The sequence below is a fragment of the Aureimonas sp. Leaf454 genome (assembly GCF_001424685.1).
GTDB lineage: Bacteria > Pseudomonadota > Alphaproteobacteria > Rhizobiales > Rhizobiaceae > Plantimonas.
The window spans coordinates 111,753-167,136 of the sequence record NZ_LMQT01000021.1 but is presented as its reverse complement, the minus strand read 5'-3'; the positions used below and the strand labels follow the sequence as shown (position 1 = coordinate 167,136).

51 protein-coding genes (1 of these 51 running past the window's edge) are annotated in these 55,384 nt (G+C 68.1%); 26 read left to right on the top strand and 25 right to left on the bottom strand.

Going from position 1 to position 55,384, the window contains the following annotated elements; genetic code table 11:
• Positions 1 to 613, bottom strand: partial view of a GAF domain-containing sensor histidine kinase gene (locus tag ASG43_RS16085; RefSeq protein WP_082490993.1) — the 5' end (the start) only. Its footprint begins 695 nt before the window's first position; only the first 613 of its 1,308 coding nucleotides appear in the window; its start codon is at positions 611 to 613; its stop codon lies beyond the left edge, outside the window.
• A 217-nt stretch (positions 614 to 830) separates the two neighbouring features.
• Here ASG43_RS16085 and ASG43_RS16080 point away from each other — a divergent pair, with 217 nt between their 5' ends.
• The 4 genes from ASG43_RS16080 to ASG43_RS16065 all read left to right on the top strand — a co-directional run bounded on the left by ASG43_RS16080 (position 831) and on the right by ASG43_RS16065 (position 5,368).
• On the top strand, positions 831 to 1,850 hold the full coding sequence (locus ASG43_RS16080) for an ABC transporter substrate-binding protein (protein WP_056507202.1): 1,020 nt from the start codon (positions 831 to 833) through the stop codon (positions 1,848 to 1,850).
• A gap of 82 nt (positions 1,851 to 1,932) precedes the next feature.
• A complete protein-coding gene (locus tag ASG43_RS16075; RefSeq protein WP_056507199.1) occupies positions 1,933 to 3,462 on the top strand; it encodes a sugar ABC transporter ATP-binding protein in 1,530 nt (509 codons plus the stop codon).
• The gene (locus ASG43_RS16070; protein WP_056507195.1) at positions 3,459 to 4,403 is read left to right on the top strand and encodes an ABC transporter permease; all 945 of its coding nucleotides are present in this window, start codon (positions 3,459 to 3,461) and stop codon (positions 4,401 to 4,403) included. The genes ASG43_RS16075 and ASG43_RS16070 overlap by 4 nt, the downstream gene beginning before the upstream one ends.
• On the top strand, positions 4,400 to 5,368 hold the full coding sequence (locus ASG43_RS16065) for an ABC transporter permease (protein ID WP_056507192.1): 969 nt from the start codon (positions 4,400 to 4,402) through the stop codon (positions 5,366 to 5,368). The genes ASG43_RS16070 and ASG43_RS16065 overlap by 4 nt, the downstream gene beginning before the upstream one ends.
• 74 nt (positions 5,369 to 5,442) lie before the next feature.
• Here the strand turns inward: ASG43_RS16065 and deoC are convergent, their stop codons facing one another.
• On the bottom strand, positions 5,443 to 6,129 hold the full coding sequence (gene deoC / locus ASG43_RS16060) for a deoxyribose-phosphate aldolase (RefSeq protein WP_156386737.1): 687 nt from the start codon (positions 6,127 to 6,129) through the stop codon (positions 5,443 to 5,445).
• 174 nt (positions 6,130 to 6,303) lie between these two features.
• Here deoC and ASG43_RS16055 point away from each other — a divergent pair, with 174 nt between their 5' ends.
• A complete protein-coding gene (locus ASG43_RS16055) occupies positions 6,304 to 6,612 on the top strand; it encodes a hypothetical protein (protein WP_056507189.1) in 309 nt (102 codons plus the stop codon).
• Between the two features lie 39 nt (positions 6,613 to 6,651).
• Here the strand turns inward: ASG43_RS16055 and ASG43_RS16050 are convergent, their stop codons facing one another.
• From ASG43_RS16050 to ASG43_RS16030, 5 genes are all read right to left on the bottom strand, one after another.
• Entirely contained in the window at positions 6,652 to 7,770 is a 1,119-nt protein-coding gene (locus ASG43_RS16050; protein WP_056507186.1) for a hypothetical protein, read from the bottom strand.
• A gap of 118 nt (positions 7,771 to 7,888) precedes the next feature.
• On the bottom strand, positions 7,889 to 8,896 hold the full coding sequence (locus ASG43_RS16045) for a Gfo/Idh/MocA family oxidoreductase (protein WP_056507184.1): 1,008 nt from the start codon (positions 8,894 to 8,896) through the stop codon (positions 7,889 to 7,891).
• A 94-nt stretch (positions 8,897 to 8,990) separates the two neighbouring features.
• On the bottom strand, positions 8,991 to 9,632 hold the full coding sequence (locus tag ASG43_RS16040; RefSeq protein WP_056507447.1) for a ThuA domain-containing protein: 642 nt from the start codon (positions 9,630 to 9,632) through the stop codon (positions 8,991 to 8,993).
• Between the two features lie 25 nt (positions 9,633 to 9,657).
• Positions 9,658 to 10,755, bottom strand: coding sequence for a Gfo/Idh/MocA family oxidoreductase (locus tag ASG43_RS16035; RefSeq protein ID WP_056507181.1), 1,098 nt, complete (start codon positions 10,753 to 10,755; stop codon positions 9,658 to 9,660).
• 28 nt (positions 10,756 to 10,783) lie between these two features.
• Positions 10,784 to 11,992 carry an ROK family transcriptional regulator gene (locus ASG43_RS16030; protein ID WP_056507178.1) on the bottom strand — a complete coding sequence of 403 codons (1,209 nt, stop codon included), beginning with the start codon at positions 11,990 to 11,992 and terminating at the stop codon, positions 10,784 to 10,786.
• 196 nt (positions 11,993 to 12,188) lie between these two features.
• Between ASG43_RS16030 and ASG43_RS16025 the strand changes: the two genes are divergently transcribed.
• The 5 genes from ASG43_RS16025 (at position 12,189) to ASG43_RS16005 (ending at position 17,898) form a co-directional block, all read left to right on the top strand.
• Positions 12,189 to 13,487 (top strand): extracellular solute-binding protein, encoded by a 1,299-nt coding sequence (locus tag ASG43_RS16025; protein WP_056507175.1) that lies wholly within the window; start codon positions 12,189 to 12,191, stop codon positions 13,485 to 13,487.
• A gap of 98 nt (positions 13,488 to 13,585) precedes the next feature.
• Positions 13,586 to 14,536 (top strand): sugar ABC transporter permease, encoded by a 951-nt coding sequence (locus tag ASG43_RS16020; protein ID WP_056507171.1) that lies wholly within the window; start codon positions 13,586 to 13,588, stop codon positions 14,534 to 14,536.
• An 82-nt stretch (positions 14,537 to 14,618) separates the two neighbouring features.
• Positions 14,619 to 15,395 carry a carbohydrate ABC transporter permease gene (locus ASG43_RS16015; protein ID WP_244488134.1) on the top strand — a complete coding sequence of 259 codons (777 nt, stop codon included), beginning with the start codon at positions 14,619 to 14,621 and terminating at the stop codon, positions 15,393 to 15,395.
• Between the two features lie 244 nt (positions 15,396 to 15,639).
• Complete coding sequence (locus tag ASG43_RS16010) at positions 15,640 to 16,692, top strand: sugar phosphate isomerase/epimerase (protein WP_056507444.1); 1,053 nt, start codon at positions 15,640 to 15,642, stop codon at positions 16,690 to 16,692.
• Positions 16,693 to 16,719: 27 nt separating this feature from the next.
• The gene (locus tag ASG43_RS16005) at positions 16,720 to 17,898 is read left to right on the top strand and encodes a Gfo/Idh/MocA family oxidoreductase (protein ID WP_056507167.1); all 1,179 of its coding nucleotides are present in this window, start codon (positions 16,720 to 16,722) and stop codon (positions 17,896 to 17,898) included.
• 36 nt (positions 17,899 to 17,934) lie between these two features.
• Here the strand turns inward: ASG43_RS16005 and ASG43_RS16000 are convergent, their stop codons facing one another.
• Positions 17,935 to 20,253, bottom strand: a complete 2,319-nt coding sequence (locus tag ASG43_RS16000; protein WP_056507164.1) for a glycoside hydrolase family 3 N-terminal domain-containing protein — start codon at positions 20,251 to 20,253, stop codon at positions 17,935 to 17,937.
• A 107-nt stretch (positions 20,254 to 20,360) separates the two neighbouring features.
• Complete coding sequence (locus ASG43_RS15995) at positions 20,361 to 21,665, bottom strand: adenylate/guanylate cyclase domain-containing protein (protein WP_056507161.1); 1,305 nt, start codon at positions 21,663 to 21,665, stop codon at positions 20,361 to 20,363.
• 286 nt (positions 21,666 to 21,951) lie between these two features.
• On the opposite strand from ASG43_RS15995, the gene ASG43_RS15990 reads away from it, so the two are divergent.
• Positions 21,952 to 22,152, top strand: a complete 201-nt coding sequence (locus ASG43_RS15990; RefSeq protein WP_056507157.1) for a hypothetical protein — start codon at positions 21,952 to 21,954, stop codon at positions 22,150 to 22,152.
• 66 nt (positions 22,153 to 22,218) lie between these two features.
• Here the strand turns inward: ASG43_RS15990 and ASG43_RS15985 are convergent, their stop codons facing one another.
• Entirely contained in the window at positions 22,219 to 22,500 is a 282-nt protein-coding gene (locus ASG43_RS15985; RefSeq protein WP_056507154.1) for an SWIB/MDM2 domain-containing protein, read from the bottom strand.
• Between the two features lie 118 nt (positions 22,501 to 22,618).
• Entirely contained in the window at positions 22,619 to 23,194 is a 576-nt protein-coding gene (locus ASG43_RS15980) for a DUF1349 domain-containing protein (RefSeq protein ID WP_056507151.1), read from the bottom strand.
• 177 nt (positions 23,195 to 23,371) lie between these two features.
• Here ASG43_RS15980 and ASG43_RS15975 point away from each other — a divergent pair, with 177 nt between their 5' ends.
• Entirely contained in the window at positions 23,372 to 25,687 is a 2,316-nt protein-coding gene (locus tag ASG43_RS15975; RefSeq protein ID WP_056507148.1) for a Tex family protein, read from the top strand.
• 41 nt (positions 25,688 to 25,728) lie between these two features.
• Here ASG43_RS15975 and ASG43_RS15970 read toward each other — a convergent pair whose 3' ends face one another.
• The 4 genes from ASG43_RS15970 to ASG43_RS15955 form a co-directional block, all read right to left on the bottom strand.
• Positions 25,729 to 26,487 carry an amino acid ABC transporter ATP-binding protein gene (locus ASG43_RS15970; RefSeq protein ID WP_056507145.1) on the bottom strand — a complete coding sequence of 253 codons (759 nt, stop codon included), beginning with the start codon at positions 26,485 to 26,487 and terminating at the stop codon, positions 25,729 to 25,731.
• Entirely contained in the window at positions 26,484 to 27,164 is a 681-nt protein-coding gene (locus tag ASG43_RS15965; RefSeq protein ID WP_156386736.1) for an ABC transporter permease subunit, read from the bottom strand. Before ASG43_RS15965 ends, ASG43_RS15970 begins: the two co-directional genes overlap by 4 nt.
• Before the next feature lie 102 nt (positions 27,165 to 27,266).
• Entirely contained in the window at positions 27,267 to 28,028 is a 762-nt protein-coding gene (locus tag ASG43_RS15960) for an amino acid ABC transporter substrate-binding protein (protein ID WP_056507138.1), read from the bottom strand.
• A gap of 152 nt (positions 28,029 to 28,180) precedes the next feature.
• Positions 28,181 to 29,803: an alpha-amylase family protein gene (locus tag ASG43_RS15955; RefSeq protein ID WP_056507135.1), complete on the bottom strand. Its 1,623-nt coding sequence runs from the start codon at positions 29,801 to 29,803 to the stop codon at positions 28,181 to 28,183.
• Positions 29,804 to 30,684: 881 nt separating this feature from the next.
• Here ASG43_RS15955 and ASG43_RS15950 point away from each other — a divergent pair.
• From ASG43_RS15950 to ASG43_RS15940, 3 genes are all read left to right on the top strand, one after another.
• Entirely contained in the window at positions 30,685 to 31,227 is a 543-nt protein-coding gene (locus tag ASG43_RS15950) for a hypothetical protein (RefSeq protein WP_156386735.1), read from the top strand.
• Between the two features lie 185 nt (positions 31,228 to 31,412).
• Entirely contained in the window at positions 31,413 to 32,012 is a 600-nt protein-coding gene (locus tag ASG43_RS15945; RefSeq protein ID WP_056507129.1) for a YceI family protein, read from the top strand.
• 91 nt (positions 32,013 to 32,103) lie between these two features.
• Positions 32,104 to 33,330 carry a cytochrome b/b6 domain-containing protein gene (locus ASG43_RS15940; RefSeq protein ID WP_082490975.1) on the top strand — a complete coding sequence of 409 codons (1,227 nt, stop codon included), beginning with the start codon at positions 32,104 to 32,106 and terminating at the stop codon, positions 33,328 to 33,330.
• A gap of 47 nt (positions 33,331 to 33,377) precedes the next feature.
• Here ASG43_RS15940 and uvsE read toward each other — a convergent pair whose 3' ends face one another.
• Complete coding sequence (gene uvsE, locus ASG43_RS15935) at positions 33,378 to 34,424, bottom strand: UV DNA damage repair endonuclease UvsE (RefSeq protein ID WP_056507124.1); 1,047 nt, start codon at positions 34,422 to 34,424, stop codon at positions 33,378 to 33,380.
• Complete coding sequence (locus ASG43_RS15930; RefSeq protein ID WP_056507121.1) at positions 34,424 to 35,500, bottom strand: DHH family phosphoesterase; 1,077 nt, start codon at positions 35,498 to 35,500, stop codon at positions 34,424 to 34,426. The genes uvsE and ASG43_RS15930 overlap by 1 nt, the downstream gene beginning before the upstream one ends.
• Positions 35,501 to 35,804: 304 nt before the next feature.
• Between ASG43_RS15930 and aroQ the strand changes: the two genes are divergently transcribed.
• Positions 35,805 to 36,248, top strand: a complete 444-nt coding sequence (gene aroQ / locus ASG43_RS15925) for a type II 3-dehydroquinate dehydratase (RefSeq protein ID WP_056507118.1) — start codon at positions 35,805 to 35,807, stop codon at positions 36,246 to 36,248.
• A 28-nt stretch (positions 36,249 to 36,276) separates the two neighbouring features.
• On the opposite strand, the gene ASG43_RS15920 is transcribed toward aroQ, so the two are convergent.
• From ASG43_RS15920 to ASG43_RS15910, 3 genes are all read right to left on the bottom strand, one after another.
• A complete protein-coding gene (locus tag ASG43_RS15920; protein ID WP_056507115.1) occupies positions 36,277 to 37,257 on the bottom strand; it encodes a phosphoribosylaminoimidazolesuccinocarboxamide synthase in 981 nt (326 codons plus the stop codon).
• A 116-nt stretch (positions 37,258 to 37,373) separates the two neighbouring features.
• On the bottom strand, positions 37,374 to 39,086 hold the full coding sequence (locus tag ASG43_RS23760; RefSeq protein ID WP_280137223.1) for a PAS domain-containing methyl-accepting chemotaxis protein: 1,713 nt from the start codon (positions 39,084 to 39,086) through the stop codon (positions 37,374 to 37,376).
• Positions 39,087 to 39,341: 255 nt separating this feature from the next.
• Entirely contained in the window at positions 39,342 to 40,547 is a 1,206-nt protein-coding gene (locus ASG43_RS15910) for a multidrug effflux MFS transporter (protein ID WP_056507109.1), read from the bottom strand.
• A 264-nt stretch (positions 40,548 to 40,811) separates the two neighbouring features.
• Between ASG43_RS15910 and ugpB the strand changes: the two genes are divergently transcribed.
• The 8 genes from ugpB to ASG43_RS15870 all read left to right on the top strand — a co-directional run bounded on the left by ugpB (position 40,812) and on the right by ASG43_RS15870 (position 48,210).
• Positions 40,812 to 42,113 (top strand): sn-glycerol-3-phosphate ABC transporter substrate-binding protein UgpB, encoded by a 1,302-nt coding sequence (ugpB, locus tag ASG43_RS15905; RefSeq protein ID WP_056507106.1) that lies wholly within the window; start codon positions 40,812 to 40,814, stop codon positions 42,111 to 42,113.
• A gap of 22 nt (positions 42,114 to 42,135) precedes the next feature.
• Positions 42,136 to 43,023 (top strand): sn-glycerol-3-phosphate ABC transporter permease UgpA, encoded by an 888-nt coding sequence (gene ugpA / locus ASG43_RS15900; protein WP_056507103.1) that lies wholly within the window; start codon positions 42,136 to 42,138, stop codon positions 43,021 to 43,023.
• Positions 43,023 to 43,871 carry a sn-glycerol-3-phosphate ABC transporter permease UgpE gene (gene ugpE, locus ASG43_RS15895; protein ID WP_056507100.1) on the top strand — a complete coding sequence of 283 codons (849 nt, stop codon included), beginning with the start codon at positions 43,023 to 43,025 and terminating at the stop codon, positions 43,869 to 43,871. The genes ugpA and ugpE overlap by 1 nt, the downstream gene beginning before the upstream one ends.
• 167 nt (positions 43,872 to 44,038) lie before the next feature.
• On the top strand, positions 44,039 to 45,103 hold the full coding sequence (gene ugpC / locus ASG43_RS15890; RefSeq protein ID WP_056507097.1) for a sn-glycerol-3-phosphate ABC transporter ATP-binding protein UgpC: 1,065 nt from the start codon (positions 44,039 to 44,041) through the stop codon (positions 45,101 to 45,103).
• 102 nt (positions 45,104 to 45,205) lie between these two features.
• Positions 45,206 to 45,748 (top strand): cupin domain-containing protein, encoded by a 543-nt coding sequence (locus ASG43_RS15885; RefSeq protein ID WP_056507094.1) that lies wholly within the window; start codon positions 45,206 to 45,208, stop codon positions 45,746 to 45,748.
• A 153-nt stretch (positions 45,749 to 45,901) separates the two neighbouring features.
• Entirely contained in the window at positions 45,902 to 46,621 is a 720-nt protein-coding gene (locus ASG43_RS15880) for a Crp/Fnr family transcriptional regulator (RefSeq protein WP_056507091.1), read from the top strand.
• A 252-nt stretch (positions 46,622 to 46,873) separates the two neighbouring features.
• Positions 46,874 to 47,695, top strand: a complete 822-nt coding sequence (locus ASG43_RS15875) for a bifunctional allantoicase/(S)-ureidoglycine aminohydrolase (protein WP_056507090.1) — start codon at positions 46,874 to 46,876, stop codon at positions 47,693 to 47,695.
• Between the two features lie 155 nt (positions 47,696 to 47,850).
• Complete coding sequence (locus ASG43_RS15870; protein ID WP_056507089.1) at positions 47,851 to 48,210, top strand: response regulator; 360 nt, start codon at positions 47,851 to 47,853, stop codon at positions 48,208 to 48,210.
• Between the two features lie 115 nt (positions 48,211 to 48,325).
• Here ASG43_RS15870 and iolB read toward each other — a convergent pair whose 3' ends face one another.
• Positions 48,326 to 49,126 (bottom strand): 5-deoxy-glucuronate isomerase, encoded by an 801-nt coding sequence (gene iolB, locus ASG43_RS15865; protein ID WP_056507086.1) that lies wholly within the window; start codon positions 49,124 to 49,126, stop codon positions 48,326 to 48,328.
• A gap of 493 nt (positions 49,127 to 49,619) precedes the next feature.
• Here iolB and ASG43_RS15860 point away from each other — a divergent pair, with 493 nt between their 5' ends.
• Positions 49,620 to 50,483, top strand: a complete 864-nt coding sequence (locus ASG43_RS15860; protein ID WP_056507083.1) for a MurR/RpiR family transcriptional regulator — start codon at positions 49,620 to 49,622, stop codon at positions 50,481 to 50,483.
• Positions 50,484 to 50,592: 109 nt separating this feature from the next.
• Here ASG43_RS15860 and ASG43_RS15855 read toward each other — a convergent pair whose 3' ends face one another.
• Complete coding sequence (locus ASG43_RS15855; RefSeq protein ID WP_244488124.1) at positions 50,593 to 52,536, bottom strand: methyl-accepting chemotaxis protein; 1,944 nt, start codon at positions 52,534 to 52,536, stop codon at positions 50,593 to 50,595.
• Positions 52,537 to 52,685: 149 nt separating this feature from the next.
• Entirely contained in the window at positions 52,686 to 52,862 is a 177-nt protein-coding gene (locus tag ASG43_RS23320; protein ID WP_200939519.1) for a hypothetical protein, read from the bottom strand.
• A gap of 201 nt (positions 52,863 to 53,063) precedes the next feature.
• Between ASG43_RS23320 and ASG43_RS15850 the strand changes: the two genes are divergently transcribed.
• Positions 53,064 to 53,681 (top strand): DUF2939 domain-containing protein, encoded by a 618-nt coding sequence (locus tag ASG43_RS15850; protein ID WP_056507078.1) that lies wholly within the window; start codon positions 53,064 to 53,066, stop codon positions 53,679 to 53,681.
• Between the two features lie 19 nt (positions 53,682 to 53,700).
• On the opposite strand, the gene ASG43_RS15845 is transcribed toward ASG43_RS15850, so the two are convergent.
• Together ASG43_RS15845 and ASG43_RS15840 are read right to left on the bottom strand one after the other, a co-directional pair.
• The gene (locus ASG43_RS15845; RefSeq protein WP_056507075.1) at positions 53,701 to 54,732 is read right to left on the bottom strand and encodes an LLM class flavin-dependent oxidoreductase; all 1,032 of its coding nucleotides are present in this window, start codon (positions 54,730 to 54,732) and stop codon (positions 53,701 to 53,703) included.
• Between the two features lie 267 nt (positions 54,733 to 54,999).
• The gene (locus tag ASG43_RS15840) at positions 55,000 to 55,272 is read right to left on the bottom strand and encodes a DUF2312 domain-containing protein (RefSeq protein WP_056507072.1); all 273 of its coding nucleotides are present in this window, start codon (positions 55,270 to 55,272) and stop codon (positions 55,000 to 55,002) included.
• Between the last annotated feature and the right edge of the window lie 112 nt (positions 55,273 to 55,384).

The following is a 55,384-nucleotide window of genomic DNA, read 5'->3' as shown; positions in this document are numbered from 1 at the left end:
CCTCGCGGGCGCGCCCCTCCGCCTCCTCGATCGCGAGAAGGCGGGTGTCCTCGGACACGCGCAGCGCGAAGAAATAGGGCGCGAGCATGTCGGCCACATGCTGGGCGAAGGGCACGTCCTCGTCGGTGAAGAAGTCCGGCATGCGCGACGAGCAGGAGAAGGCGCCGATGATCTCGCCGCGCACGAGAAGCGGCACGTGGATGCGGCTGCGAAGGCCCTCCGCGAAGATCGGATGGGAGAAGGCGCCGTCGAAATGGAAGCGGGGATCGCGCATCGCGTCGCCGGTGAGGAGAAACGGCGCCTGCCCCAGGAGCACAACTCGGATCGGACTGCCCTCGACGGGAAGCGGGCGCTCGTTGAGGCTCCAGTCGGTGTGCGCGCCGGCCTCGTAGGCCACGTGCTGGTCGCGCCGCAGGATGCAGACGTCGAGATGATCGTGCGGCAGGATGTGCGCGAGTTCGTCGGAGACCGCCTGGATCGCGGTCTGGAAGTCGAGCTGACCGGCCAGCGCCTTCGAGATCTGGAGAAGGCGGCGGAAGACGGCCTCCGCGCCGAGGCGCGGCCGGGCCGGCTTCGGCTCGCCGGATCGGATCGGGGGAGCGGCCTTGGTCATGGCGGGGAGAGCAACATGTTCGCCGCGGGATCGCCAGAGGAAAGCCGGTCGATCGCCCGCGCGATCCGGCATCCGGCTTGCGGGTTCCCGCAAAAGAGATGCGGTTCGGGGCTTGGACATCCGTCAGCCGGTATTTCAATCTTCGCGCCGCCAGCCGTGGATGCGTCGCCGGCACTTGACGCCGGCTGGGAGGCCGGCATCCCTGGGGGAGGAAACCATGAAGACCAAGCTCGCATTCCTGCTGTCGGCGGCCGTCCTTGCCTCCGGCATCGCCACCGGCGCTTCGGCGGAGACGGCGGACAAGACGATCGCGCTGTCCAACAACTACGCCGGCAATTCCTGGCGCCAGGCCATGCTGGCGAGCTGGGAGAAGATCACCAAGAAGGCCGTCGCGGACGGTATCGTGAAGAGCGCCGACGCGTTCACGACCGCCGAGAACCAGGCGACGGAACAGGCCGCGCAGATCCAGAACATGATCCTGCAGGGCTATTCCGCGATCGTCGTGAACTCGGCCTCGCCGACCGCCTTGAACGGCGCGGTCAAGGAAGCCTGCGACGCCGGAATCATCGTCGTCTCCTTCGACGGCATCGTCACCGAGCCCTGCGCCTGGCGCGTCGCGGTCGACTTCAAGAAGATGGGCGCCGGCCAGCTCGACTATCTGGCCAAGCGCTATCCCGACGGCGGCAATCTCCTCGAAATCCGCGGCCTTGCCGGCACGTCGGTCGACACCGAGATTTCCGAGGGCATCGCGAGCGGCGTTGCGGCCAACCCGAAGTTCAAGATCGTCAGCGCCGTCCAGGGCGACTGGACGCAGACCGTCGCGCAGAAGTCGGTCGCGGGCGTCCTGCCGAGCCTTCCCGAGGTCGTCGGCGTCGTGACGCAGGGCGGCGACGGGTTCGGCGCGGCCGAGGCCTTCAAGGCCGCCGGCCGGCCAACGCCGACGATCATCCTCGGCAATCGCGACGACGAGCTGCGCTGGTGGAAGGCGCAGAAGGACGCGAGCGGCTACGAGACCATGTCGGTCTCCATCGCGCCGGGCGTCTCCACCCTCGCCTTTTGGGTCGCCCAGCAGATCCTCGATGGGCAGGACGTGCCCAAGGATCTCGTCGTGCCCTTCCTGTCGATCGATCAGGCCGGCCTCGAAACGTCCCTGGAGACCACGGAAGCCGGCGGCGTCGCCAATGTCGAGTACACGCTCGACGACGCCAAGAAGGTCATCGCGGACGCCAAGAAGTAAGCATCCCGCTTTCCATCGCCCGGACCGCCGACCGACGGCGGTCCGGGCTTTCGTTTTCGTGCAGAGGGGATCACCGAGGCCCATGTCCCGAACCGTCGAAGCCCCCTCTGCCGGCACGAGCGGGCGCGCGCTCGTCCGGCTGTCCGGGATCGCCAAGAGCTTCGGCGCGGTGCGCGCCCTCGTCGGCATCGATCTCGACATCCGCGCCGGGGAATGTCTCGGCCTCGCCGGACACAATGGTGCGGGCAAGTCGACGCTGATGCAGGTCCTGGCCGGCAATGTCGTGCCCGACGCGGGACGACTGGAGATTTCGGGCGAGGAGATGACGGGACGCTACGGCGTCTCGAAGGCCCATCAGGCCGGCCTCGCCTGCGTCTTCCAGGAACTCTCCCTCTGCCCCAATCTCAGCGTGGTCGAGAACACGCGCGTTCGTCACGCCGCGCTGAAGGGATGGGGCTGGCGGCGTCGGGCCGCCGCGCTCATCCGCGCCAAGCTCGACGAGATCTTTCCCGGCCACGGCATCGGGCCGAACGAGCTCGTCTCGGATCTGGCGCTCGGCCAGCGCCAGATGGTGGAGATCGCGAGCGTCTTCGCCTCCACGGGCGACCCGCTGCGCCTCGTGATCCTCGACGAGCCGACCTCCTCGCTCGACGCCAGCATCGCGGCGCAGCTTCTCGCCTTCGTGCGGCGCTTCGTGGCGGGCGGCGGCAGCATCATCCTCATCTCGCACATTCTGGGCGAGATCCTGTCGACCTCCGACCGCATCGCCGTGATGAGCGACGGGCGCGTCGTCGACCTTCGCCCCGCCTCGGCCTTCGACCGCGCCTCGCTCGTGGAAGCCATGGGCCATGTCGTCGTCCACGAGGTCGCCGGCGACGAAGCCGATGCGATCGCGCCCGCCGCCCGGGCGCGATCGGCCGCGCCGGTCGTCGCCACCGCGCGAATGCCGAAGGGCGGCGCGGCGACCTTCGAGGCGCGGCGCGGCGAGATCGTCGGGCTCGCGGGCCTTGCAGGCCATGGCCAGACGGGCCTCCTCGTTCTCCTGCACAACGCCGCGCACGGCCGTTCGCGCCTGGCGACCATGGAGGGCCGCGTCGCCTTCGTGGCGGGCGACCGGCAGACGGACGGGGTCTTTCCGCTCTGGTCGATCGGCGAGAACGTGACGATCCGCTCGCTCGGCCGGCTCCAGCGCTTCGGCCTCGTCGACCGCGCCCGGACCCGGGCCCTGGAAACGCAATGGCAGGAGCGCATCGCGATCCGCACGCCCGACATGGACAACAACATCCTGACCCTGTCGGGCGGCAACCAGCAGAAGGCGCTGTTCGCCCGCGCGCTCGCCTCCGACGCCGACATCATCCTGATGGACGACCCGATGCGCGGCGTCGACATCGGCACCAAGCAGGAGGTCTACGCCCTGGTGCGGGCGGAAGCGGATAAGGGCCGGACCTTCGTCTGGTACACGACCGAGTTCGACGAGTTGAAAAGCTGCGACCACATCTACGTCTTCCGCACGGGCCGGATCGTCGCGGACCTGCCGCGCAACGAACTGTCGGAAAAGCGCATCCTGCAATCCTCCTTCGAAGCCGATGCGACGACGGGAGCCTCGGCATGAGCGGCGCCTTCACCAGTCCACGGCTTCTGCGCGCGCTCCTGCCGCCGGTCTCCTTCATCCTGATCCTCGCGGTGATCTTCATCATCCAGCCGCGGGCCATGAGCTATCTCGGCCTCAACCTCATGCTCAACCTCGCGCTGCCGATCGCGCTCGCCACGATCGCGCAACTCTGCGTCATCACCGTCAACGACCTCGATCTGTCGATCGGCGGTTTCGTCAGCCTCGTCGCCTGCATCGGCGCGACGATCCTGCCGACCCAGCCGCTGCTCGGCGTCGCCGCGCTCCTCGCGGGCATCGCCGTCTATGCCGCGCTCGGCGCCCTGATCCACTGGCGCAACCTGCCTTCGATCGTCGTGACGCTCGGCATGAGCTTCGTCTGGCTCGGCGCGGCCGTGCTGCTCCTGCCCTCGCCCGGCGGCAGCGCGCCGGCCTGGCTGTCCGGCCTCGTCAAGCTGAAGACCCCGCTCGTGCCCTTCGCGATCCTCGCGAGCGCCGCGCTCGCCGTCGGCGTCCACCTCTTCCTCATGCGATCCTCGGTCGGCGCGGTGCTGCGGGGCGCGGGAGGCAGTCCGCAGGCGGTGCGCCGCGCGGGCTGGTCGCTGCTGCGCGCCAAGATGACGATGTACGCGCTCTGCGGCTTCTTCGGCACGCTGAGCGGGCTGACGCTCGTCGGCCTCACGACGTCCGCGGACGCCAATATCGCGCTGCGCTACACGCTGCTCTCGATCGCCGGCGTCATTCTGGGCGGCGGCGAGTTCACGGGCGGGCGCGTTTCGCCGGTCGGCGCGGTGATCGGCGCGCTGACGCTGACGCTTGCCGGCTCGCTCCTGTCGTTCCTGCGCATCTCGCCGGACTGGCAGATCGGCGCGCAAGGGGCGATCCTGATCCTCGTCCTCGCGCTCCGGGCCCTCGTGAACCAGACCGAGAGGAGAGCCGCATGAGCGCCGCCGCCGCACAGCGCAAGCCGCGCCGGGCCCTCGACAGGCCCTGGCTCTTCTCCTTCGCCGGCGCGCTCCTCATCTTCGCCGCCACGCTGATCTTCACCGGCGGCGTCGGCGGCGCGCAGATCCTGTCGACGGCGCTGACCTTCGCGACCATGTACGTGATCGTCGGCCTCGGGCAGATGTTCGTCGTCACGACCGGCCCCGGCAACGTCGACCTCTCGATCCCGGCGACGATCGCGCTGTCCGGCGCGGTGGCGATGGTGGTGATGGGCGGGAGCGATGCGCGGATCGCGCTCGGGATCGCGGCGGCGCTCGGCACCGGCCTTCTCGTCGGCTGCTTCAACTACGCGCTGATCCGCCTCCTCCAGATCCCGCCGATCATCGCGACGCTGTCGGCGAGCTTTCTCGTCCAGTCGGTCGCGATCGCCTACGGACGGGGCCTGCGGGTGCGCCCGCCGGAGGGCTTCGCGGCCTTCACGACCGGGCGCGTCCTCGGCGTGCCCTACCTGGCTCTGGCCACGCTCGTCCTCTGCCTCGTCATGGCGGTCGTGCTCCACCGCACCGTCTACGGCCGACAGGTCTCGGCCATCGGGCAGAACACGCGCGCGGCGGGACTTGCCGGCATCCGCGTCGACCGCGTGCGCTTTGCGACCTACGTGCTGTCGGCCATGCTCGCGAGCCTCTGCGGCGCGGTTCTGGCGGGCTTTTCCGGCGGGTCCTCGCTGAACATGGGCGAGGAATACCTGCTCGCCTCGATCGCCGTCGTGGTGGTCGGCGGCTCCTCCGTCTCCGGCGGGCAGTCGAACGTCGCGGGCCTCTGGGGCGCCTCGCTCTTTCTCTACCTGCTCGTCACCATGCTGAACACGTTCGGCGTCGGTGCGGGCCTTCGGCTTCTCCTCACCGGTCTCATCATCATCGCGATCATCACGGTGGCGGGCGGGCCGAAGACCGGCCGGGGCTGAACGCCGTCGCAGAAAAACGCCGCCGGACGAGACCGGCGGCGTGTCTAAGGGGCCCGCGACGGTCCGAACGGCGATCAGTAGCCGCCGGCCGCCGCTTCGGTGCTGGTCGCGATCGCGACGCTGGCGCTGGCGCCGATCCGCGAGGCGCCCGCCGCGACCATCGCCCGCGCGATGGCGGCGGTGCGAATGCCGCCGGACGCCTTGACGCCGATCGAGGGACCGACCGTCCGGCGCATCAGCGCAACGTCCGCCTCGGTCGCGCCGCCGGTGGAGAAGCCGGTCGAGGTCTTCACGAAATCGAGCCCGACCTCGGCCGCGATGCGGCAGGCCGCGACCTTCTGGGCGTCGTCGAGGAGGCAGGTCTCGAGGATCACCTTCAGCACCCGGGCGACGCTCGCCTGGCGCACCGCCGCCATGTCCGCGCGCACGCGGTCGAGGTCTCCCTCGCGAAGGGCGCCGATGTCGAGGACCATGTCGAGTTCGTCGGCCCCTTGCGCAACGAGCCAGGCGGCCTCCTCCGCCTTGACCTTCGCCCCGCCGGCGCCGAGCGGGAAGCCGAGCACGGCGCAGGTCTTCACCGCGCTGCCGCGCAGGCGATCGGCGACGAAGGCCGCATGGACGCCGTTGACGCAGACCGAGGCGAAGCCGAACTGAAGCGCCTCGTCGCAATGACGCGCGACGTCGGCGCGCGAAGCCTCGGGCTTCAGGATCGTGTGGTCGATCAGGCGAGCCAGATCTGACGGCGTTGCAGCGGCGCTCATGAAACCTCCGGACATCGGTACGAGGCCATCGGTCGCATTGCGACCGGCGGCCATTGCTCAGGCAGGCTGCTGTCCCACGCGCATCCCGGCGGGTCAAGCGAGAGAGGGCGAAGGATTTGCCCTTCGCCCCGCGGTGCAGTACGTCAGAAACGGCACCGACCGAAGGAGGCCGCGATGACCCCCGAAGACCATGCCAAGCTGCTCAAAGTCGCCGGACTTCTCGCCTCCGACAATGCCGGGGAGCGGGCCAACGCGGCCGCGCGCGCGACGGAGATCTTGGAGCGCAACGGCATGAGCTGGACGGATGCGCTGGCCTCGGTGCCGGTCGAGACGCTGTTCGTGTCCGACACGATCTCGGTGGAACCCGTCTTCGACGACGAGGTGACGCGGCTGCGCAGCGCGCTGGCGACCAGCGAGGCCATGTGGCGCTCGCTCGCCGAGGAGCTCGACACGGTGAAACCGCCGGAATCCTCCATCCTCTGAACGGGCGCTCCGTGCCCCGGCCGCGGACGGCGGGGCCCCTCAGCCCGCGCCGAGCAGCGGCGCGATGACGGCGCCCTCGTCCTCGTGCTCGAGAAGGGTCTCGGTCGAGGCCTCCAGCCGGTCGAAGAAGGCATCGGCGTCGAACCACACGAATTCGGCCGGCACCGAGAAGGGACCGAGCGCCTCGGTTCCGTAGACCGCCGACACGACGAGACGATCTCCGTCGGCGGACGGCGCGCAGTGGATCGTGTCCGCTCGTCCCTCGGCAAGACCCCGGCGGGATCGCGCGGCGTCCATCTCCAGGCGCAGCCCCTCGACGGCGAGCGCGGCCGTGCAGGAAGGCCAGTCCAGCGGTGCGCCGAGCGACAGACCCGCAAGATCCGCCGCATAGGAATCGTACCAGGATGCCTCCGCCGCCTCCGCCGCCATGTCCTCCGCGTCCAGAGCCTCCTCCGACAGATCCCGCCCCGAGGACGCCTCGGCGGACAAAAGTTCGATGCCGATGAGCGCGCAGAGAGCGGTCTCGCGGGAAGATGCCTTCGCGGCGGGAAGCAGCGCCGCGATGTCGGCACGCTCGTCTTCGACGCCTTCGGCCGCCTGCGTCCCGGAGAGATCGGCGGCGAGGCGCCGGGCGAGGATATCGTGGATCGCGCGGACCCGGCCGGGCGTCGCGTCGGCGGGCGACAGCTGGGACAGATCGACCGGATGGGGAAGGACGTAGCAGGCGCCGGCTTCGTCGACGATGCCGGATTGGCGTAGGGAGAGCGCCAGCGCGCCGATGTCGTCCGGGCTTGCGGCGAAGGCCGCGACCCGGTCCCGCGCCCCGACGAGAGGGCAGAGAAAGAGGCGGGTGCCGCGATCGCCCGCGCCGATGTCCGCGCGGCCGAAGCGAAGCGCGCCCATGCCCGCCTCGACGAAGGCCTGGAGCAGAAAGTCGGGATAGTGCTCCTCGAGGATGTCGTGGAGATCCTCGGCGAGGCGCGTCCAGGCCGCGTCGAAATCGGGATCGGAGAGATGGGGCGCGAGCAGGCCGGCGGCGCCCTCCCCCGCGAAGGCGCCCGCGGCACGCAGGATCGCGCCCTCGACCGGGGTCTTCGCCCGCTTCACCGCCTGTTTGGCGATCTTGGCCGAAGCCCGCCGATCCGCGCGATTGCCCATGGAACGCCTCCGCTGACGCGGACGACGCGGCCCGCGACGCCTGCCTAAAGGGCCGGGCGCGCTTCGTCCATCGCGATCGCCTTGGCGTCCGGCGCGTCGGGCACCGTCGCCTTCGCGGTCAAGGCGTCTCCCAGCCGTTCGAGCGGCCGGAGCGGAAGAAGGCGTCGATCACGCGCATGTTGGCGACGGCGTCCTCGATGCCCCATTCGAGGCTTCGGCCCTCCGTGATGGCCGCGGAGAAGGCGTCGCCCTGCAGCGTGTACTGGTTGGAGACGGGGAATTCGATCACCTCGCGGCCGGAGCCGAAGAGATCGCGGCCGTCGTCGACGAGAATGCGGGTCGGGCGGTCGATCGGGGCGTTGAAGGGGATCTCCACCTCGATCCGGCCCTTGGTTCCGAGAATCGTGACGCGCTGGGCGGGCGCGAGCTGCGTCGCGCAGGTGAAGGCGAGATGGCGCGGTCCCTCGAACTCCGCGAGGCCGCTCATCATGCGGTCCGTGCCCATGGCGGGATCGATGTCGAAGGCCCCGACGACGCGTCGGGGTTCCGCGCCGAAGAGGTACCGCGCGGTGTTGATCGCATAGCAGCCGATGTCGTAGAGCCCGCCGCCGCCGATATCGGCCTTGTTGCGGATGTTGGTCGGGTCGGCGAGGAAATAGGCGAAGGCGGTCTGGATGGCGCGGACCTCGCCGATGCGCCCGCCCGCGACGAGATCGCGCGTCACCCGCCACTGCGGGTGATGGCGCACCATGAAGGCCTCGCCGACGAGCCGGCCGGTGCGCTCGCGCGCCGCGACGAGTTCGGCGGCCTCCTCGGCGGTCAGCGCCACCGGCTTCTCGCACAGGACGTGCTTGCCCGCCTCCAGCGCCTTGATCGTCCAGGGCACATGGAGATGGTTCGGAAGGGGATTGTAGATCGCCTCGATGTCGGGATCGGCGAGCAGCGCCTCGTAGGAGCCGTAGGCGCGTTCGATGCCGAACCGATCGGCGACGCTCCGCGCCGTCGCCTCGTCCCGAGAGGCGACGGCCACGATCTGGGATCGCTCGCCCATCTGCATGGCCGGAATGACGTGCTTCTGGCCGATCTGGGCGGTCGAAAGCACGCCCCACTTCACGCGTTTCGTCATGGCTGGACGTCTCCCCTCCCGGCGGCGGAGATCCGCCCCGGCGCAAGGGGCCAAGTTGGCCCGAAACGCGTCGAGGCAAGGGGGTGCGGGCGTTTCAGGCCGCGGCCCAGACGAGGCCCCGCCGCAGGATCTCGCGCATTGGCGGCACCTCGAACTCCGAAGCGACATGGCCGAGCGAGGAATAGAACACGCGCCCTTTCCCGTAGCGCCGCTTCCAGACGACCGGCATCACCGTGCCGTCGATCCATTCGGCGTGGTCGCCGTTGAAGCGGGTGGTGGCGAGCACCTCGTTGGAGGGATCGACATGCATGTAATATTGCTCGGACCGATAGGGAAAGCTCGCGATCCCCGCCATCACGGCATCGTCCGGCCGCGTCACGTCGACCGTGTAGTCGATGATGTTGCCGGGATGGGCGACCCATTGGCCGCCGATCATGAATTGGTATTCGGGCTGGTCGCGGAAGGCGTCGCCGGTGCCGCCGTGATAGCCGCCGAGGCCGACGCCGCCCTTGACGGCTTCGAGGAGGTTGGAGACCTCCTCCTTCTCGATCTTGGCCATGGTGATGATCGGCACGATCAGCGACAGCTCGCGGATCGAGGGATCGGCGAAGGCTTCGGTCGTGTTCTCGGTGAAGACCTTGAAGCCTTCCTCCTCGAGCATCCGTCCGACGATCTCGGCGCATTGCTGGGGCTCGTGGCCGCTCCAGCCGCCCCAGACGATCAGTGCTTCCTTCATGATGTTGCTCCTCGGATTGTCGGGATCAAAGACGGTCGAGCGGCGCGTCGGCATCGAGCGGCGCCGGACGCGCCGGCGCGGTCTCGATCTCGACGAAGCGGCCCGTCGCGTTGGAACGGCCGAAGGCCTCCATCACCTCCAGCACATGGAGCGCGAGGTCTCCGCTCGCCCGGTGCGGCCGGTTCGCGCGGATGGCGGCGGCCATGTCGGCAAGGCCGAGCGAGCGGTGGTTGCCGTCGGCATAGGGCTGGGTCACCTCGACCGGGCTCCAGTCCGGTTCGCCCTTGCGCCGGAACGCGACCTCGCCGCCGAAATAGTTCGGATCGGGCACGACGAGCGAGCCTTCCGTGCCGTAGATCTCCAGCGGCAGGTGCTTGTGCGCCGCGACGTCGAAGCTCATCGCCATGTTGACGACGGCGCCGTTCGCGAACTGGATCGCGCCCGCGACATGGGTCGGCACCTCGACCTCGATCGTCTCGCCGTTCCTCGGCGCGCTCGTGATCGTGCGCTGGCGGCGCGGCTCGGGCGACAGGCCGGCGACACGCGCGACGGGTCCGAGAAGATTGACGAGATCGGTGATGTAGTAGGGGCCCATGTCGAGCATCGGGCCGCCGCCGGTCTTGTAGTAGAAGGCGGGATCGGGATGCCAGCGCTCGTGGCCGGGGCACATGAAGAAGGCGGTGCCGCCGATCGGCTGGCCAAGATGGCCGGCATCGACGAAGGCGCGCGCCGCCTGATGCGAGCCGCCCAGAAACGTGTCCGGCGCGCAACCGATGCGCACGCCCCTCGCCGCCGCCGCATCGGTCAGGCGCCGCGCATCGCGATAGTCGATGCCGAGCGGCTTTTCCGAATAGGCGTGCTTGCCGGCCTCCACGATCCGGAGCCCGACCTCCACGTGAACGGCGGGAATGGTGAGGTTGAGGACGATCTCGATGTCGGGATCGGCGAGGATCTCGGCGACCGGCCGCGCGCGGCCGCCGAACTCGGCCGCCCGCGCCTCGGCCGCCTCCGGACGGGCATCGCCGAGCGCGCGGATGTCGAGGATGGGAAAGCTCCTGGCGGCCTTCAGATAGGCCGCGCTGATATTGCCGCAGCCGATGACGCCGATACCGACGGGTTTCATGGATGATCCTCCCGAGATCGATGGATGGTCAGGCCGGACGCGCCGGGCCCGTGGTGTTCCAGGGCGAGCCGTAGAGTTCGCACAGCGCGATGGCGGCGGCGCCCTGCCCCAGCCGTCGGGCGTCGCGCGGCGGATCGACGACGATCTCGGTCACCTCGCCGAGCGGTTCGGCCACCGTTTCGGAAAAGCTCCGGGCGACGGCACCGGTAAACGGGGCGCCGAGATGGAGCAGCGAACCCGCGAGAAGAACGCGCGGCGGCGAGAAGAGCGAGACGACGTTGGCGAGCGCGATGCCGACGGCGCGTCCCGCGCGCTCCACGAGATCGACGACGCCGGCATCGGCGCGGGCGAGCCGATCAACCGCATGGCGAAGCCCGAGCCCGGCATGGGCGGCATCGCGCACGGAAGGGTCGGCGGCGAGCCCGTCCAGCACGGCCTGTTCGCACGCGACGTCGACGAGGCGCAGGAGCGAGCCGTCGGGGCGCGTTCCCACGACCATGCGCCCGATGTCGTGGCTGAGTCCGTGCACGCCCCGGAAGACCTGTCCGCCATGGAGGATGCCGAGGCCGATCGACTGTTCGAGCGAGAGAACCGCGAGATCGCCGAGATCGCGCGAACCGCCGAACCAGTGCTCCGACAGCGCCAGCGCGTTCGCCTCGCTTTCCACTACGACGGGAACGGCGAGGCGCGAAGCGAGCGCCTCGCCGAAGGCGACGTCGCGTTCGGCGAAGATCGGGCTGACGCGCACGCGGCCCATCCCGTATTCGACGATGCCGGACATGGTGGCGCAGACGCTGTCGATCTCCTTCAGCGTCAGTCCGGCATCGACCACGGCGCGCCGCACCGCGTCTTCGGCAAGGTCCGCGACCGTCGCGACGGACTGGCGCCGGACGCGGATCGGCAGGTCGAGATGGGCGAGAACGTCGCCGCGAAAATCCGTGACGGCGACGGCGATCTGGTGCGGACCGATGCGAAGGCCGACGACGCGCGCGGCCCGGGCGTTCAGCTCCAGCATGACGCGGGGCCGGCCGCGCGCCGGCTCGTGAATGCCGCCGACCGGGACAGGCTGGATGATGCCGTCCTCCACGAGGGCGCCGGTGATCGCCGAAACGGTGGTGGAGGACAGCTCGCCCCGCTGCGAGATTTCGACGCGCGAGATCGGCCCGTACCTCCGGATGAGGTCGAGGATGTGGAAGCGGTTGATCACGCGCATCAGTTCGGGATCGCCCGTCTTCATCTCGTCAGCCGGCTTTAATTGCGGATCACGGAAATAAGACGGCTGAGGCTGCACGTGTCAATGGCTTAAACACGCTTCCAAGCTGCGCAATCGCCACCAGTTCCGCAATGCAGCACAGGTTGTCGCTTGACACCTTAGCAAAATAGCGACGTATTTAATCCGCGAGGCGATAAAAATAGCCAGCAGGGAGGTTCCGATGACGCAGTCCAACCCAGCCCGGTATCCGCGCAGGATTCTGGCCCGCTGCCTCCTGGCGGCCGGCCTCGCCACCGCGTTGGCCAGTCCGTCTCTCGCCGAAACGACCGTGCGGCTCATGCATGTCGAGGCGAACCCGAACTACGCCAAGATCTGGCGCGACCTCGCCGATCAGTATCAGGCGGCCCATCCCGGGATCACGATCGACCTCCAGTTCCTGGAGAACGAAGCCTTCAAGGCGAAGCTGCCGACGCTGCTGCAATCGGACGACGCGCCGGATCTCTTCTACAGCTGGTCCGGCGGCGTTTTGAAGGCGCAGGCCGAGGCGGGCGCGGTCCAGGACCTCACCGCGGCGATGCAAGCCGACGGCGGCGCCTGGGCGAAGTCCTATATTCCGGCCTCCGTCGCCGGCGTCACGATCGATGGCAAGACGCTCTGCGTCCCGCTGAAGATGAGCGTGATCGGATTCTTCTACAACAAGGCGCTCTTCGCCAAGGCCGGCGTCGACGGCGATGCGATCAAGACCTGGGACGACTTCACCGCGGCGGTGGAAAAGCTGAAGGCCGCCGGCATCGTGCCGATCGCGGGCGGCGGCGGCGACAAGTGGCCGCTCCACTTCTACTGGTCCTATCTGGCGCTCCGGCTGGGCGGCGAGGCGGCCTTCACGTCGGCCAAGGCCGGCGAGAACGGCGGCTTCTCCGCGCCGCCCTTTGTCGAGGCCTCGACCAGGCTCCGCGATCTCGGCGCGATGGAGCCCTTCCAGCCCGGCTATCTCGGCACGCGCTGGCAGGACACGCTCGCGTTGTTCGGCGACGGGCGGGCGGCGATGCTCCTGTCCTTCGACGATTCCGCCGGCCGGCAGAGCGCGGCGGCGGCCGACGGCAAAGGCATTCCCCGCGAGGAGATCGGCACGTTCCGCTTCCCGACGGTCGCGGGCGGCGCGTCCGAGGGCACCGAGACCTTCGGTGGCGTCAACTGCTGGGCCGTCTCGCGCAACGCCAAGCCCGAAGCGCTCGACTTCGTGCGCTGGTTCACCGGGCCGGAAGCGGAGCGGACGATGGCCGAGGCCGGCATGCTGATCCCGGCAGCCGCCGGGGCGGATGCAGGCCTCAAGGATCCGATCGTCAAGGGCTTTGCGGCGGATCTGGCCGCCTCTCCCTATCACCAGCTCTTCCTCGACCAGGATCTCGGCCCCTCCGTCGGGCGCGTCGTCAACGACGTCACCGTCGAGATCGTTTCCGGACAGATGGAGCCGGAAGCGGCCGGCCAGGAAATCCAGGACGCGTTCGAGCTGCAGTAAGCCCGGGTCGAACGGCACGAAGGCACGAGCGGGCGGGCTTCGGCCCGCCTCGCCGCCACCACCGCTTCCGGGCGATGACGCGAAAGGACGAGACGGTCATGGCGCAAGCGGGACTTCTCCCGGCCAAGAGCCCCCTCATCGCAGGCGCGAGGACCTCGCGGGGATCGAGCCCGGCGCGCTACCGCAACATCGGCGGCGTCCTGCCGGTGCTCGTCCTCTTCCTGCCGCCGGCCTTTCTTCTCTTCACCGTCTTCGTCATCCTGCCCATGGGCGAGGCGGCCTGGTACAGCCTGTTCGACTGGAGCGGCTACGGCGATCCCGAGACCTTCGTCGGCACCCGCAACTTCGAGATCCTGTTCAACAACGGCGCCTTCCGGACGGCGCTGACGAACAACGGGCTGATCATTCTCGTCTCGCTGCTCATCCAGCTGCCCCTGGCGCTCTGGCTGGCCACGCTCGTCGCCCATCGCATTCCCGGCGCGACCGCCTTCCGGCTGGTGTTCTTCCTGCCCTACGTCCTCGCCGACGTCGCGGCCGGCCTGATCTGGCGCTTCATCTACGACGGCGACTACGGCCTCGTCGCCTCGATCGCGAGCCTCCTCAACATCGCAACGCCCTATGTCCTGGCCGATCGCGACCTCGCGATCTACGCCGTGCTCGCGGTCGTCATCTGGAAGTATTTCGGCTTCCACATGATGCTCTTCATCGCGGGCCTGCAGTCGATCGACAAGTCGCTCTACGAGGCGGCCGACATCGACGGGGCGACCGGCTGGCAGAAATTCCGCCGCATCACGCTGCCGCTGCTGTCGCCGACGATCCGCCTGTCGGTCTTCTTCTCGATCATCGGATCGCTGCAGCTCTTCGACATGATCATGCCGCTCACCGGCGGCGGGCCTTCGAACTCGACCCAGACCATGGTGACCTTCCTCTACACCTACGGCGTCACGCGCATGAAGGTCGGCTTCGGCAGCGCCATCGGCGTCGTGCTCTTCGTGATCTGCGTCACCATCGCCTTCGGCTACCGACGGATCTTCATGCGCCATGACTGACAGAGCCGAACCTTCCTATTCCGAGAGCCGGCGCCGGCCGGGCTTCGTCGTCACGCTCTACCTCTATGCCAGCCTCTTCATCATGGCGGCGGTGGTGCTGGTGCCGCTCCTGACGACGGCGATCGGCGGCTTCAAGTCGCTCGGCGACCTCCGGGTCAATCCGTTCGGCCTGCCGGCCGAATGGCAATGGGCGAACTACTGGGACATCCTGTCCAGCCAGCGCTACTGGCAGATGCTGGGCAACTCGCTCTTCATCGCCACGCTGACCGTCGTCCTGACCGTCGCCGCCGCCTCCATGGCCGCCTTCACGCTCGCCCACATCCGGTTCTTCGGAGCGAGCTTCCTGATGAACTATTTCCTTGTCGGACTGATGTTCCCGATCGCGACCGCGATCCTGCCGCTCTTCATCCGGATCCGCGATCTCGGCCTTCTCGACAGCTATCTCGGGGTCGTGCTGCCGCAGGTCGCCTTCGGTCTCGGCATGAGCATCCTGCTCCTGCGCAACTTCTTCAAGAACGTGCCGCGCGAACTCTTCGACGCCGCCTTCGTCGACGGCAGCGGCTACATCCGCTTCTTCTGGCACGTGACGCTGCCGCTCTCGCGGCCGATCCTCGCCACCGTCGCGATCGTCGCCTTCGTCAACAGCTGGAACAACTACATCATGCCGCTGATCATGCTGAACAGTCAGGACAAGTTTCCCTGGCCGCTCGGCATCATGATCTACCAGGGCGAGTTCTCGACCGACTGGCAGCTCGTGCTCGCCTTCATCACGTTGACGATCCTGCCGACTGTCATCGTCTTCTTCGCGGCCCAGAAGCACATCGTGGCGGGACTGACGGCGGGCGCGGTCAAGGGTTGAGGCACGTAACTCAAATTTCTTCCCTTTCAGGCCCGCCGAGGGCCGCAAGACGGTTGCCTCGGTCTCGGCGTCATGATCGAACAGGCGGCGCGCGGACGATGGAGGTCGTCCGCCGCGTGGGAGACCATGGTTCGAGCGCGCCCGGCGACGGCGTCGCGCACCCGAACCGTCCTCGACGCGCACCGGCGCGGCTGCGACCACCGGCCGGGAACCGGCATCCACACAGGGAGCGACAGGCATGGCGATGAAGACGATCAAGGGACCGGGCATCTTTCTCGCCCAGTTCGCGGGCGACGATGCGCCGTTTAACTCGTTCGAGGCGATCTGCCGATGGGCGGCCGGGCTCGGCTACAAGGGCGTGCAGATCCCGACCTGGGACGCCAGGCTCTTCGATCTGAAGCGCGCGTCGGAATCCAAGGACTATTGCGACGAGATCGCGGGCGTCGCGGGGGCGCACGGCCTCGCGATCACCGAACTCTCGACCCATCTCCAGGGCCAGCTCGTCGCCGTCCACCCCGCCTACGACCTCGCCTTCGACGGATTCGCGGCGCCCGAGGTGCGCGGCGACCCCGCCGCGCGGCAGGCTTGGGGCAGCGATCAGGTGAAGCGCGCGCTGACCGCGTCGCGCCATCTCGGACTGAAGGCGCATGCGACCTTCTCGGGCGCGCTCGCCTGGCCCTATGTCTATCCCTGGCCGCAGCGCCCGGCCGGACTCGTGGAAGCCGCCTTCGACGAGCTCGCCCGGCGCTGGCGTCCGATCCTCGACCATGCCGAGGAGATGGGCGTCGACGTCGCCTACGAGATCCATCCGGGCGAGGACCTCCACGACGGCGTCTCCTACGAGATGTTCCTGGAGCGAGTGGGCGGGCATGCCCGCGCCAACCTTCTCTACGATCCGTCCCATTTCGTGCTGCAGCAGCTCGACTACCTCGCCTATATCGACATCTATCACGAGCGCATCCGCGCCTTTCACGCCAAGGACGCCGAGTTCAATCCGACCGGCCGGCAGGGCGTCTATGGCGGCTTCCAATCCTGGGCGAACCGGGCGGGGCGCTTCCGCTCGCTCGGCGACGGGCAGGTGGATTTCGGCGCCGTCTTCTCCAAGCTCACCCAATACGGCTTCGATGGATGGGCGGTGCTGGAATGGGAATGCGCGATCAAGCACCCGGAGGACGGCGCGCGGGAAGGCGCGCCCTTCATCGAGGCGCATCTCATCCGCGTGACGGAGCGCGCCTTCGACGATTTCGCCGGCTCGGGCGTCGACGAGGCGACGAACCGGCGGATGCTCGGACTGTGAACGGACGGAAGAAGGCTTGAGACTCCCATGACCATCGAAAGCAGCCGCAACGAGACTGCCGCCGGCCGTATCCGCCTCGGCATGGTGGGCGGCGGAGAGGGCGCGTTCATCGGCGCCGTCCACCGCATCGCGGCCCGGATCGACGACCGCTACACGCTCGTTGCCGGAGCGCTGTCCTCGGACGCGGAGCGCGCGCGCCGGTCGGCCGAGGGGCTCGGCATCGCGCCCGAGCGCAGCTACCGGAGCTTCGCCGAGATGGCGACGGCCGAGGCCTCGCGCCCCGACGGGATCGAGGTCGTCTCGATCGTGACGCCGAACCACCTCCACGCGCCGGCCGCCAAGGCCTTTCTCGACGCCGGCATCCACGTCATCTGCGACAAGCCGCTCTCGCTGACGGTCCAAGAGGCCGAGGAGCTCGTCGCCCTTCGCGAGAAGACCGGCCTCGTCTTCGCCGTGACGCACAACTACACGGGCTATCCGCTGATCCGGCAGGCACGAGCGATGGTCGCGGCGGGCGAACTCGGCCGCATCCGGCTCGTGCAGGTCGAATATCCCCAGGACTGGCTGACCGAGCGCGCCGAGGAGGCCGGCTCCAAGCAGGCGGAATGGCGCACGGACCCGGCCCGTTCCGGCGCGGGCGGCTGCATCGGCGACATCGGCACCCATGCCCACAACCTCGCCGGTTTCGTCACGGGGCTGCGCACCGAGGAACTCCTGGCGCAGCTGACCACCTTCGTGGACGGACGACGGCTCGACGACGACGTGCAGATCCTCCTTCACTACGAGGGCGGCGCGCGCGGCATGCTCTGGGCGAGCCAAGTCGCCGTCGGGCACGAGAACGGGCTGAAGCTGCGCGTCTACGGCGAGAAGGGCGGGCTCGAATGGGTCCAGGCGGACCCGAACCAGATGTGGTTCACGCGGTTCGGAGAGCCCAAGCAACTCCTCACGCGCAACGGCGCGGGCGCCTGGGCGGAAGGCACGCGCGTCGCGCGCATTCCGAACGGCCATCCCGAAGGCTATCTCGAAGCCTTCGCGACGATCTATTCGGAGGCGGCGGAGGCGATCGTCGCCGCGCGCAGCGGCGGCGCGCCGGATGGGGCCGTGACCTATCCGAGCGTCGAGGACGGGCTGGAGGGCATGCGCTTCATCGAAGCGGCGGTGGCCTCCTCCAAGGCCGGCAACGTCTGGACCCGGCTCCGTCGCTGAACCGCGCGGCGGGGCTTCCTCGGACAGCCGAGCCGCTCAATCCAGGACGAAGCTCCGCCGCTCGCCATTGGTGGAATCCGTCGCGACCCAGAGATCGAAGACGCCGGGCTCGATCACGAAGGCGTCCTCGCTCCAGAATCGAAGATCGCTCCGCCTCAGCGTGAAGCGCAGGCTCGACGACTCGCCCGGCGAGAGCTCGACGCGCTCGAAGCCCTTCAGCTGCCGCACCGGCCGGGTGCGGCTCGCCACGCGATCGTGGATGTAGAGCTGCACCACCTCGGCGCCGGCGCAAGGCCCCCGGTTGGTGACGACGGCACCGATCTCCAGCCGCTCGCCCATGCGCTCGGGGACGGTCACGCCCGAAATCTCGAAGCTCGTATAGGCGAGCCCGTGGCCGAACGGGTAGAGCGCCTCGTTCTTGGTCTCGCGATAGCGCGCCTTGTACTCTTCTCCCGGAGCGTTCGAGGCGGGGCGGCCGGTCGCCTTGTGATCGTAGAAGAACGGCTGCTGCCCGCTCCGCCGGGGGAAGCTGACGGCGAGCTTGGCCGAGGGATTGACCGCGCCGAAGAGAATGTCGGCGATGGCGTGGCCGCTCTGCGAGCCGAGGAACCAGGTGGCGAGGATCGCAGGCGCATCGCGGACGGCGCCCTCCAACGCGAGCGCTCGCCCATGACGCAGGAGCACGATCGTGCGCGGCTGGACGGCGAGAACGGCCGTGGCGAGCGCCAGCTGCGGGGCTGGAATGGTGATCTCGGTGCGCGCCTGCGCCTCGCCGGACATGGACTGCGCCTCGCCGAGCGCGAGGATCGCGACGTCGGAGCGCCGCGCCGCCGCGATCGCCGCGGTGACGCCGCCTTGCAGGATCTCGTCGACGCCGCAGCCGGGGGCGACGTCCGGCTCGATCCCGCGCGCGCGAAGACCCTCGGCGATCGAGACGTCGAGGCCGGGATCGGACATGAAGGCCCAGGTTCCCACCACGTTGTCGCGATCCTCGCCGAAGGGGCCGATGAGGGCGATGCGGCCGGGATCGGCGGGAAGCGGCAGGAGCGCGCCGTCGTTCTTCAGGAGCGCGCCGTCGCTCTTCAGGAGCACCCCATCGTTCTTCAGAAGCACAATGGAGCGCGCGGCAGCCTCGCGGGCGAGCGACAGCATGGCCGGCGTCGCGACGCGGGTCCGCTCGGCCGCTTCGTCGAGCGAGCGATAGGGATCGTCGAAGAGGCCGACCGCCTCCTTCAGCGCGAGCACCCGGCGCACGGCCGCGTCGAGCCTCTCCATCGGCACCTCGCCGGCCCGAACGAGATCGGGCAGCCAGAGGTTGAAGAGATCGGACTGCATGGACATGTCCATGCCGGCGAGAAAGGCCTTCTTCGCCGCATCCCGCCCGTCCGCGGCGAAGCCGTGGGCGATCAGGTTCTCGTCGGCGGCGTAATCGCCGACAACGAGGCCGCCGAAGCGCCAGGCGTCGCGCAGGAGGTCGGTCATCAGCCAGCGATTGGCGGAGGCCGGCACGCCTTCGACGTCGTTGAAGGCCGACATGATCGTCGCGACGCCGGCCTCGACGGCGGCCTCGAAGGGCGGAAGATGCACCTCGCGCAGCGTGCCCGGCGAGATCTCGGTGTAATTGTACTCCATGCCGCCGGACACCGCGCCGTAGCCGGCGAAGTGCTTGGCGCAGGCGGCAAGGCTCGTGGGATCGCGAAGATCCTCGCCCTGGAAGCCGCGCAGGCGGGCGACCGCGAGGCGGGTGCCGAGATGGACGTCCTCGCCCGAGCCTTCCGCCACGCGGCCCCAGCGCTGGTCGCGCGCCACGTCCACCATCGGCGCGAAGGTCCAGTGGAGCCCGAGCGCCGTCGCCTCCTCGGCCGCCGCACGGGCGGTGCGCATGGCGAGGTCGGGATCGAAGGCGCAGGCCTCCGCCAGCGGAAGGGGATAGGCGGTGCGAAGACCGTGGATGATGTCGCCGGCGAAGATCAGCGGGATCTTCAGGCGCGAATCCTTCACGGCCGCATCCTGCGCCGCGCGGGCGCCGGACACGCCGACGCCGTTGAAAAGCATCCCGATTTCCCCGCGCCGGATGCGCGCCAGCTGCTCGTCCGCACCGCCGCGGGGAAGATCGGGATTGAAGGCGATGCCGACGGGGCGGATCTGGTCGGAAAAGCAGGACAGCTGCCCGGCCTTCTCTTCCAGCGTCATGTCCGCGATCAGGGCATCGATGCGCCCCAATGCCGACGACACGGCCGGCGGCGTGCCCCGCGAGGAGCCCGCAAGGGACGCGGAAACGGGCAGCGCTGGGCCAGCCACCAGGCCGGCGGCGGCCTTCAGAACACGGCGGCGAGCCCATCGGCGGCCGGGCATAGCGGCTCCTCGGAGACGATCCCGAATGCGTCCGGCGCCTCCCCGCCGACTGCAGGAGCCCGTCTACCGCAGAGCGTCGGGCGCGTCGAGCGGCGACGGGCTTTGGATCACGGCGCGACCAGCGTCCGCGCTCCTGCCGTGGCCGTCGCCGTCGCCGTCGCCGTCGCCGTGCAGATCTCGCCGGGCGTGTCGTCCGACAGGGCGAAGACCTCGATCGGCTCGCCGAGGCCGCGCACGGGAAAGGCGCCGAGACTCTCGAGGTAGCGCTCGCAGCCGGCCAGCTCGGTGAAGGTCTTCGACAGCAGCACCTGCCGGCCGACGGACTTGGTCAGCGCTTCCAGCCGCGAAGCGACGTTGACGGCGGGACCGATGACGGTGAAGTCGAGCCGCTTCTTCGAGCCGATATTGCCGTACATCACGTCGCCGACATGGATGCCGATGCCGTAGCCGAGCGGCGCGCGGCCGCGTTCGAGATGGCCCTCGTTCAGCCGCGCCATCTCGGCGCGCGCTTCCACCACCGCATGGAGAAGGTCGTTCGGCGCGTTGGGGCGGTCGAGCGGGAAGATCGCGAGCAGGCCGTCGCCGACGAATTTCAGGATCTCGCCGCCATGGCGCTCGATCGGATCGGACATGGCGTCGAAATACCCGTTCAGGAGCTCGATCACCTCGTCGCGCGGCCACAGTTCGGAAATCGCCGTGAAGTCGCGGAGATCGCAGACCATGATCGCGGCGCCGACCGTCGTGCCGCTGCCGCGCGTGATCGCGCCGGCGAGGATCTCGGCGCTCGCGTGGGGACCGACATAGGTGTCGAGAAGGGTGCGCGCGAAGCGGTTCTTCAAACGGATCTCGCTGACGAGCGCGAGCGCGGGCATCAGATCGGCGATGAAGGCGATGTCGTCCTCGTCGAAGCCGCCCACCCGGTCGGTGGCGAAGGTCGCGACATGACGGCGGTCCAGCGTGTGCTGGAGCGCCCAGAGCGCATAGTCGGTGATCCCCTCGCCGCGAAGGTCGGCATAGATCGGATAGATCCGCTCCTCCGCCGGCGCGTCGTCGAAGCGGTGGCGGATATGGTCGGTTCCGCGGTGAATGGCGATGATCGGGCTGTCGAGATAATCCGCCCGATCGACGATGCCGTGGTCGAAGGTGAGAAGTTCGGCCTCCTCCAAACCGGGGCGCCAGAGCATGCGCGCGCCCATCCACTGGGGATGCTGGATGCGGAAGTTGAGCGTCGCGCGGGCGAGCGGCAGCCCCGCCGCCACCAGCCTGTCGCAGAGCTGCACCAGGATATTGTCGATGAAGCGCTCGCCGCTCGTCTCGCGCATCAGCCAGTCGAGAATGGCCGTGCGGCGCGCGGGCCAGTGCCCGGTGCCGGCGCGGGGCGGCGCCAGCGTCTGTGTTTGGCCTGTCATCATGGCTTTCGAGCCCCCTCGCCCGCGTCGTGCCGCATGCTGCCCGTCCGCTGCGGACGAGGCCCGTCAACGCCCGAGCCAAGCCCGGTCGCAACGGATGGAACGAAGCGCCTGGCGGCGGCTCCGTCAGGCCCTCAGATCGCCACGAAGGCGGGCGGCGTCAAGATGACGGCCGGGGCCATCGGGGCGCCGGAGAGCCGAAAGCCCGCGGCATCGCGGCTCCAGCTTGGCTAAAGCGCTCGATGCAACAAGGACTTGAAGAGAACGACTACGAACGGGAGAGATCGTCATGACCTATTGCGAAGTCGTCGAGGCGGTCGCGCGGTCGGTCCTCGACGAGGAGGAGGCGCTGGCGCTCGCCTGCTGTTCCGACCTTCTCGAACTTTGCGAGATGGCGGCCGGCGAGAAGAAGGGCGGCGGGCTCTTCCACGATGCCCGGATGACGATGGGCTTCTCCAAGAACGCCGTCCCGCGGCGGCGCCTTCACTGACGTCGGACGAGGCAATCCTCCGGCGGGCCGCCTCGTCCGACCTCGCCGATCACGGCGAGCGCTTCGTCATTTCAGATGCTGCGAGACGATCTTGGTCATCTCGAACATGCTGATCGTCTTCTTGCCGAAAAGCGGTTCGAGCTTTTCGTCGGCGTTGATCTCGCGGCCGTCGTCCTCGCTCTGCAGCTTGTTCTTCTTGATGTAGTCCCAGAGACGGCTCGTGACCTCTCCGCGCGCGATCGGCTCGGAGCCGACGATCGGCGCCAGCACCTCCGAAGGCTGGACCAGTTGGTGCACGGCGTCCGCCTTGCCGTCCGTGTCGGCCTCGACCTTTTCCTTGCCTGCCATGTCCGTCTCCTCGACTGATCCGTGGATGTCGATTGGAAAGACGCGCGCGGCAGAGCCGTTCCGGCGGCTGCGACGGATTTCCGTGGCTGGCCTGCGAACGCCGTCCGAACGGGCCGCCTCAGCCGAGGTCGTGGAGGTCCGTCCCCCGGGGATCGCCGAGACTGAAGTTCGAGAACGACACCGTAAGCCCGCCGCGCTCCGGCGTACAGCACATCGGTCCGACCTCGTAGCGCTCGGCGCGGGGAAACGGGCAAAGACGCACGAGCGGCCAGCTGCGGCCGTCGCCGGAGGCCTGCAGGCGCAGAACGCCGTTCGCGACCGTGACGCGCAACCAGACATCCGAGGGATCGCCGGCATAGGCGCCCGTCGCCCAGTCCGAGGCGCCGATCGTGAGAACACTGCCGAGGCAGGCCATGCCATCCGTCTGCTCGATACCGGCCTTGATCCAGTTCGCCGAATCGATGCGCACCATCAGCCCGGCCTGATCATAAAGGGCCTCGTATCGGGCCTGGATCCTCAGCTGCGCGGTGAAGTCGCCGTGCCGGGAAACACCGAGGAAATGCCCGCTGTCGCGGGTGAAGCCGTAATGCGTCTGGCGCCAGAAGTCGGTCTTCTCGTCGGTCACGACCTCGAGCCGCCCATCCGTCCGGGACCATTGCCGGGGCTCGTTGGTCCACAATCCGGTGTCGAGCATGGCGATCTCCCCTTTTCCCGAAGCACCGGACCGTTCTGCGCCGAGCCCAGCCCCGGTGCAACGGCGGATGATGCCGACGACGCCTTGTCGAGCGGGCGGACACGGCCTACCCCCTGCCTCAGACCTGCCTTGCCCCGGTGCAAGACAGGGCCACCGACACGATCGAAGGACCTCTCCATGAGCGCCACGCGCCCGAGCATCGAGACCATCATCGCCCGCGAGATCGCCGCGCGGCCGGAACAGGTCGCGGCGGCCGTGGCGCTTCTCGACGGCGGCGCGACCGTGCCCTTCATCGCACGCTACCGGAAGGAGGCGACCGGCGGGCTCGACGACGTGCAGCTCCGGGCTTTGGAAACGCGTCTTATCTACCTGCGCGACCTCGACACGCGCCGGCAGGCCGTCCTGAAATCGATCCGCGAGCAAGGCAAGCTCGACGATCGCCTGTCCGCCGCGATCCTCGGCGCGACGACGCGCGTCGAGCTGGAGGACATCTACCTCCCCTATCGCCCCAAGCGCCGCAACCGCGCCGACGCCGCCCGCGAGCGGGGCCTCGGGCCGCTGGCCGAGCGCATCCTGTCCGACAGGACCGTCGATCCGCAGGCGCTCGCCGCGGGTTTCGTCACCGCCGAGGTTCCCGATGCGAAGGCCGCCCTGGAAGGCGCGCGCGACATTCTCGCCGAGGGCCTCGCCGACAATCCCGCGCTCGTCGGTGAGATCCGCCGCCATCTCGTCGCCAAAGCCGAGATCAGCGCCAAGGTCGTGCCCGGCAAGGAGACGGAGGGCGCGAAGTTCTCCGACTATTTCGACCATCGCGAAGCCTTTTCGAAAGCGCCGAGCCACCGCGTCCTCGCGCTGCTGCGTGCGGAGAAGGAGGGCATCGTCTCGCTCGACGTGGAGGTCGACGCCAACGACGCCTCGCCCGTCAAGCCGGTGGAGGCGATGGTCGCGCGCCACGCCCGCGTCCCCGCCACCGGCGGGCGGCCCGCCGACGACTGGCTGATGGGCGTCGTGCGCTGGGCCTGGCGCTCCAAGCTCAAGCCGAGCCTCAATTCGGAGATGATGTCGTCGCTGAAGGAGGGCGCGGACGGCGAGGCGATCCGCGTCTTCTCGCGCAACCTCAAGGATCTCCTCCTCGCCGCCCCCGCCGGCGCCAAGGCGACGATGGGCCTCGATCCCGGCATCCGCACCGGGGTCAAGGTCGCGGTGATCGACGCGACGGGCCGCCATGTCGACAGCGCAACCGTTTATCCCTTCCAGCCGCGCAACGACGTGAAGGGCGCGTCCTCGACGCTTGCCGGCCTCATCGCGAAGCACGGCGTCGAGCTCGTCGCGATCGGCAACGGGACGGCGAGCCGCGAGACCGAGCAGCTGGCCTCCGCCGTCATCGCAGCGCTGCCGGGCCAGAAGCCGGTGAAGGCGGTCGTGAGCGAGGCCGGCGCCTCGGTTTACTCCGCCTCCGAACTCGCCTCGCGCGAGATGCCGGACGTCGACGTCTCGATCCGCGGCGCGGTGTCGATCGCGCGGCGTCTGCAGGATCCCCTGTCGGAGCTGATCAAGGTCGATCCGAAGGCGATCGGGGTCGGGCAGTACCAGCACGACGTCGACCAGAACCGCCTGTCCAAGGCCCTCGATGCGGTGGTGGAGGACGCGGTGAACGCGGTCGGCGTCGATCTCAACACCGCCTCGCCGGCGCTCCTCTCGCGCGTCGCCGGTCTCGGCCCCTCTCTCGCCAACGCCATCGTCGCCCACCGCGACAAGGAAGGTCCGTTCAAGACGCGGCGCAAGCTCCTCGACGTGCCGCGGCTCGGGGCGAAGGCTTTCGAGCAATGCGCAGGCTTCCTGCGCATTTCCGGCGGCACGGAGCCGCTCGACGCCTCCGCCGTCCATCCCGAAGCCTATCCGGTGGCGCGCAAGATCGTCGCGGCGGTCGGCCGGGACGTGGCCTCCGTGATGCGCGATCCGGCCGCCCTGAAGGCCGTCTCGCCCGAGCGGTTCGTCGGCGAGGGCTTCGGCCTGCCGACCGTTCTCGACATCATCGCCGAACTGGAGAAGCCCGGCCGCGATCCGCGTCCCGCCTTCCGCACGGCGGCCTTCGCGGACGGGGTGAACGAGCTCTCCGACCTCAAGCCCGGCATGTCGCTGGAGGGCACGGTGACCAATGTCGCGGCCTTCGGCGCCTTCGTCGACATCGGCGTCCACCAGGACGGGCTCGTCCACGTCTCCCAGATCTCGGACACGTTCGTAAAGGATCCGAACGAGAAGGTCCGCGTCGGTCAGGTCGTCCGGGTCCGGGTGCTGGAGGTGGACATTCCCCGCAAGCGCATCTCGCTGTCGATGAAGACGCAGATCGATCCCGGCGCGGTGCAGGCCGCGGGATCGCGCGGGCGGGCTTCGGACCCCGTGCGGGGACGCCCGAAGGACGAGACCGCGACAAAGCCGGCGGAAGCCGGCAGTCTCGGGGCGGCGCTGGCGGAGGCCCTGAAGCGGCGGTAAGCGGCAGATTGGATGGAAGGGGCCGACGCGAGGCGCGCCCCTCAGATAACCTCCCCGCCTGCCGCGAGTGTCCGCACGAACCGCTGCGTGCGCGGATCGACCGGATTGCGGAACACCGCGTCCGGCGGCCCCTCCTCGACGATCTCGCCGCCCTGCAGGAAGGCGACGTGGTGGGCGATGCGGCCGGCAAGGCGAAGGTCGTGGGTCGCCATCAGCATGGTCATGCCCTCGCGCGCGAGCTTGGCGAGCACCTCGACCACCTCCGCGGCAAGCTCCGGGTCGAGCGCGGAGGTCGGCTCGTCGCAGAGGAGGAGCTTCGGCGAGGCTGCGAGCGCACGGGCGATGGCGACGCGCTGCTGCTGGCCGCCGGACAGCATGGACGGATAGACATCGGCCTTCTCCGTCATGCCGACGCCCTCCAACAGCTCCATCGCGCGGGCCCGCGCCTTGTCGGCCGGCCATTTCAGGACGGTGACGAGACCTTCCACCACGTTTCCGACGACGGTGCGGTGGGGGAAGAGCTGGAAGTTCTGGAACACCATGCCCGTCGCGCGGCGCACGGCGAGGACGTCCTTCTGCGCGAGGCGCTTCTTCGGATCGAAGGCGACGGACAGACCGTCCAGTTCCAGCCGCCCGCTTTCGGGAATTTCGAGGAGGTTCACGCAGCGGAGCAGCGTCGACTTCCCGCTGCCGGAGGGCCCGATCAGCGCCGTCACCTGGCCTTCGCGGATCGAAAGGTCCACGCCGCGCAGGACCGTGTTCTCGCCGAAGCGCTTGTGGATGGCGAAGAGGCCGATCATGTCCGGCCCTCCAGATAGCCGCCATAGGTCGCGAAGCGCTTCTCCAGGCGGCTCTGCAGCGTGGAGAGGACGGAGGAGAAGGCGAGATAGAGAAGCGCCGCCTCGACATAGAGGATCAGCGGCTCGTAGGTCGTGGCGACGATGCGCTGGGCCTGCTGGAAGAGCTCGGGCACGGTGATCGCGGCGGCAAGCGAGGTGTCTTTCACCAGCGAGATGAAGGAGTTCGACAAAGGCGGGACCGCGACGCGGATCGCCTGGGGCACGACGGTGCGCACCATCGCCTGTCGGCGCGTCATGCCGATGGCATAGGCGGCCTCCCACTGGCCCTTCGGGATGGAGGACAGGGCCGCGCGGATGATTTCCGACGTGTAGGCGCCGACGCTCAACGAAAAGCCGATGAGGGCGGCGGGAAAGGCGTCGATCAGGATGCCGAGACTCGGCAGGCCGTAGAAGATGACGAAGAGCTGGACGAGGAGCGGCGTGCCGCGGATGAACCAGACGTAGAAGCGCGCGACCGCCGCGACGGGCCTCGGCGCGAAGAGCCGGACCACGGCGACGAGAAAGCCGATCGTCAGCCCGAAGGCGAAGGACAGGATCGCCAGCGGCACGGTGAAGACGAGCCCCGCCCGAAGAAGCGGCCAGAGCGAGTCGAGCATCAGTTGGAGCGTGGGCGACACGTCGATCCGATCCGGTCAGGTTGAAGCGGCAAACCCCGCCCTCTCCCTCCAAGGATAGGGGAGACGACGGGGTTCGGAAGATCCCGGTCCGGGAGACGGGTTTCAGCGCGAGACGTCGGCGCCGAAGTACTTCTGCGAGATCGTCTCGTAGGTGCCGTCCGCGCGGATCTCGTCCAGCGCCTTGTCGATGGCGGCGACGAGTTCGGGATTGCCCTGCTGGACGATGATGCCGGAGGCGCTCGCATCCTCCTGCGAGGCGACGACGGCGACCGGCGCGTCGGGCTTCTGCTTCTTGAAGTCGAGGAAGGAGAGATTGTCGTTGATCGTTCCGTCCGCGCGGCCGGTGATGACGAGCTGGATCGACTGGTCGAAGCCCTCCGTGCCGACCAGGGAGGCGCCCGCCTCTTCCGCGATCTTGCCGTAGTTCGAGGTCAGCGACTGCGCGGCGCGCTTGCCCTTCAGATCGGCGAAGGACTTGATCTCGGCATTCCCCTCCTTGACGATGAGGACGGCCCTCGAGACGATGTAGGGCTTGGAGAAGTCGAAGCGGGCCTTGCGCTCCTCGGTGATGCCGACCTGGTTGATGACGGCGTCGTAGCGGTTCGAGGCGAGGCCGGCGATCAACCCGTCCCATTTGCCCTCCACGAAGACCGCCTCGACGCCGAGGCGCTTGGCGACCTCGCGGCCGATCTCGACGTCGAAGCCGACGAGCGCGCCGGACGCGTCGTGATAGGTGAAGGGCGCGTAGGTGCCCTCCGTCCCGATGCGCAGGGCTTTGGCGGACTGGATGTCGGATAGGCTGCCGGCGGTGGCAAGGCCGGTCAGCGAGGCGAGGATCGCGGCGGCGGCGAGAAGGCGTTTCATCGAGATCTTTCCAGATAAAATCGTGTTCGGTGCGGTCGCCTCCATATGGCGAGCCTCGACCCGGGGTCTCAAGGAATGGAATTGCGAGAGCTTTTGTTGCGGGAGATGAATGTACCCGTTTCGATATCTCGGCCTGACGATGCGCCGGCCTTCTACTCCAGCCGCAGCCATTCGAAACCGTAGGCGGCGAGCCGCAGGATGCAGTTGCCGTCGGCATCGGCCATGGCGTGCGCATCCTGGCGCAGGAGATAGCGACCGCGGCGCGACCCGAGAACCCGGCCGACATCGAAGGCGACCGGCGCGTCTGAGAGGTTGTGGAGGGTGAGCACGTCGCCGCCGCGCCATGTCGATATGAGCGCGACGACGGCATCGCTCTCGACGTCCACCACCTCCAGCTCGCCCCAGCCGATCTCGCGGCAGGCCCGGCGCACGCGGATCAGCCGCTGCAGGGTGGAGAGCAGCGAGGTCTCGTCGGTCTGCTGGCGCTCGGCATTGACGAATTCATGGGCGAAGGGACCCTCCAGCACGGGCGCGCGGACCCAGGTCTCCGGTGCAGCCTCGGAGAAGCCGCCGTTCCCGGCGGCGCTCCACTGCATCGGCGTGCGCACGGGATGGCGCTCGGGAAGATCCATGTTGTCGCCCATGCCGATCTCGTCGCCGTACCAGATCACCGGCGTTCCCGGCAGCGAGAGCATGAGAGAGAAGGCCATGGCGATCCGCCGCTCGTCGCCGCCGAGCATCGGGGCGAGCCGGCGGCGGATGCCGCGCTCGTAGAGCTGCATGCTCTTCTCCGGGCCGAAGGCGGCGAAGACCTCCGCGCGCTCCTCGTCGGCCAGACGCCCGAGATCGATCTCGTCGTGATTGCGCAGGAAGGTCGCCCACTGGCCGATGTCGGGAATGGCCGGCAGGCCCTTCAGCGCCGCGCGGACGGGCTCGGCCTTGCCGCGCGCGAGCGCCAGGAAGAGCTTCTGATTCAGGGGAAAGTTGAAGATGACATGCAGCCGGTCGCCGCTGCCGAAATATTCGTCGGCCTCGTCCATCGTGATATTGGCTTCGGCGAGCAGCATGGCCTCGGCCTTTCGCCAGGAAAGGAAGCTCTGCATCTGCGCAAGATAAGCATGGGGATCGCGCCCGTCGCCGATCTGTTCCAGGTCTTCCAGGATGAAGGGCGCGGCGTCGATGCGAAAGCCGGACACGCCGAGCTCGAGCCAGAAGCCCATGATCCGCTCGATCTCCTCGCGCACCTCGGGATGGGCGATGTTGAGGTCGGCCTGGTGGTCGTAGAAGCGATGGAAATAGTATTCCCGGCGCTTGGCGTCGAAGGTCCAGGTGGTCTTCTGGACCCCGGGGAAGATCACCCCCTCCTGCGCATCCGCCGGCTTCTTCTTCGACCAGACGTACCAGTCGCGGTATTTCGAGGCCTTGTCGCTCCGGCTCGCCTGGAACCAGGGATGGTCGATCGAGGTGTGGTTGACGACGAGGTCGACGATCACGCGAAGCCCGCGGTCGCGCGCCGCGCGCATGAACTCCACGAAATCGCCCAGCGACCCATAGCGCGGATCGACATTGTAATAGTCGGCAATGTCGTAGCCGTTGTCCCGGTCGGGCGTGGGGTAGAAGGGCAGCAGCCAGATGCAGGTCGCGCCGAGCGCCTCGATGTGATCGAGACTGTCCGTCAGGCCGCGAAAATCCCCGATGCCGTCGCCGTCGGAGTCCTTGAAGGCGTCGACGTCGACGCAGTAGATGACGGCGTTCTTGTACCAGAGATTGAGCATCGCTTCCCATCCGAGCGGAGACCGGACCTTGGCAGGTAGGCTTCTCATCTTCGGAGGCGATAGCGGGGCCCGCGATCACCGGTGCCCGCCGCCGACGAAAACACGGCATCTTGCGCGAGCCTGTCCGTTGGCCTCAGCTTTTCTGCAATGCTGCTATGCGATGAATGCGCTGGAACTTTTGAGCCCATCGATTATTTTTGGATTGTCGGCACTGAAGAGCGCCACAGAGTTTCAAAGTTTCGCATCGGCCATCCTCCTCCCAACGGCCGAAGCGGATCGTCCGCGGCATCCTCCTCCCAGCCGCTGGGCAATGACACGACGCCCGCCGGTCCTCCCCCGGCGGGCGTTGTCGTTTGTGGACGGCGCGACGCGCGTGAACCGCGACACGACACGCGTGTGCGGTGAAAAGCGGGTCCCTTCGACCGTCCCTCTCGCAACGAGCGGACCCTCTCGCAACGAGCGGACCTGATGGTTCGATGCCGTGCTCATCGGGCTGGGCGGCGGCGTTTCACCGGCAGGATGGCGCCCCTACCGGTTTCCCGAGATCGGCGGGCCTTTGCGAGATCGGCGGGCTTTCGCCGTCGAACGACCATCGCGGGCGTCTTGGGATCCATGTCGCGGGCGTCTCGAGATCGACAGCCCTCGTCCGATCGGCTGTCGCCTTTCGATCGGCGTGCCGCCGCAACGGCGCAGCCGAGGCTCGGCACGCTCCCCGATCGGCAAGGTCGCTGCGTTTGGGCCGCAAATCCGCAGACGCTTAAAATGCGCCGCTTTGTTTTCAGCGGCCTCGCACCCCTTGCAGGCAAGCTCGTTCCAGCGAAACGACGCGGGGCGACGAGATGGCGAAGACGGCGAAACCGGTCAAGGCAAAGACGGCGGAAGTGGCGAAATCCCCTGAGGTCGATGCTGCGGCAGCCTCCGAGGGCGCCGAGATCGGGGCCGTTCCAGCGCGCCGGCGCTCCCGCAAGACGATCGTCATCGGCAGCGCCGTCGCGCTCGCGCTCGTGGGCGCTCTCGGTGCCGGCGGCTACTTCGCAGCGCCCACGGCCCTTGCGATGATCGGATGGACCGACGACGCCGCGGTGGCGCATGCACCCGAAGCGCAAGCGGACGAACTGGCGCAGGACGTGGCCGCGGCAGGCGCCGAGGGCGAAGCGACCGCGATCGGGGAGAACGGCGAAGCCGTCGCCGTCGCTCTGCTGCCGCCTCTTCCCGTCTCGAAGATCGTCTCCCGCGTTGCGGCGGCGACCGACTACCAGATCGTGTCGATCTACGGCGGCGAAGCCTATCTCGCAACGCCCGACAACCTCATCCGCATCAAGGTCGGCTCGAGTGCGCCGGGCATCGGCGACATCCTGTCGATCACCGCCTCCGAATCCGGCGGCACGATCGTCGGGTCGCTCGCGACGCTGAAAACGACCTGACGGATCCCCGGCGCCCGATCCCGTCCGGACGCCGCCCACCGAGGGATCAGGATCGGAGCGCGCCCGCCAGCCCCTCCGATCGCGTTGTCGTTGAACAGTGCGTCGCAGCATCCGGCATTTCTCGGCGGTCGAAAATCGCCTACGTCCTGCTCCCGGAAATCTGTTCTGGAAGAGAGAGACGATCCATGCGCCTGAAACTTTCCGCCGCCCTTCTCCTCGCCTCCGCCGCCCTCGCGCAGGCGCAGTCGATCGACGTTCCCGCCGGGACCTATGCCGCCGACAAGGCGCACACCAACGTTCTCTGGTCGGTCAAGCATTTCGGCCTTTCCAACTATATCGGCCGGTTCGACGGGATCGACGCGACGCTCGTGCTCGACCCTTCCGACCCGACGAAGTCGAAGCTCTCGGCGACGATCGACCCGAAGTCGGTCGACACCAATGACGGCGCCGCCGGCAAGGATTTCAACGCCGAGATCGCGAGCGACATGTTCTTCGACGCCGCGAAGTTCGACACGATCACGTTCGAATCCACCGAGATCAAGACGACGGGCGCGGACACTGGCACGGTGACGGGCGACCTGACCTTCCACGGCGTGACCAAGCCCGTCACGCTCGACGTCAAGCTGAACGCCGCGCTCAACCCGCATCCGATGAGCAAGAAGCCGACGGTCGGTTTCTCCGCGACCGGTACGATCAAGCGCTCCGAGTTCGGCGTCGCGACGCTGGTCGGCCCGATCGGCGACGACGTTCTCGTCACGATCGAGACCGAATTCGTCGCTCAGTAATCCAACGCCTTCGACACGCCGCGGAGAGGCGGCCGGTGCGATGCCGGCCGTCTGCAATGCGCCATAACAGCCTCCAGAGGGAAGCGGATCGATGACGTCCATGTCGACTGCCGGGCATGATCGAGTCGAGGGCTACCATGCCGGCGCGATGGTGCTGCACTGGGCCATCGCATTGGCGATCCTCTTCCAGCTCGTCGTCGGCTTCTCGATGAGCCGCCTCGACGTGATGCCCGACGCCCTGCGCTTCGCCGTCTTCCAGTGGCACAAGACGGTCGGCATTTCGGTGCTCGCGCTGACCTTGGCCCGGATCGCCTGGCGGGTTCTCAACCCGCCGCCTCCAGGCGCGCCCATGCCGGCTCACGAACGCATGCTCGCCAGCCTCGTGCACGCGCTCTTCTACATTCTGATGCTTCTCGTTCCCCTGTCCGGCTGGATTCTCGTCTCGGCGTCACCGACGCAGATCCCGACGCTTCTGATGCTGCGGGAGAGCCTTCCCTGGCCGAACCTGCCGCTTCCCGCGTTCCTGAGCGGCGCGGGCGGGGACGAGGTCGCGGAAACCGCGCATATCTGGCTCGCCTATTCCTTCGTCGTCCTCATCGGCCTTCACGTGGCGGGCGCGCTGAAGCATTCCGTCATCGATCGCGCGCCGTCCTTCTCCCGGATGTTGCCGATCGGCCGTCTCCCCCGCCAGTCCGCGTCCCTCGTCGCCATCCCGATCGCGGCGGCGGCCGTCGCTGTCTTTCTCGGCGGCGGCGTGCTGATCGCCCGCGACGGGGCGGCTCCGGCGAACGCCGAGACCGGGACGCTCGAACGGAGTGCGACCGCGACGGGATGGACGATCGACCCCGCCGCCTCGACGCTCGGCTACAGCGTCACCTTCTCCGGCAAGTCCGTGACGGGCGGCATCGGCAACTGGAACGCGGCCATCGTCTTCGATCCCGCCGACCTCGCGGGGGCCAAGGCCGAGATCCTGGTGGAGACGGCGTCCGTCTCGATCGACGACGCCTTCATCCGCTCGAACCTTGCCGGCGCGGATGGCCTCGACACGGCGGCCTTCCCGCGCGCGACCCTCCGGCTCACGTCCTTTGCCAAAACAGAGACGGGCTTCCTCGGCACGGGCACGTTGACGATCAAAACGATCGAGGCGCCGATCACCGTTCCGTTCACCTATGACGAGGCCGCAGGCGTCGCGACGGTTGCCGGCACGGCGTCGATCGACCGGCTCGCCTTCGGGCTCGGCGTGGCGAACGATTCCAAGGGCGAGTGGCTGGCGCCGGAAGTGCGAGTGAGTTTCGCTCTGAAAGCGAAGCGGACGTAGACGGGACCCCCGAGATTTCAGCCGGGCTCGATGGCGTCACGCCGGGCTCATGCGCCGCCGGCCACCTCTTCCTCAACGAGGACGTCGTCCTCTTGCGCTTCCAGCGCAACCGCTTGCGATGCCGCAAGGCCGAAGCGCTCCGCGACGTCGGGCGCATAGCGCAGGAGGTCCGGGCGCAGGCGCAGGAGCGCGAGGTCCTTGGCCTTGGCCTCCAGCATGACGTCGAAATCGAGACCCTCGGCGATGCGCATGAAGGTCGCGAATTCGAACGGATTGCAGAAATCGGCATGGCCGGTGAAGACCGGCGCCACGTGGCGGACGGTCTTCTTTCGCGTCGTCTTGTCGACCTTCACCTGCTCGCGAAGCTCGGTGCGCGGCGAGGAGAAGTGGACCTTCGGCTGCTGGCCCTGCGGCCAGGTCGCCAGAATGGCGGCCAGCGTCTGGCGCATGTCGGCCCGTTCGGGATTGAGGCACCAGAAATGCTGGTGGTCGAAGATCAGCCGGACGCCCGTGTGTTCGTGGATCCAGAGGACGTCGGCGGCGGAGAAGCGGAGATCGTCGTGCTCGAGGACGAGCCGGCGGCGGACGGGTTCGGGCAGGATCTTCCAGGTCTCCACCCAGCGCGCGCGGCTCGCCGGCACGTCGCCATAGGTGCCGCCGACATGGATGACCATGACCGCTTCCGGCCCGAGCCCCATCAGGTCCAGCATCTCGGCCTGCGAGACGAGATCCCAGATGCTCTTCTTCACCAGTTCGGGATCGGGACTGTTCAGCACCACGAACTGCGAGGGATGGAAGGACAGGCGGATGCCGAGCCGGTCGGCCTTCGCGCCGATCGCCGCGAGTTCGGCACGGCTTTCGCCGACCATGCCGTGAAATCGCGGCATGTCGGGATGGGTCGCGTAGGGAGCCAGATCGGACGACATGCGATACATGCGGATGTCGTGGCGGTCGAGATGGTCGAGTATCGCGTCGATATAGCCGAGCGAGACCTTGAGATGGGGATCGCTGTCGGACCGGCGCGCGTCGTTGGACTTCAGGTCGTCCCGCGCCATGACCTTGACGGGAAAACCGAGCTTGGAGATCGTCGTCATCAGGCGGCCTCCGCCCTTTCCGTTTCTTCCATCTCCGGCCCGAAGCCGAGCGACCGGACGAAGATGTTCCAATCGGCGATGCGCAAGGCCCCGCCGGACGCGGCCTTGTGGCCCTTGCCGTACTGCTCGTCTGCTCCGGGCGGACGGACCCCGGCGAGGAAGGCCGGGATGTCGACCTCGCCGCCGGCCCCACCGGCGCGTGCGGCGAAATGCACCCAGCCCGGCCGGTAGCCGCTGTTGGCCGCCATCGCGATCGGCACCTTCAGGCGGCGGCTCCAGGCCTGCGCGATCAGCGGGTGGACCTGGCAGGGCGAGTGGAACTTGACCATCGCGACGGGTCCGACGATCCGGGGCGCGGCCTGTCTCGCCGCGTCCAGCTCGGCCTTGACCTCCGCCCGTGCGGCGAGGAGAAGCGCCGTCTCCGGATGCGCGCCGGACAGGACCGCCTTCGGCCCATCCGCCTTTGCGAGAAGGGCAAAGGCCGGCGATGCGTCTGCGCTCGACGAGCGTCTCGGCGCGTTGACGAGCGAGGCGGCCTTGCGGAGCGCCGTGATGCCGGAGCCGGCCCGCGCCGCCGCCATCTCGGCGAAGCCCGCGTCCTCGGCCATGTCGCCGATGATGCCGATCGCGGCGAGCCACAGAAGATCCCCGGCCGGGCCGCAGGCGGCGGCGGCGCGATGGGCGAGAAGGCTGGAGGTCGGAATGGGCACGTCGTCGATCCCGGTGATCACGGTCGCGTCCTGCGGGATGCCGGTCGGGACGTGATGGTCGACGAGAATCGTCGGCAGTCCCGGCATCGGCAGATCCGAGGAGACGCCGAGATCGGTGATGAGGAGGCCGGTGATCCCTTCGACCGCCACGCGGTGCCGGACCTCGGCTGAGAAATCACGGGAATAGGCGTTCTCACCCTTGCCGACGATGCGCAAGATCGGCTCGACGCTTCGACGCTGCAGGGTCTTCAGAAGGATGACCCCGGCGGACAGACCGTCCGCGTCGTTGTGGCAGACGAGCAGCGGGCGAGGACCGAGGATCCGGACCGCTTCGGGAAAGATCGCCGGGGATTGTCGTCCATTCATTGCGCCAAGCCTCCTCAGACGTCTCGACCGAACGCGTCAAGGCGGCTTCCGATCCCCGTTAGCCGGCTAAGGCATCGCGGCTGGTCGCAGCGCGGCGCGTCCTTGGTGCCTTCGGGTCAGCACGGGAGCCGCCGGACGCCCTGGCGGACCTGCCCTGCCGAGGCGATGACGCGCGGAGGATGCGATCGGCCGAATGCGCGCCGCTTGACAGGCCCGTCGAATTTCCGCAACCGGAACCCTGCCTGTCGCGACGGCCGGTCCACGATCCGGTCGCAGAGACGCGAGCGCCCGGAGGACGTCTGCCATGAGCCTGATCTTCGTTCTCAACGGTCCGAACCTCAACCGGCTCGGCAAGCGGCAGCCCGAGATCTACGGAAGCACGACGCTCGCCGACATCAAGGTGGATTGCCATTCGACCGCCATCGAACTCGGCCATGAGATCCGCTTCCACCAGAGCAATCGCGAATACGAGATCATCGACTGGGTGCACGAGGCCTGCGAGATCGGCGCGGGCATCGTGATCAATCCCGCGGCCTTCACCCACACGTCCGTCGCCATCCTCGACGCGCTGAACGCCTTCGACGGTCCGGTAATCGAGGTTCACATCTCCAACGTGCACAAGCGCGAGAGCTTCCGCCACCACTCCTACGTATCGCTGCGCGCCGACGGCGTGATCGCCGGGCTCGGGACGCAAGGCTACGGTCTGGCGCTGCGCCGGATCGCGTCCATGATCGCGGAGAAAAGCTGATCGCGCCGCGCGGCCGGGTCTGGCTCCGTCAGACCGCGCCGAACAGCGGCATCAGCCGGGAGCGGATGCGCTCCAGAACGCTCGCCCCGGCCAGATCCGGCGCGAAGGTCTGCCCGGTGATCGTCTCGAAGGCCTCGACGTAGACGAGCGCCGTTTCGAAGACGAGGTCGGCCGGAATCGGCGGGATCTCGTCTCGATAGGGATCGCAGCGCTCGGCGACCCAGCTGCGCACGACGTCCTTGTCGAAGCTTTCCGGTCGCTCGCCGGAAGCAAAGCGCGCCTCGTAGGTGCCGGCCTTCCAGTAGCGCGAGGAATCCGGCGTGTGGATCTCGTCGGCAAGGACGATGCGTCCGTCGGGATCGGTGCCGAATTCGTATTTCGTGTCCGCGAGGATGAGGCCGCGCTCGGCGGCGATCGCCTGACCGCGTGCGAAGAGCGCCAGCGCATGGGCGCTGACCTCCTCCCACTGCGCCGGCGTCAGAAGGCCGCGATCGAGGATCTCGTCCGGCGTCAGCGGCTCGTCATGGCCGCCGTCGAAAGCCTTCGAGGTCGGCGTGATGATCGGTGCGGCGAGGCGCTCGTTGGGCCGCAGGCCGTCCGGCAGCCGGGTGCCGTACATTGCGCGCGCGCCGCCCTTGTAGAGCGTCAGGATGGAGGTGCTGGTGGTTCCCGCGAGATAGCCGCGCACCACGATCTCGACCGGCAGGATGTCGAGCCTTTGGCCGATGACGACGTTCGGATCGGGATTGTCGAGGACGTGGTTGCGGCAGATGTCGGCGGTTTCGCCGAACCAGAAGCGCGCGGTCTGCGTCAGGACCTGCCCCTTGAAGGGCACGGCGCAGAGAATGCGGTCGAAGGCGCTCAGCCGATCGGTCGCGATGATGACACGACGTCCGTCCGGCAGATCGTAGTTCTCCCGGACCTTGCCGCTGTAGGCGTTCGGAAGCTCCGGGATGGCCGCCGCGGGAAGAACGCGACCGGCGTGATCGCGCAGAAGGGAGAGATCCATGGCATGGCTCGGTTCGACGAGGAAAGGTCGGGCCACGTCTTACAGCATCGGCTGGAAAACCGGATCCGATTTTCGAAACGTGAGACGTTCGAATCCGGAGCGTGGGAGGCCGGGCATCAGCAGGCGCGGGACAGGCGTGCCCGCAGGTCGTGCACCGGGGAGGCGTTCCCGGCCGGCGACGGGCGCTCCTCGTCGATCTTGAACTGGCCGAGCCGCCGGTTCAGCGCATGGACCTCCCGCGAGAGCTCGTTGCAGGCCGCCGTGGACTCCTCGACCATGGCGGCGTTCTGCTGCGTGCCGCTGTCGAGGGTCGTGACGGCGGCATTGATCTCGCCGAGCCCTCTGGCCTGCCTGCGGGACGATTCGACGATGGCGGCGACATGCGCATCGATTTCGCCGACCTTCTCCACGATGGCCTTCAGCGACTCGCCCGCCCGCCCGACGAGATCGACCCCCACCTCCACCTGATGGCGCGAGGTCGAGATCAGGCCCTTGATCGCCTTGGCGGCCTCGGCCGAGCGTTGGGCGAGACCGCGAACCTCCTGGGCGACGACGGCAAAGCCCCGGCCCGCCTCGCCGGCCCGGGCGGCCTCCACGCCGGCATTCAGCGCGAGAAGGTTCGTCTGGAAGGCGATCTCGTCGATCACGCCGATGATGGTGCCGATCTCGTTCGACGATGTCTCGATCTCACCCATGGCGTCGACGGCCCGGGTGACGATCAGGCCGGACTGCTCGGCCTGCGTCCTCGTCCGGGAGACGAGGTCGCCCGCCTCGTCGGCGCGTCGGCTGGACTGCCGAAGGGTCGACGTCATTTCGGCCAGGGCCGCGGAGGTCTCCTCCAGGGCCGCGGCCTGCTGCTCGGTTCGCCGGGCGAGATCGTCGGCCGCCATGCGGATCTGATCCGTGTCGGACTGGATGCCCTCTCCGTTCAGGCGGATGGCCTTCATCGCGCCCTTGAGGGTCGAGACGGAGGCATTGAAGCTCTGCCGAATGGGATCGAGATCCCGCGTGAAGGTCTCGACGATCGTCTCGTCGAGATCGCCGTTCGCCAGCCCCCCCAGCGCCGAGCCGAGCCTCGTGACCGCCTTCACGCGGGGCGTCACGTCGGTCGCGAACTTCACCACCTTCACGACGCGGCCGCGCGAGTCGAAGAGCGGATTGTAGGACGCCTGGATGAAGATCTCGCGTCCTCCCTTGGCGATCCGCCGGAACTCGTCGGCGACGAAGTGACCGTCCCGCAGCTTCGTCCAGAAGTCGCGATACGCCTGCGATGCGGCGTCTTCGGGATCGACGAACATGGCGTGGTGGCGACCGAGGATCTCCTCCCTTTCATAGCCGATCGCGGCCAGGAAGTTCGCATTGGCCCCGAGGATGGTTCCGTCCAGGGTGAACTCGATCGACGCCTGCGCGCGGTCGACGGCATCGTTCCGGGCGGCGGCTTCCATCTGGATCAGCCTCGCGGCCGTGACGTCGCTGGCGAACTTCACGATCCTCACGATCCGGCCCGCGCCGTCCGCGACCGGATTGTAGTTGCCGCGGATGAAGACGTCGCGGCCATCCTTGGCGATGCGGCGAAAATCATCGGATTGGAAGTCGCCGCCGCGCAGGCGAGCCCAGAAGCCTTCGTAGTCCGACGAGGCTGCCTCCGTGGGATCGACGAAGATGCGATGATGCCGGCCGGCAATCTCGGCCGGCTCGTAACCCATGAGATCGCAGAAATTGCCGTTCGCGCGCAGGATCCGTCCGGACGGATCGAACTCGATGATGGCCATCGAGCGGTCGAGCGCCGACAGAACCCGACGGGAATGCGATGCGAAAAGGTTCAGCACGTCGATCATGGCTCCTGCCGGACGGGTCTTCGAGGTCTCGGCTAAGTATTTCCTCTTGGTACCTATGAGGGGGCAGTCCTTAACTCATTGATAAATAGCGAGTGAATTTTTAGCGCCGGCCAAGGGAGTCGTCGCATGAGCGGCCGGCGCCACGCCGGCCGGCGTCGGCCGGCAGCGTTCCCGCGGTTCGAGGCGGGCATCCCGCCGCCGCACGGCTCGTCGGACGTCAGGAGCGGGGGGCGCGGGGCACCCGCTTCAGGCGCCGGACGTCGCCGGTCTGCCCCTGCGGCTGCGCAGGGTGGCGAGGCTGAGAAGGACGGCGCCGAGGGCGCAGATCGCGATGACGGCGACCATCGGCAGGGGCGTTCCATCGGAGACGAGGCTGACGAGACCGACCACCACGCCGCCGGTCAGCATCTGCAGCGTTCCGCCGAGCGCCGAGGCGAGGCCTGCGATCGGCCCATGCGCCTCCAAGGCGAGGACCATCGAGGCGGGAACGACGAGCCCCAGGAAGGCGAAGGTCAGGAACAGCATCGGGATCATCACGCGCAGGCTGTCCGCCCCCATCGCCGTCATGCCGAGATGGAGGGCGGCGAAGGCGGCATAGGCCAAGACCGCGCCGAGGACGACGCGGCTCATGCCGAAGCGCTCGCCGAGATGGGCCGCGAACTGGGAGGCGCCGATGAAGCCGATCGCGTTGAAGGCGAAGGCGAAGCTGTACTGCATCGGCGTCGCGCCGAAATGGTCGATATAGATGAAGGACGAGCCGGCCAGAAAGGCGAAGAAGCTCGCCATGCCGAGCCCGCCGATGAAGCTGAGGCCGAGAAAGCGCCGGTCGCCGAGAAGGGTCGCGAAGCCCTGGAGGAGATCGGAAAGGCTCGCGCGGCTTCTGGCGGCCGGCGGCCGGGTTTCGGGCAGAAGGGTCGCGAGAAGCGCCAGGGCGACGAGCGAGGCGAGGCTGACGGCCACGAAGACGGCCTGCCAGCCGAAGGGCGCGATGACGGCGCTGCCCGCGAGCGGCGCGAGGATCGGCGAGACGCTGAAGACGAGCATGACGAGCGACATCAGCCGGGTCGCCTCGACGCCCGTGTGGAGATCGCGGATGATCGCCCGGGGGATCACCATCCCGGCCGAAGCGCCGATGCCCTGCAAGGCGCGGAACAGGATCAGCTGATCGATGGTCGTCGACAGCGCGCAGCCGATCGATGCGGCGAGGAAGACAGCGATGCCGAAGAACAGCGGCGGCTTGCGTCCGACCACGTCGGACAGGGGCCCATAGACGAGCTGGCAGAGGCCGAAGGTCAGGAAGAACACGGTCAGCGTCATCTGCGCCGAAGCGGTGGATGTGTCGAGATCGGCCGCGATCCTCGGCAATGCCGGCAGATACATGTCGATGGCGAAGGGGCCGACGGCCGAGAGGAGCCCGAGGACCACGGCGTGGCGTCGATAGGTGCTGGCCATGGCGGCGGCGATCCAGAAAGGGAGGGTCCTTGCGTCCTATCAGGATCGGACGCGCCGGTCTGCCCACATAGCGGCGAGATCGCCGCCTGCGATCCCCAGATCAATTCATCAGGTAAGCATCCAATAGTTGACGTGTCGCCGCCGGGATGGCTGTGTGCCGACGGGAGCAGACGGCGAAGACCGTCGCAAAACTGAAATGGCGATCGATTAGGTGCAGGTCCTTTCAGGGGGACCGGCCCCCTCGATCCCACCGGGAGGTCCACCATGTCTCGACGCTCGATCCTTAGCGCCCTCGTCCTCGGCACCGCCTTTGCGGGTTCCGCCCATGCCGCGACCGAACTCCAGTGGTGGCATGCCATGAACGGCGCCAACAACGAGGTGGTCGAGGAACTCGCCAAGGAGTTCAACGCCAGCCAGGGCGACTACGTGATCAAGCCCGTCTTCAAGGGCACCTATCCCGAGACCCTCAACGCCGGCATCGCGGCCTTCCGGGCCAAGCAGACGCCGGCGATCATCCAGGTCTTCGACGTCGGAACCGGCGTGATGATGGGCGCCGAGGGCGCGATCAAGCCCGTCGCCGAGGTGCTGGAACAGGGCGGCTACACGTTCGACAAGTCCAAATACCTGCCCGGCATCGTCAACTACTATTCCAAGCCGGACGGCACGATGCTGTCCTTCCCCTACAATTCGTCCTCGCCGATCCTCTATTACAACAAGGACGCCTTCCAGAAGGCCGGCCTCGACGCGGCCAATCCGCCCAAGACCTGGGACGAGGTTTTCGCCGCCGCCCGCAAGATCAAGGACAGCGGAGCCGCGGCCTGCGGTTACACCTCGACCTGGCTGACCTGGATCCATCTCGAGAATTTCGCGGCCTGGAACAACGTCTCCTATGCCAGCGGCGAGAACGGCTTGGCCGGCGGCAAGGTGGAGCTCGCGATCGACCAGCCGATCTTCGTCGAGCACTTCCAGGCGATCGCCGATCTCGCCAAGGAGGGCGTGTTCCGCTACGGCGGGCGCACGGCGGAGGCCAAGCAGCTCTTCCTGTCCGGCGAATGCGCGATCCTGACCGAATCCTCCGGCGGGCTCGGCGACGTCGTCAAATCCGGCATGAACTACGGCATCGGCCAGCTTCCCTACGACACCAAGGGCAACGGAGCGCCGCAGAACACGATCCCGGGCGGCGCCAGCCTCTGGGTCTTCGGCGGCAAGTCGGACGCGGAGTACAAGGGCATCGCGCAGTTCTTCAACTTCCTGTCGCAGACGCAGATCCAGTCCCGCCTGCACCAGAAGTCCGGTTATCTCCCGGTGACGCTCGAGGCCTACGAAGCCACCAAGGCGAGCGGCTTCTACGAGGCCAATCCCGGCCGCGAGACGCCGATCACCCAGATGATGGGCAAGGCGCCGACCGAAAACTCCAAGGGCGTCCGGCTCGTGAACCTGCCGCAGGTGCGCGACATCGAGAACGAGGAGTTCGAGGCCATGCTGAACGGCAGCCAGGACGCCAAGACGGCGCTCGCCAAGGCCAAGGAGCGCTCCGACGCGGCCATCGCGGCGGCGACGCGCTAGGCCGCCGGACCGAAAGAGCCCGATGGCCTCTCCGCGCGTCGTCTTTCCGAACAAGGTCCTGCCGTATCTCCTGCTTTGCCCGCAGATCGCGGTGACGCTCGTCTTCTTCTATTGGCCGAGCGGCCAGGCCCTTTATCAGTCGGTGCTGCGCGAGGACGCCTTCGGGCTCGTCACAGAGTTCGTCGGCCTCGAAAACTTCCAGGCCGTCTTGGCCGACCCGAATTACCTGCACGCGCTGCGCGTGACGCTCGTCTTCAGCCTCGCGACCGCGGCGCTCGCCATGGGCCTGTCCCTGTTCCTGGCGACCGCGGCGGAAACCGTGGTCCGGGGCAAGGGCTTCTACCGGACGCTTCTGATCTGGCCCTATGCGGTGGCGCCGGCCGTGGCGGGCCTGCTCTGGCTCTTCATGTTCTCGCCGACCATGGGCACCTTCGCCTACATGCTGCGCGCGACGGGCTACAACTGGGACCCGCTTCTCAACGGCGACCAGGCGATGGTGCTCGTCGTCGTCGCGGCGGCCTGGAAGCAGATCAGCTACAATTTCCTGTTCTTCGTGGCCGCCCTCCAATCGGTGCCGCGCTCCCTGATCGAGGCGGCCGCGATCGACGGCGCGCGGGGACCGAAGCGCTTCTGGACGATCGTCTTTCCGCTGATCGCGCCGACGAGCTTCTTCCTCCTCGTCGTCAACTGCGTCTACGCCTTCTTCGACACGTTCGGCATCATCCACGCCGTCACCGGCGGCGGGCCGGCCAAGGCGACGGAAACGCTGGTCTACAAGGTCTTCAACGACGGCTTCGTCAATCTCGACCTCGGCTCGTCCGCCGCGCAGTCGGTGATCCTGATGGCCATCGTGATCTGCCTCACCGCCATCCAGTTCCGCTTCGTCGAGCGCAAGGTTCACTACAGCTGATGGTCGAACACCGCCCCCTCGCCCGAGCGATCGCGCATGGCGTGCTCCTCCTCGGCATCCTGATCGTCGCCTTTCCGATCTACTACACGTTCGTCGCCTCGACGCAGACGATCCAGACCATCCTCTCGCCGCCGCTGCCGTTGACGCCGGGAGCCGAGTTCGCAACGAACTATGGCACGGCGCTGTTTTCGGGCGTCGGGCAGATCGGCGGGGTCTCCATCGCGCGGCTTCTCTGGAACACGGCGATCGTCGCGACCGCCATCGCGGTCGGCAAGATCGTGATCTCGATCCTGTCGGCCTTCGCCATCGTCTACTTCCGCTTCCCCGGCCGGATGGTCGCCTTCTGGCTGATCTTCCTGACGCTGATGCTGCCCGTCGAGGTGCGCATACTGCCGACCTACAAGGTGATGGTCGATCTCGGCCTCATCGACACCTATACCGGCCTGACCCTGCCCCTGATGGCCTCTGCCACGGCGACCTTCCTGTTCCGCCAGTTCTTCATGACGATCCCGGCCGAACTCGTGGAGGCCGCGCGCATCGATGCGGCGGGACCCCTGCGCTTCCTGCGCGACATCCTGATCCCGCTGTCGAAGACCAACATCGCGGCGCTCTTCGTGATCCTCTTCATCTACGGCTGGACGCAGTATCTCTGGCCGCTCCTCATCACGAACGACAATTCCATGAACACGATCATCATCGCGCTGCGAAAGATGGTCTCCTTCGCCGATGCCGAGACGCCGTGGAACCTCGTCATGGTGACGGCGATCTTCGCGATCCTGCCGCCGGTGCTCGTCGTGGTCCTGATGCAGCGATGGTTCGTGAAGGGCCTCGTCGAGTCCGAGAAGTAAGGGTTCGTCTGGGAATTCGGTGGCTGAGGGCCATCGAAAGATTTTTTGGTGCCGCAAGGCGCCAAACGCAGTCGATGCCGGCGGCATCGGCGAGGATTGGCAACGATGCGGCACCGGAAAAGCTCCGATGGACCGACCCACCCGAATTTCCAGACGGACCCTAAACCATGGCCCCCATCAGTCTGAAAGACGTGCGCAAACGCTACGGCGAGACCGAGGCCGTGCGCGGCATCTCGCTTGAGATCGCCGACGGAGAGCTTCTCGTGCTGGTCGGCCCGTCCGGCTGCGGGAAGTCGACGCTCCTGCGCATGATCGCGGGACTCGAGACGATCACCTCCGGCACGGTCGAGATCGGCGGGCGCGTCGTCAACGACGTCGAACCGGCCGACCGGGACATCGCGATGGTGTTCCAGAACTACGCGCTCTACCCGCACATGACGGTTCGGCAGAACCTGTCCTACGGCCTCAGGAACCGGGGCATGAAGGGCGAGGAGATCGAGCGGCGCGTGGCGGCGGCGGCGGCATCGCTGGAGATCGGCGCCTTCCTCGATCGCAAGCCCGGCCAGCTCTCCGGCGGCCAGCGCCAGCGCGTCGCCATGGGCCGCGCGATCGTGCGCGAGCCCGCCGCCTTCCTGTTCGACGAGCCGCTTTCCAATCTCGACGCCAAGCTGCGCGTCCAGATGCGGATCGAGATCCGGCGGCTTCAACGTGCCTTGGCCACGACCAGCGTCTATGTCACCCATGACCAGATGGAGGCGATGACGCTCGCCGACCGGTTGGTCGTCCTCAATGCCGGTCTGGTGGAACAGGTCGGCCGGCCGATCGATCTCTACGAGAAGCCCGCCAGCCTCTTCGTCGCCGGTTTCATCGGCTCGCCCGGCATGAACCTCCTGCCCGCCGAGCGGCGCGGCGGCGGCGTCCTCGTCGACGGCGGCGGCCGGCTGACTGGCCGGGTACCCGCCGGCGACGGCGCCTTCACGCTCGGCGTGCGTCCCGAAGCCTTCGCGATCGGCGATGGCATCGAGGGCTTCTCCGCCGAGGTTCTCGTCACCGCGATCGAACTCGTCGGCGCGGAAAGCTACGTCTACGGCACGATCGAGGGCGGCACGTCGCCGGTGATCTTCCGCGTCGCGGGCCGAACGGGCCTCGACATCGGCCAGCGGATGCCGATCTTCGCGCCGAGCTCGGCGCTTCATGCCTTCGGACCCAACGGCCGGCGCCTCGCCGACTGAGACGCGCCCTCGCCTCCCCGGTCCATCGACCGGGCGGCGCCGGCACTGTATCTGTGGGAGATTCCCGCGATCGGGCGGGACCGGTCGCCGGGAGAGACGGCAATGAGCGACGAAACGGCATCCGGGGCAGGCGGTCACGGCCATCGGCACGGGCACGGACCATCGAGCGTTGACGCGTCCGGCGAAGAGCCCCGCTGGAAGCACGACGGCATCCGCGTGATCAAAGGCGACACGCTGGATCCCAACACGGCGCAGACGCCCGGCATGTTCCGGCAGGCCGCGATCAATCAGGCGCGGGTCGGCGCCCAGAAGATCTGGGCCGGAACGGTGCGCATCGAGCCCGATGCCAAGACGGGCGTCCACCATCACGGCGCGCTGGAAAGCGTGATCTACGTCGTCAGCGGCCGGGCGCGCATGCGCTGGGGCGAGCGGCTGGAATTCGTCGCCGAAGCCGGTCCGGGCGACTTCATCTTCGTGCCGCCCTACGTGCCGCACCAGGAGATCAACGCCGATCCCGGCGAGCCGCTGCACTGCGTGCTGGTGCGGTCCGACAACGAGGCGGTGGTGGTGAACATCGGGGATGTAGACCCCGTCGAGGCGCCGGAGACGGTCTACTGGGTCGATCCGATCCACCGGCATCCCTGACGAACCGCCGTCATGCCGGACGGCCGGGGCAGGACCCCGGCTGGCTTTCGGCCTTTAGCTGCCTATGTACAGAGGATCGCATCACAGTCTCGAACGGGTCGGTGCGACTGAGAGACCGCTTGTGCTCTTGCCCTCATCGAAGGGACCGAGACCATGCCGCGTCTTCAGCAGAACGGGCTCCGGAACCGGCTTCTTCGCGCCTTGGATCCCGCGGATTTCGAGCGACTGGCAGCCCATCTGGAGCCGGTCGACCTCGTTCTCCGCGAGGTCCTGATCGAGCCGGACACGCCGATCGCCCATCTCCACTTCGTCGAGGAGGGCATCGTTTCCATCATCGCGCAGACAATCGACGAGCGGGTCGAGGTGGGCATGGTCGGGCCGGAAGGGCTCGGCGGCGTCTCGATCCTTCTCGGCACGGACCGGAGCCCGAACCTCCTGATCGTCCAGGCGACCGGCTCGACGCTCCGGGTGCCCGCCGCGATCGTCCGCGCGGCCTTCGACGAGAGCCGCGGCTTTCGCGACGTCCTCCTGCGCTACGTCCAGTGCCTAATGATCCAGATGAGCCGGACCACCTACGCGAATGCAAGGTTCGGCATCGAATCGCGGCTCGCGCGGTGGATCCTGATGACCCACGATCGGCTGGGCAGCGACGAACTTCCCCTCACCCACGAATTCCTGTCGATGATGCTCGGCACGCGGCGTTCCAGCATCACCACCGCCACGCATGTTTTGGAGGGAAACGGCCTGATCCGCGCCAAGCGCGCCAACATCGTCGTTCTCGACCGTGCCAAGCTGGAGGAACTCGCGGGCGATTCCTACGGTGCGGCGGAAGCAGAATACGAGCGCCTGTTCGGCTCGCCGGCTGCGGCCTGACACCTGCACGGCCTTTCCAGGGCCGGACGAGGGTCCGCCCCATCCACAACCGGGGAAGGCTACGGGATGACGGCTCTCGATGCGGCGGGCAGATCGGTGCCCCAGGCTGCCGCATGAAAGGTCCGGGCGAAGGGCGTGCCGTCCTATCCCCTTGATTCGGCGCGGGTGACCGGTCGAAAGGCGATTCCCGTCGCCGGTCCGATGCTGTAGGAACCCTCCCGCCGAACGATCCATCCCCCGGAGAAACCGAGCATGAGCGCTCCGTCCTATTTCTCGAAGCTCGGCGGTCTCGCCGCACAGACGGAACTCCTGTCCAGCAAGGCCGTGTTCACGACCGCCTATGCGGTGATCCCCCGCGGCGTGATGAGCGACATCGTCACGAGCTTCCTGCCGCATTGGGAGGGCACGCGCGCCTGGATCCTGTCGCGCCCGCTGACGGGCTTCTCCGAGACCTTCTCGCAATATGTGATGGAGGTGCAGCCGGGCGGCGGCAGCGATCGGCCGGAACCGGACGCGCGGGCGCAAGCGGCGATCTTCGTCGTCGAGGGCGCGATCACGATCACGCTCGACGGAGCGTCCCACTCCCTGGCGCCGGGGGGCTTCGCCTACCTGCCGTCCGGCCGCGCCTGGACGCTGCGCAACGACGGCGCCGCGCCTGCGAAGTTCCATTGGATCCGCAAGGCCTTCCAGCCGGTCGAGGGTCTCGCCATGCCCGATGCGATCTTCGCCGACGAAAGCTCGATCGCGCCGACGGCGATGCCCGATACCAACGGCACCTGGGCCACGACGCGCTTCATCGACCCGAGCGATCTGCGCTACGACATGCATGTGACGATCGTGACCTTCGAGCCCGGCGGCACGATCCCGTTCATGGAAACGCATGTCATGGAGCACGGGCTCTACGTGCTCGAAGGCAAAGCCGTCTACCGTCTCAACGCGGACTGGGTGGAGGTGGAGGCCGGCGACTTCATGTGGCTGCGCGCCTTCTGTCCGCAGGCCTGCTATGCCGGAGGCCCCGGCCGCTTCCGCTACCTCCTCTACAAGGACGTCAACCGCCACGCGCCTCTCTGGTGAGACGGAACGGCAGAAGCCGCGCCGTTCCCCGCAGGGCCAAAGGGCCGGCCGGACTCCTCCGCGAGGCGATAATCTCCCGCCGCGCTGCAACCTTCCTCGCGGGAAAGCCTTAGACCCGGACGGCCGATCGTTGGCCGGGCAACGGGTGCATGACAATGAGCAGTTCCGTTCGAAAGGTCATTCTGGTCGTCGACGACGAGGCCCTGGTCCGCATGAACGCGGTCGACATGTTCGAGGACATGGGTTTCGAGGTGCTGGAGGCCGGCGACGGGGCGGAGGCGCTGGCGATGCTCGAAGCACGTTCGGATGTCAGCCTGCTCTTCAGCGACTGCCGAATGCCGATCATGACGGGACCGGAGCTCGCCGCCATCGCCTCGCAGCGCTGGCCCGACCTTCGCATCGTCCTCGTCTCGGGCTACGTCAACGTCCGACCGACCGAGTGGCCCCTCATTCCCAAGCCCTACGATACGAAGGCGCTGGAAACGGTGGCCGCGCAGGCGAACGCCACGGCCTGACAACTGCGCCGGGGCTTTTGGCCCATGGCGCGGTCGGCGCGGCCCGGCGGTGCGAAGACGCGGTTGTCCCCGTCCGCGCCCGACCGTCCCCGTCTTCTGCGGACGGTGCTTTCCCTCAGATGCCGGTAAAGAGCCAGGCGTGCTCTTCGGCATTGTGAAACTTCCAGGCCCGCGTCGGACCGGCCATGACGTTCAAGTAATAGCCGTCGTAGCCGTGGATCGCCGCCACGGGATGGTAGCCCTTCGGCACCAGTACCACGTCCCCGTTCTCCACCGCCATCGCCTCGTCCAGCGAACGATCGTCGGTGTAGACGCGTTGGAAGCCGAAGCCCTGGGGCGGGTTGAATCGGTGGTAATAGGTCTCTTCCAGGTAGCTTTCCGCCGGCAGATCGTCCCGGTCGTGCTTGTGGGGAGGATAGGACGAGGTGTGGCCGCCCGGGGTGATGACCTCGACGACGAGCAGAGAATGCGCCGCGCCATCGTCTTCCGGCATGATGTTGGTGACGTGGCGCGTGTTCGTCGCCTTGCCGCGGACCATCTGCCGGTGCGTTCCGGCGGGGATCGCACGGGTCTGGAAGCCGGGGGCACCCGGTGCCGAGCAGACGGCGAGTTCCACCGCCGTCGTCGCCTCCGCGCTCCAGGATGCACCCATGGGCACGTAGAGCGCATCCGGCGCACCCTCGAAGGGGCTCATGCGTCCGCCCATCTCGCCGAGGTCGCGCCCATCGACGACGAAGCGCGCCTTTCCAGACACGAGCACGAGGCAGATCTCGCGGTCTCCGGTCTCGCCGGACACGGCGGCACCCGCCGCCAAGGCATGCAGGGCGAAACCGACATAGATCCAGCCGGCGCTTTCGGGCGTCACGTCGTGGACGAGCCCGTCACGACCCAGTGGGCGACGCTTCAGTTCCGACATGGTGCGGTCCTCCCCGGGACCATCCGCGTCCCGCTGCCTGTGCAACCGATTCCCTTCTAGCGCAGCCGCCCCTTCCTGGCCAACCGGTTTTGGAATGCCGGCACCATTCGGCAACCATTCGGACCAGATGTTTCGATGATGGCGGGCGCTCCGTCGGATCCGCTGTCGGGGGTTCCGTCCGCCCCCTTTTTGCGCAGGCCTCGGTCGAGACGATGGCGCGGGGTGCAAGAAACGAATATTCCATGGGGCTAGGCCCGTTCCAGAACGCGAGCAGGGGGGATCGCATCCGCCTTGCCGGTTGCTCCCGAAACGGACCGCTTCCCGGCAGCGAACCGGGCTCGATCGCTTTCCGGTGCTGAGCCGGTCATACCCGCCGGCGCCGAGCCGGCCATGCCCTCGCCGGCGCTGAGCCGGCCATGCCCCTGCCGGCGTTGAGCCGGCCATGCCCCTGCCGGCGTTGAGCCGGCCATGACCAAACGGAGTTTTCCGGCCGATGACCGACGCCGCGCAACCGCTTCCCGCCACGTTCGACGGCCTGAAGAGCCTCATCATCGATCGTAAGGCAAGCTTTCCGAAGCGGTTGCGTCAGGTCGCCATGTTCGCGCTCGACCATCCGGACGACATCGCCTTCGGCACGGTCGCCACCATTTCCGTCGCCGCCGAGGTTCAGCCGTCCACGCTCGTGCGCTTCGCGCAGCATCTCGGTTTCGAAGGCTTTTCCAGCCTTCAGGCGCTGTTCCGCGAGCGGCTGCGCGAGCGCAAGCCCGATTACGACGAGCGCCTCACCGCTTTGCGCACGAAGGACGAGCACGGCTCGCAGGCGATCCTGCACGGGTTCCTGTCGGCGGCCCAGCGCTCGCTCGACAAGCTCGCCGAGGCCGTCGATCCCGCCGCCTTCGAACGCTCGGTGAAGCTTCTCGCCGGCGCCGACACGATCTATCTCATCGCCAAGCGCCGCTCCTACCCGATCGGCAGCTACATGGCCTACGCCTTCGGAAAGCTCGGGATCCGCTGCCAGCTCGCGGGGACGGCATCGGGCATCGACGACGACATCCTGCGCCTCGCCACCCCGAAGGATGCCGCCTTCGCCGCGAGCTTCTCGCCCTATGCCTCGGAGTCCGTCGCGCAGGCGCGAAGCCTCGCCGCCCAACGCGTTCCCGTCGTCTCGCTGACCGACTCGGCCTTCTCCCCCCTCGTGGAATCCTCGCGCGAATGGTTCGAGCTTGCGGAGGCCGACCATGCCGGCTTTCGCCTCCTGTCGGCCTCGATGGCCTTCGCCATGGCGCTGACGGTCGCGGTCGCCGAGGAGCGACGCACGATGGAGGAAGCAAGCCGAGGCGCCGCCGCCGGAACCTGACGGCGTTCGAGCCCGGCGGAACGGGCCTGCGCCGTCCACGCCGCCGATCGCCAGCCGCCGAGCCGGCTCCTTCGGCCGGCGCGGTTCGGTCAGGACGAGGCCCGCTGGATCAGAACTCTTCCCACTCGTCGGCGATGGGCCGCGGAGCCGCGCCGCCTCGTCCGGTCGAGCGCAGTTGCACCGCCGCGTGCGGCGCGTGCGCCGGGGCGCGCGCCGGCGAGCGGGAGGCCTGGGGCGACGCGCGCCCCTTCGAAGAAGGCGCCGACGATCCCGCGGCGGTCCGGAAGCGGGCGACCATGCCGGCGAGGCCGTCGGTCTCGTCCGTCAGTGTCCGCGCGGCGGCGGTCGTTTCCTCCACCATCGCGGCGTTCTGCTGCGTGACCTTGTCCATGTGATCGGCCGCGGTCGAGACCTCCTTGAGGCTCAGCGACTGCTCGCCGGCCGCCCGTGCGATCTCCGACACCACGTCGCTCATGGCGGCGACCTGCGCGACGATGTCCTCGAGCGCCTTGCCGGAGGCGGTGACGAGTTGAACCCCGGTCTGGACCTGGCCGGAGGAGGTCGAGATCAGGCCCTTGATCTCCTTGGCGGCTTCGGCCGAGCGTTGAGCGAGTCCACGCACCTCCTGGGCGACGACGGCAAAGCCTCGGCCCGCCTCTCCGGCCCGCGCCGCCTCGACGCCGGCGTTCAGCGCGAGGAGGTTCGTCTGGAACGCGATCTCGTCGATCACGCCGATGATCCGCCCGATCTTGTCGGAGGATTCCTCGATCTCGGCCATGGCGGACACGGCGCGTGCCACGATCTCGCCGCCGCGTTCGGCGTTCTGGCGCGCCGCTTCGGCCGAGGCGCGCGCCTGGCCTGCGCCCTCCGCCGTGTGGTTGACGCCGCGCGTGACGTCGGACAGGGCCGCCACCGTCTCCTCCAGGGAGGCGGCCTGCTGCTCGGTGCGCTGGGACAGGTCCGCGGAGGCGATGGAGATTTCCGACAAGCCGGTGCGCAGCGCGCCGACGCCCGTGACCACCGATCCGATCGCCTTCTCGAGCTGGGCGAGACTGTCGTTGAACTTGGCGCGGATCGGCTCGAACTCCGGCGACACGGCATCCCCCATGCGCGTCGTCAGATCGCCGGCCGCGAGGCCCTCGAACCCGGCCTCCACGGCATGGACGAAGGTCTTCAGATCCTCGGCCTTCGCCGAATCGACCGCCGACTGCCGGTCCCGCTGCGCTTCTTGCACCCGGCGACTCGCGGCGGTCTCCTCCTCGAGGCGGGCCTGCTCGACGGCGGCCTGCTTGAACCGCTCGACGCTCGCGGCCATTTCGCCGATCTCGTCGCGGCGGCCGAGGAACGGCGTCTCGGCGCTGCGCTCGCCGGCGGCCAGACCCACCATCCGGTCACGCAGGCGGCTCACGGGATGGGCGATGCCGCGTGTCAGGAGCCAGCCGAGCGCGCTGGCCGACAGGATGAGAAATCCCATGCCGGCAACGATCGTCATCTGCGTGGCGACATTGGCCGCCGCAACCTCGCCGGTGTCCACCGCGACACGGGCGGCCTCCGTCTCACGGATCTTGTCGACGATGTCCTCGGCCGGCTCGAGATGCCGGGCCGCTTCCTCGGACACGATGAGCTTGGCTGCGATGGGAAGCGTGGCCTCGTCGACCGCTTCCGCCAGAGCCGGCTCGACGATCACGCGATGCCAGTCCGCCATGTGACCGACCAGAGCATCGATGCTCGGGGCGAGCGCAAAGCCCGCGGGCTCGGAGGCCCGGAGTTCGGCGACGAGCTTGCCGAAGGTCGCGTAATGTTCGCGGACGCGCTTGGAATAATAAGGGTCGCGGGAGACGAGGAAGCCGCGCAGCGAGTTTTCCTGTCGCGCCATCGACAGGCGAATGCCGGTCGCCGTCGCCACCATCCGCGAGGAGCGCTCGCTGGACAGACCGGCGCGCTGGACGTCGAGGACGTTGCGATACACCATCGCGCCCATGACTCCCGCCGTGACGATCAAGAGGAGGAAAGCCAGCCCGATCTTTCGGGAGATGCGCAAACTCGATAACATCAGAGATCCTCGGCAAGCTGGGAAAGCCCCAGTCCGCGTCGATTTAGATCTCGGTTTGTTAAATCTGACTTAGCAAAAGATCAGTACTTATACCTAGAGACATCGACCCGTAGCCACGCGCGCAAATCCTTTCGAAACCGCCGCAGGTCTCATCCGCCGCCGATCCCCTCCTGCACGATGCCCGTTCCGATACATTGGGGGCATTCCTCCCCGTCGACCCGGCCGTGCCCGGCACAGGCCGGGCATACATTCTCGCCGCTTCCCGGCACGCCGGGGGCCGCCTCGTCGCCGGGCTTCATTTCGTCGCGTGGATCGTCGAACGTCATGGCGCTTCTCCCGCATGTCCTTTCGGAACGCGGAAGGCGCAGCGGGGTTCGAGACTGCTGGCGGCAAGCTGATTTGCCGGCTGCGCATCTTCGTCCCGAAGCCGTCCGACCCTCATCCTCTCCAACGCGATGCGATCTTGCCGTCGACGCGCCTTCCGCCGTGTGCGACGTCATCGCTCGTTGATTCGAGAAGGACAGGACATGCGTCGCTGGATCGTGGGCATCGGCATCGGGACTCTCGTCGCCGTTCTCTACCTCGCCTCGCCGTTCGTCGGGCTCTACCGGCTCGGCTCCGCCCTTCGCTCCGCCGATGCCGAGGTGCTTCTGGAGCGGATCGACATCGCCGGCGTCCGTCGCTCGATCGTTTCGCAGATCGTCGCCGAGATCGGCCGGGACGAAGAGGTTCAACGACACCTGGACAAGCTCGGCGGGATCGGCCGCGACATGGCGCTGCGCGCGGCGGCCGGCGAGTTCGACCGCCATCTCGCGGCGACCGTGACGCCCGAGATCTTGCGGCTTCTCCTCAGCGAGGGGCGTCTGCCGCCGGCCTTGTCCCTAGGAGCCGCGGAGGCCTCGAGCCCGGCGCCCGCGATCGGTCTGCCGGACAATCCGCTCCGGTTCCTGCGCAGCTGGGACTACGTCTCGCCGCGCAAGGTGCGTGCGGTGATCGGCGAGGCGGGCGAGCCCGAAGACTGGACGGAGGTGGTGCTCTTCCTGAAGGGCGCGACCTGGCGGCTGACCGAGGTGCAGCTGCCGCCGTCCGTCATGGCGCGCGTGCGTCCGGTGCTCAAGGCGAAGATCCAGGATCTCCGCTCCTGAGGGCGGACGCGACGCCCCGTCAGGCCAGCATGTCGCGCACCATCGGAACGACGCGGCGTCCATAGAGGTCGATCGAATCCATCATCACCGCGTGGGTCAACGGTCCGGCGCTGTACTTCAATTCGAACCTTTGAAGGCCCAGCCCCCGGATCGTCGCGGCGATGCGTCGAGCGACCGTTTCGGGCGAGCCGATGTAGAGAGAACCGTGCGTCGCTTCCCGGTCGAAGGCGGCGCGCTCCAGCGGCGGCCAGCCGCGCTCGGCCCCGATGCGCGCGTGCATCGTGCGATAGGCGGGGAAGAAGCGCTCGCGCGCCTCCTCGTCGCTCGCCGCGACATGGCCCGGCGAATGGACGCCGACCGGTTGTCGCGGCGTGCCGAACTCGGCGTAGGCGCGGGCCTGGAGATCGACATAGGGCCGAAACCGCATCGGATCGCCGCCGATGATCGCGAGCATCATGGGCAGATTGTAACGCGCCGCGCGCACCACCGATTCCGGGCTGCCGCCGACGCCGATCCAGGTCCGCAGCCGGCCGGTCTCGATCGGCGGAAAGATCTGCTGTGCGACGAGCGGCGGCCGCACCGTGCCCTGCCAGTCGACCGGGCCGCCCTCCAGGAGGTGGGAGAAGAGATCGAGCTTCTCCTCGAAGAGCCGCTCGTAGTCGCCGAGTTCGAAGCCGAACAGGGGGAAGGATTCCGTGAAGGAGCCGCGCCCGAGGATCACCTCCGCCCGGCCGCCGGAAATCGCGTCGAGCGTGGCGAAGCGCTGGAAGACGCGGATCGGATCGTCGGAGGACAGGACCGTCACCGCCGAGCCCAGCCGGATGCGCGTCGTGCGCGCGCCGATCGCGGCCAGCACCACCTCGGGCGCGGAGACCGCGAAGTCCGACCGGTGATGCTCGCCGACGCCGAAGACGTCGATCCCGACCGCGTCGGCCAGCACCGCCTCCTCCACGAGATCGCGGATCACCCTTGCATGCGGCTGAAGCGCGCCCTCCGCGTCCGCGGTGACGTCGCCGAACGTTCCCAGTCCGAAATCGATGTGGTCGGCCATGCGAGGAGGTCCCTGGTGGCGGGTCTGGCGACGCGATCTGCGCCGCTCTCCGTTTCACCTATCCCCGGGACGCGGGGGAAGCCAGGGTGGCATGCGTTGACGAGGCGGCACCCCTCCGAGGGGGTGCCGGGCATTTGCGACCCGCCCGTGCGGGATGTTTACCCAGAAGCGACCAACCCGGATGGGGTCGCGCCGCCAGAAAACGCGTGCGACCGTTTCCTGCGCAAAGGACGCGAGGTGCGACGATCCCTTCGGGATCGCGTGGGGTCAAGCCGCCTTGGCGACGGGCTCGGGCTCTTCCATGGCGCGCATGTAGAGATCGAGCAGCGTCTCGTGCTCGTCGCGCTCGTCCTTGTCCTGCTTGCGCAGCTTGATGATCTCCTTGAGGATCTTGACGTCGAAGCCCTCGCCCTTGGCCTCGGCGAAGACCTCCTTCTTGCCCTCGGTGAGTTCGGCGATCTCCTGCTCGAGCTGCTCGACGCGCTCGATGAAGGACCGGACGCGGCTGCCCGCGATTCCCACGGTGTCGATATCGGACATGGCTTGCTCCTTGGCTTGAAGTGCCGGCCGATATGGAACGAGCTTGGTTAAGCAAAGCGTAACGCCGGCAAGCCCCGCGGATCGACGCGTATCGCCGGCACGGCGGTGGCGG

What these genes read in the sequence shown, in the direction of transcription:
- ASG43_RS16080 (WP_056507202.1), top strand. Translation starts at nt 831, where the DNA reads ATGAAGACCAAGCTCGCATTCCTGCTGTCGGCGGCCGTCCTTGCCTCC.
- ASG43_RS16075 (WP_056507199.1), top strand. Translation starts at nt 1,933, where the DNA reads ATGTCCCGAACCGTCGAAGCCCCCTCTGCCGGCACGAGCGGGCGCGCG.
- ASG43_RS16070 (WP_056507195.1), top strand. Translation starts at nt 3,459, where the DNA reads ATGAGCGGCGCCTTCACCAGTCCACGGCTTCTGCGCGCGCTCCTGCCG.
- ASG43_RS16065 (WP_056507192.1), top strand. Translation starts at nt 4,400, where the DNA reads ATGAGCGCCGCCGCCGCACAGCGCAAGCCGCGCCGGGCCCTCGACAGG.
- deoC (WP_156386737.1), bottom strand. Translation starts at nt 6,129, where the DNA reads ATGAGCGCCGCTGCAACGCCGTCAGATCTGGCTCGCCTGATCGACCAC.
- ASG43_RS16055 (WP_056507189.1), top strand. Translation starts at nt 6,304, where the DNA reads ATGACCCCCGAAGACCATGCCAAGCTGCTCAAAGTCGCCGGACTTCTC.
- ASG43_RS16050 (WP_056507186.1), bottom strand. Translation starts at nt 7,770, where the DNA reads ATGGGCAATCGCGCGGATCGGCGGGCTTCGGCCAAGATCGCCAAACAG.
- ASG43_RS16045 (WP_056507184.1), bottom strand. Translation starts at nt 8,896, where the DNA reads ATGACGAAACGCGTGAAGTGGGGCGTGCTTTCGACCGCCCAGATCGGC.
- ASG43_RS16040 (WP_056507447.1), bottom strand. Translation starts at nt 9,632, where the DNA reads ATGAAGGAAGCACTGATCGTCTGGGGCGGCTGGAGCGGCCACGAGCCC.
- ASG43_RS16035 (WP_056507181.1), bottom strand. Translation starts at nt 10,755, where the DNA reads ATGAAACCCGTCGGTATCGGCGTCATCGGCTGCGGCAATATCAGCGCG.
- ASG43_RS16030 (WP_056507178.1), bottom strand. Translation starts at nt 11,992, where the DNA reads ATGAAGACGGGCGATCCCGAACTGATGCGCGTGATCAACCGCTTCCAC.
- ASG43_RS16025 (WP_056507175.1), top strand. Translation starts at nt 12,189, where the DNA reads ATGACGCAGTCCAACCCAGCCCGGTATCCGCGCAGGATTCTGGCCCGC.
- ASG43_RS16020 (WP_056507171.1), top strand. Translation starts at nt 13,586, where the DNA reads ATGGCGCAAGCGGGACTTCTCCCGGCCAAGAGCCCCCTCATCGCAGGC.
- ASG43_RS16015 (WP_244488134.1), top strand. Translation starts at nt 14,619, where the DNA reads ATGGCGGCGGTGGTGCTGGTGCCGCTCCTGACGACGGCGATCGGCGGC.
- ASG43_RS16010 (WP_056507444.1), top strand. Translation starts at nt 15,640, where the DNA reads ATGAAGACGATCAAGGGACCGGGCATCTTTCTCGCCCAGTTCGCGGGC.
- ASG43_RS16005 (WP_056507167.1), top strand. Translation starts at nt 16,720, where the DNA reads ATGACCATCGAAAGCAGCCGCAACGAGACTGCCGCCGGCCGTATCCGC.
- ASG43_RS16000 (WP_056507164.1), bottom strand. Translation starts at nt 20,253, where the DNA reads ATGCCCGGCCGCCGATGGGCTCGCCGCCGTGTTCTGAAGGCCGCCGCC.
- ASG43_RS15995 (WP_056507161.1), bottom strand. Translation starts at nt 21,665, where the DNA reads ATGATGACAGGCCAAACACAGACGCTGGCGCCGCCCCGCGCCGGCACC.
- ASG43_RS15990 (WP_056507157.1), top strand. Translation starts at nt 21,952, where the DNA reads ATGACCTATTGCGAAGTCGTCGAGGCGGTCGCGCGGTCGGTCCTCGAC.
- ASG43_RS15985 (WP_056507154.1), bottom strand. Translation starts at nt 22,500, where the DNA reads ATGGCAGGCAAGGAAAAGGTCGAGGCCGACACGGACGGCAAGGCGGAC.
- ASG43_RS15980 (WP_056507151.1), bottom strand. Translation starts at nt 23,194, where the DNA reads ATGCTCGACACCGGATTGTGGACCAACGAGCCCCGGCAATGGTCCCGG.
- ASG43_RS15975 (WP_056507148.1), top strand. Translation starts at nt 23,372, where the DNA reads ATGAGCGCCACGCGCCCGAGCATCGAGACCATCATCGCCCGCGAGATC.
- ASG43_RS15970 (WP_056507145.1), bottom strand. Translation starts at nt 26,487, where the DNA reads ATGATCGGCCTCTTCGCCATCCACAAGCGCTTCGGCGAGAACACGGTC.
- ASG43_RS15960 (WP_056507138.1), bottom strand. Translation starts at nt 28,028, where the DNA reads ATGAAACGCCTTCTCGCCGCCGCCGCGATCCTCGCCTCGCTGACCGGC.
- ASG43_RS15955 (WP_056507135.1), bottom strand. Translation starts at nt 29,803, where the DNA reads ATGCTCAATCTCTGGTACAAGAACGCCGTCATCTACTGCGTCGACGTC.
- ASG43_RS15945 (WP_056507129.1), top strand. Translation starts at nt 31,413, where the DNA reads ATGCGCCTGAAACTTTCCGCCGCCCTTCTCCTCGCCTCCGCCGCCCTC.
- ASG43_RS15940 (WP_082490975.1), top strand. Translation starts at nt 32,104, where the DNA reads ATGACGTCCATGTCGACTGCCGGGCATGATCGAGTCGAGGGCTACCAT.
- uvsE (WP_056507124.1), bottom strand. Translation starts at nt 34,424, where the DNA reads ATGACGACGATCTCCAAGCTCGGTTTTCCCGTCAAGGTCATGGCGCGG.
- ASG43_RS15930 (WP_056507121.1), bottom strand. Translation starts at nt 35,500, where the DNA reads ATGAATGGACGACAATCCCCGGCGATCTTTCCCGAAGCGGTCCGGATC.
- aroQ (WP_056507118.1), top strand. Translation starts at nt 35,805, where the DNA reads ATGAGCCTGATCTTCGTTCTCAACGGTCCGAACCTCAACCGGCTCGGC.
- ASG43_RS15920 (WP_056507115.1), bottom strand. Translation starts at nt 37,257, where the DNA reads ATGGATCTCTCCCTTCTGCGCGATCACGCCGGTCGCGTTCTTCCCGCG.
- ASG43_RS15910 (WP_056507109.1), bottom strand. Translation starts at nt 40,547, where the DNA reads ATGGCCAGCACCTATCGACGCCACGCCGTGGTCCTCGGGCTCCTCTCG.
- ugpB (WP_056507106.1), top strand. Translation starts at nt 40,812, where the DNA reads ATGTCTCGACGCTCGATCCTTAGCGCCCTCGTCCTCGGCACCGCCTTT.
- ugpA (WP_056507103.1), top strand. Translation starts at nt 42,136, where the DNA reads ATGGCCTCTCCGCGCGTCGTCTTTCCGAACAAGGTCCTGCCGTATCTC.
- ugpE (WP_056507100.1), top strand. Translation starts at nt 43,023, where the DNA reads ATGGTCGAACACCGCCCCCTCGCCCGAGCGATCGCGCATGGCGTGCTC.
- ugpC (WP_056507097.1), top strand. Translation starts at nt 44,039, where the DNA reads ATGGCCCCCATCAGTCTGAAAGACGTGCGCAAACGCTACGGCGAGACC.
- ASG43_RS15885 (WP_056507094.1), top strand. Translation starts at nt 45,206, where the DNA reads ATGAGCGACGAAACGGCATCCGGGGCAGGCGGTCACGGCCATCGGCAC.
- ASG43_RS15880 (WP_056507091.1), top strand. Translation starts at nt 45,902, where the DNA reads ATGCCGCGTCTTCAGCAGAACGGGCTCCGGAACCGGCTTCTTCGCGCC.
- ASG43_RS15875 (WP_056507090.1), top strand. Translation starts at nt 46,874, where the DNA reads ATGAGCGCTCCGTCCTATTTCTCGAAGCTCGGCGGTCTCGCCGCACAG.
- ASG43_RS15870 (WP_056507089.1), top strand. Translation starts at nt 47,851, where the DNA reads ATGAGCAGTTCCGTTCGAAAGGTCATTCTGGTCGTCGACGACGAGGCC.
- iolB (WP_056507086.1), bottom strand. Translation starts at nt 49,126, where the DNA reads ATGTCGGAACTGAAGCGTCGCCCACTGGGTCGTGACGGGCTCGTCCAC.
- ASG43_RS15860 (WP_056507083.1), top strand. Translation starts at nt 49,620, where the DNA reads ATGACCGACGCCGCGCAACCGCTTCCCGCCACGTTCGACGGCCTGAAG.
- ASG43_RS15855 (WP_244488124.1), bottom strand. Translation starts at nt 52,536, where the DNA reads ATGTTATCGAGTTTGCGCATCTCCCGAAAGATCGGGCTGGCTTTCCTC.
- ASG43_RS23320 (WP_200939519.1), bottom strand. Translation starts at nt 52,862, where the DNA reads ATGACGTTCGACGATCCACGCGACGAAATGAAGCCCGGCGACGAGGCG.
- ASG43_RS15850 (WP_056507078.1), top strand. Translation starts at nt 53,064, where the DNA reads ATGCGTCGCTGGATCGTGGGCATCGGCATCGGGACTCTCGTCGCCGTT.
- ASG43_RS15845 (WP_056507075.1), bottom strand. Translation starts at nt 54,732, where the DNA reads ATGGCCGACCACATCGATTTCGGACTGGGAACGTTCGGCGACGTCACC.
- ASG43_RS15840 (WP_056507072.1), bottom strand. Translation starts at nt 55,272, where the DNA reads ATGTCCGATATCGACACCGTGGGAATCGCGGGCAGCCGCGTCCGGTCC.